General features: G+C 45.0%; 57 protein-coding genes and 2 tRNA genes (2 of these 59 running past the window's edge). 28 read left to right on the top strand and 31 right to left on the bottom strand.

Features of this window, described 5'->3' with window-relative positions; all coding sequences use genetic code 11:
- The 6 genes from FHS57_RS03485 to FHS57_RS03460 form a co-directional block, all read right to left on the bottom strand.
- Positions 1-17 carry the 5' end (the start) of a TolC family protein gene (locus FHS57_RS03485; RefSeq protein WP_183971496.1) on the bottom strand. 1,309 nt of this gene lie to the left of the window's left edge, so the window shows 17 of its 1,326 coding nt (coding positions 1-17); it begins with the start codon at positions 15-17; the stop codon falls past the left edge of the window.
- Between the two features lie 58 nt (positions 18-75).
- Positions 76-552, bottom strand: a complete 477-nt coding sequence (locus tag FHS57_RS03480) for a MarR family winged helix-turn-helix transcriptional regulator (protein WP_183971495.1) — start codon at positions 550-552, stop codon at positions 76-78.
- Positions 553-805: 253 nt separating this feature from the next.
- The gene (locus FHS57_RS03475; RefSeq protein WP_183971494.1) at positions 806-1,540 is read right to left on the bottom strand and encodes a hypothetical protein; all 735 of its coding nucleotides are present in this window, start codon (positions 1,538-1,540) and stop codon (positions 806-808) included.
- A gap of 178 nt (positions 1,541-1,718) precedes the next feature.
- Complete coding sequence (locus FHS57_RS03470) at positions 1,719-2,450, bottom strand: hypothetical protein (protein ID WP_183971493.1); 732 nt, start codon at positions 2,448-2,450, stop codon at positions 1,719-1,721.
- A 242-nt stretch (positions 2,451-2,692) separates the two neighbouring features.
- The gene (locus FHS57_RS03465; protein ID WP_183971492.1) at positions 2,693-3,253 is read right to left on the bottom strand and encodes a Uma2 family endonuclease; all 561 of its coding nucleotides are present in this window, start codon (positions 3,251-3,253) and stop codon (positions 2,693-2,695) included.
- A 52-nt stretch (positions 3,254-3,305) separates the two neighbouring features.
- Entirely contained in the window at positions 3,306-4,055 is a 750-nt protein-coding gene (locus tag FHS57_RS03460; RefSeq protein ID WP_183971491.1) for an RNA methyltransferase, read from the bottom strand.
- Between the two features lie 20 nt (positions 4,056-4,075).
- Here FHS57_RS03460 and tamL point away from each other — a divergent pair, with 20 nt between their 5' ends.
- Complete coding sequence (gene tamL, locus FHS57_RS03455; protein WP_183971490.1) at positions 4,076-6,712, top strand: translocation and assembly module lipoprotein TamL; 2,637 nt, start codon at positions 4,076-4,078, stop codon at positions 6,710-6,712.
- 86 nt (positions 6,713-6,798) lie between these two features.
- Here tamL and FHS57_RS03450 read toward each other — a convergent pair whose 3' ends face one another.
- A complete protein-coding gene (locus FHS57_RS03450; RefSeq protein WP_183971489.1) occupies positions 6,799-7,458 on the bottom strand; it encodes a lysoplasmalogenase in 660 nt (219 codons plus the stop codon).
- Between the two features lie 6 nt (positions 7,459-7,464).
- A complete protein-coding gene (gene mce / locus FHS57_RS03445; protein WP_183971488.1) occupies positions 7,465-7,872 on the bottom strand; it encodes a methylmalonyl-CoA epimerase in 408 nt (135 codons plus the stop codon).
- Positions 7,873-7,974: 102 nt separating this feature from the next.
- Here mce and FHS57_RS03440 point away from each other — a divergent pair, with 102 nt between their 5' ends.
- Positions 7,975-9,000 (top strand): LacI family DNA-binding transcriptional regulator, encoded by a 1,026-nt coding sequence (locus FHS57_RS03440; protein ID WP_183971487.1) that lies wholly within the window; start codon positions 7,975-7,977, stop codon positions 8,998-9,000.
- Here the strand turns inward: FHS57_RS03440 and FHS57_RS03435 are convergent.
- Positions 8,975-9,883, bottom strand: coding sequence for a sterol desaturase family protein (locus FHS57_RS03435; RefSeq protein WP_183971486.1), 909 nt, complete (start codon positions 9,881-9,883; stop codon positions 8,975-8,977). The genes FHS57_RS03440 and FHS57_RS03435 overlap by 26 nt on opposite strands.
- 117 nt (positions 9,884-10,000) lie before the next feature.
- On the opposite strand from FHS57_RS03435, the gene purE reads away from it, so the two are divergent.
- The 11 genes from purE to FHS57_RS03380 all read left to right on the top strand — a co-directional run bounded on the left by purE (position 10,001) and on the right by FHS57_RS03380 (position 18,346).
- Positions 10,001-10,489 (top strand): 5-(carboxyamino)imidazole ribonucleotide mutase, encoded by a 489-nt coding sequence (gene purE, locus FHS57_RS03430; RefSeq protein WP_183971485.1) that lies wholly within the window; start codon positions 10,001-10,003, stop codon positions 10,487-10,489.
- Between the two features lie 104 nt (positions 10,490-10,593).
- On the top strand, positions 10,594-11,307 hold the full coding sequence (locus FHS57_RS03425) for a LysM peptidoglycan-binding domain-containing protein (RefSeq protein ID WP_183971484.1): 714 nt from the start codon (positions 10,594-10,596) through the stop codon (positions 11,305-11,307).
- A 39-nt stretch (positions 11,308-11,346) separates the two neighbouring features.
- A complete protein-coding gene (locus tag FHS57_RS03420; RefSeq protein ID WP_183971483.1) occupies positions 11,347-11,979 on the top strand; it encodes an acetyltransferase in 633 nt (210 codons plus the stop codon).
- A gap of 262 nt (positions 11,980-12,241) precedes the next feature.
- Complete coding sequence (locus FHS57_RS03415; protein ID WP_183971482.1) at positions 12,242-13,585, top strand: site-specific integrase; 1,344 nt, start codon at positions 12,242-12,244, stop codon at positions 13,583-13,585.
- Positions 13,585-14,055, top strand: a complete 471-nt coding sequence (locus tag FHS57_RS03410) for a DUF6932 family protein (protein WP_183971481.1) — start codon at positions 13,585-13,587, stop codon at positions 14,053-14,055. The genes FHS57_RS03415 and FHS57_RS03410 overlap by 1 nt, the downstream gene beginning before the upstream one ends.
- 3 nt (positions 14,056-14,058) lie before the next feature.
- Positions 14,059-14,286 carry a hypothetical protein gene (locus tag FHS57_RS03405; RefSeq protein WP_183971480.1) on the top strand — a complete coding sequence of 76 codons (228 nt, stop codon included), beginning with the start codon at positions 14,059-14,061 and terminating at the stop codon, positions 14,284-14,286.
- A gap of 608 nt (positions 14,287-14,894) precedes the next feature.
- The gene (locus FHS57_RS03400) at positions 14,895-15,701 is read left to right on the top strand and encodes a hypothetical protein (RefSeq protein ID WP_183971479.1); all 807 of its coding nucleotides are present in this window, start codon (positions 14,895-14,897) and stop codon (positions 15,699-15,701) included.
- A gap of 96 nt (positions 15,702-15,797) precedes the next feature.
- Positions 15,798-16,115, top strand: coding sequence for a helix-turn-helix transcriptional regulator (locus FHS57_RS03395; RefSeq protein ID WP_183971478.1), 318 nt, complete (start codon positions 15,798-15,800; stop codon positions 16,113-16,115).
- Positions 16,115-16,510 carry a hypothetical protein gene (locus tag FHS57_RS03390; RefSeq protein WP_183971477.1) on the top strand — a complete coding sequence of 132 codons (396 nt, stop codon included), beginning with the start codon at positions 16,115-16,117 and terminating at the stop codon, positions 16,508-16,510. The genes FHS57_RS03395 and FHS57_RS03390 overlap by 1 nt, the downstream gene beginning before the upstream one ends.
- Positions 16,507-16,875 (top strand): hypothetical protein, encoded by a 369-nt coding sequence (locus FHS57_RS03385; protein ID WP_183971476.1) that lies wholly within the window; start codon positions 16,507-16,509, stop codon positions 16,873-16,875. The genes FHS57_RS03390 and FHS57_RS03385 overlap by 4 nt, the downstream gene beginning before the upstream one ends.
- Positions 16,876-16,981: 106 nt before the next feature.
- Positions 16,982-18,346: a hypothetical protein gene (locus tag FHS57_RS03380; protein ID WP_183971475.1), complete on the top strand. Its 1,365-nt coding sequence runs from the start codon at positions 16,982-16,984 to the stop codon at positions 18,344-18,346.
- A 154-nt stretch (positions 18,347-18,500) separates the two neighbouring features.
- Here the strand turns inward: FHS57_RS03380 and FHS57_RS03375 are convergent.
- A tRNA-Arg gene (locus FHS57_RS03375) sits at positions 18,501-18,572 on the bottom strand.
- A gap of 147 nt (positions 18,573-18,719) precedes the next feature.
- Here FHS57_RS03375 and FHS57_RS03370 point away from each other — a divergent pair.
- The 4 genes from FHS57_RS03370 (at position 18,720) to FHS57_RS03355 (ending at position 22,667) form a co-directional block, all read left to right on the top strand.
- Positions 18,720-20,384 carry an amidase gene (locus FHS57_RS03370; RefSeq protein WP_183971474.1) on the top strand — a complete coding sequence of 555 codons (1,665 nt, stop codon included), beginning with the start codon at positions 18,720-18,722 and terminating at the stop codon, positions 20,382-20,384.
- A gap of 18 nt (positions 20,385-20,402) precedes the next feature.
- Positions 20,403-20,831, top strand: coding sequence for an energy transducer TonB (locus FHS57_RS03365; protein ID WP_183971472.1), 429 nt, complete (start codon positions 20,403-20,405; stop codon positions 20,829-20,831).
- 108 nt (positions 20,832-20,939) lie between these two features.
- Positions 20,940-21,401, top strand: a complete 462-nt coding sequence (locus FHS57_RS03360; protein ID WP_122929312.1) for a LexA family protein — start codon at positions 20,940-20,942, stop codon at positions 21,399-21,401.
- Positions 21,402-21,404: 3 nt separating this feature from the next.
- Positions 21,405-22,667, top strand: a complete 1,263-nt coding sequence (locus FHS57_RS03355; protein ID WP_183971470.1) for a Y-family DNA polymerase — start codon at positions 21,405-21,407, stop codon at positions 22,665-22,667.
- 12 nt (positions 22,668-22,679) lie between these two features.
- On the opposite strand, the gene FHS57_RS03350 is transcribed toward FHS57_RS03355, so the two are convergent.
- From FHS57_RS03350 to nadA, 11 genes are all read right to left on the bottom strand, one after another.
- Positions 22,680-23,369 (bottom strand): VOC family protein, encoded by a 690-nt coding sequence (locus FHS57_RS03350; protein WP_183971469.1) that lies wholly within the window; start codon positions 23,367-23,369, stop codon positions 22,680-22,682.
- Between the two features lie 72 nt (positions 23,370-23,441).
- Positions 23,442-23,516: transfer RNA gene (locus FHS57_RS03345), tRNA-Val, on the bottom strand.
- Positions 23,517-23,545: 29 nt separating this feature from the next.
- Positions 23,546-24,853 (bottom strand): MFS transporter, encoded by a 1,308-nt coding sequence (locus FHS57_RS03340; protein WP_183971467.1) that lies wholly within the window; start codon positions 24,851-24,853, stop codon positions 23,546-23,548.
- 7 nt (positions 24,854-24,860) lie between these two features.
- Positions 24,861-26,312 carry an APC family permease gene (locus FHS57_RS03335; RefSeq protein WP_183971465.1) on the bottom strand — a complete coding sequence of 484 codons (1,452 nt, stop codon included), beginning with the start codon at positions 26,310-26,312 and terminating at the stop codon, positions 24,861-24,863.
- A 142-nt stretch (positions 26,313-26,454) separates the two neighbouring features.
- Positions 26,455-28,932, bottom strand: a complete 2,478-nt coding sequence (locus FHS57_RS03330) for a bifunctional glycoside hydrolase family 9 protein/polysaccharide deacetylase (RefSeq protein WP_183971463.1) — start codon at positions 28,930-28,932, stop codon at positions 26,455-26,457.
- A gap of 152 nt (positions 28,933-29,084) precedes the next feature.
- Positions 29,085-29,921: a 1,4-dihydroxy-2-naphthoyl-CoA synthase gene (locus FHS57_RS03325; protein ID WP_028526294.1), complete on the bottom strand. Its 837-nt coding sequence runs from the start codon at positions 29,919-29,921 to the stop codon at positions 29,085-29,087.
- Positions 29,922-30,014: 93 nt separating this feature from the next.
- Positions 30,015-30,224 (bottom strand): membrane protein insertion efficiency factor YidD, encoded by a 210-nt coding sequence (gene yidD / locus FHS57_RS03320; RefSeq protein ID WP_183971461.1) that lies wholly within the window; start codon positions 30,222-30,224, stop codon positions 30,015-30,017.
- A 48-nt stretch (positions 30,225-30,272) separates the two neighbouring features.
- Positions 30,273-31,169 carry a nucleotidyltransferase family protein gene (locus tag FHS57_RS03315; RefSeq protein WP_122929302.1) on the bottom strand — a complete coding sequence of 299 codons (897 nt, stop codon included), beginning with the start codon at positions 31,167-31,169 and terminating at the stop codon, positions 30,273-30,275.
- Positions 31,170-31,192: 23 nt separating this feature from the next.
- Positions 31,193-31,336 (bottom strand): hypothetical protein, encoded by a 144-nt coding sequence (locus FHS57_RS03310; RefSeq protein WP_183971459.1) that lies wholly within the window; start codon positions 31,334-31,336, stop codon positions 31,193-31,195.
- Positions 31,323-31,907: an ATPase gene (locus FHS57_RS03305; RefSeq protein WP_183971457.1), complete on the bottom strand. Its 585-nt coding sequence runs from the start codon at positions 31,905-31,907 to the stop codon at positions 31,323-31,325. The genes FHS57_RS03310 and FHS57_RS03305 overlap by 14 nt, the downstream gene beginning before the upstream one ends.
- Before the next feature lie 3 nt (positions 31,908-31,910).
- Entirely contained in the window at positions 31,911-32,909 is a 999-nt protein-coding gene (gene nadA, locus FHS57_RS03300) for a quinolinate synthase NadA (protein ID WP_183971456.1), read from the bottom strand.
- Between the two features lie 171 nt (positions 32,910-33,080).
- Between nadA and FHS57_RS03295 the strand changes: the two genes are divergently transcribed.
- Entirely contained in the window at positions 33,081-33,485 is a 405-nt protein-coding gene (locus tag FHS57_RS03295) for a hypothetical protein (RefSeq protein ID WP_229601245.1), read from the top strand.
- Here the strand turns inward: FHS57_RS03295 and FHS57_RS03290 are convergent.
- From FHS57_RS03290 to FHS57_RS03280, 3 genes are all read right to left on the bottom strand, one after another.
- Positions 33,479-34,384 carry a prohibitin family protein gene (locus FHS57_RS03290; protein ID WP_183971452.1) on the bottom strand — a complete coding sequence of 302 codons (906 nt, stop codon included), beginning with the start codon at positions 34,382-34,384 and terminating at the stop codon, positions 33,479-33,481. The two genes, FHS57_RS03295 and FHS57_RS03290, sit on opposite strands and share 7 nt — an antisense overlap.
- A 119-nt stretch (positions 34,385-34,503) precedes the next feature.
- Positions 34,504-35,817 carry an NAD(P)/FAD-dependent oxidoreductase gene (locus tag FHS57_RS03285; protein ID WP_183971450.1) on the bottom strand — a complete coding sequence of 438 codons (1,314 nt, stop codon included), beginning with the start codon at positions 35,815-35,817 and terminating at the stop codon, positions 34,504-34,506.
- Positions 35,818-35,987: 170 nt separating this feature from the next.
- Positions 35,988-37,121 carry a 5-(carboxyamino)imidazole ribonucleotide synthase gene (locus FHS57_RS03280; RefSeq protein ID WP_183971449.1) on the bottom strand — a complete coding sequence of 378 codons (1,134 nt, stop codon included), beginning with the start codon at positions 37,119-37,121 and terminating at the stop codon, positions 35,988-35,990.
- A 257-nt stretch (positions 37,122-37,378) separates the two neighbouring features.
- Here FHS57_RS03280 and bcp point away from each other — a divergent pair, with 257 nt between their 5' ends.
- The 8 genes from bcp (at position 37,379) to FHS57_RS03240 (ending at position 45,875) form a co-directional block, all read left to right on the top strand.
- Positions 37,379-37,828, top strand: a complete 450-nt coding sequence (gene bcp / locus FHS57_RS03275) for a thioredoxin-dependent thiol peroxidase (protein WP_183971447.1) — start codon at positions 37,379-37,381, stop codon at positions 37,826-37,828.
- A gap of 130 nt (positions 37,829-37,958) precedes the next feature.
- Positions 37,959-38,816, top strand: coding sequence for a transketolase (locus FHS57_RS03270; RefSeq protein WP_221225533.1), 858 nt, complete (start codon positions 37,959-37,961; stop codon positions 38,814-38,816).
- Positions 38,817-38,818: 2 nt separating this feature from the next.
- A complete protein-coding gene (locus tag FHS57_RS03265; RefSeq protein ID WP_183971445.1) occupies positions 38,819-39,775 on the top strand; it encodes a transketolase family protein in 957 nt (318 codons plus the stop codon).
- Between the two features lie 101 nt (positions 39,776-39,876).
- Positions 39,877-40,434 (top strand): RNA polymerase sigma factor, encoded by a 558-nt coding sequence (locus tag FHS57_RS03260; RefSeq protein WP_028526279.1) that lies wholly within the window; start codon positions 39,877-39,879, stop codon positions 40,432-40,434.
- A 70-nt stretch (positions 40,435-40,504) separates the two neighbouring features.
- The gene (locus FHS57_RS03255) at positions 40,505-40,942 is read left to right on the top strand and encodes a hypothetical protein (RefSeq protein ID WP_183971443.1); all 438 of its coding nucleotides are present in this window, start codon (positions 40,505-40,507) and stop codon (positions 40,940-40,942) included.
- 21 nt (positions 40,943-40,963) lie between these two features.
- A complete protein-coding gene (locus FHS57_RS03250) occupies positions 40,964-41,401 on the top strand; it encodes a Spy/CpxP family protein refolding chaperone (RefSeq protein WP_183971442.1) in 438 nt (145 codons plus the stop codon).
- Positions 41,402-41,513: 112 nt separating this feature from the next.
- A complete protein-coding gene (locus FHS57_RS03245) occupies positions 41,514-44,156 on the top strand; it encodes an alpha-L-rhamnosidase-related protein (protein ID WP_183971440.1) in 2,643 nt (880 codons plus the stop codon).
- Between the two features lie 21 nt (positions 44,157-44,177).
- Complete coding sequence (locus tag FHS57_RS03240) at positions 44,178-45,875, top strand: M14 family metallopeptidase (protein ID WP_183971438.1); 1,698 nt, start codon at positions 44,178-44,180, stop codon at positions 45,873-45,875.
- A 325-nt stretch (positions 45,876-46,200) separates the two neighbouring features.
- Here FHS57_RS03240 and FHS57_RS03235 read toward each other — a convergent pair whose 3' ends face one another.
- From FHS57_RS03235 to FHS57_RS03205, 7 genes are all read right to left on the bottom strand, one after another.
- Entirely contained in the window at positions 46,201-46,815 is a 615-nt protein-coding gene (locus tag FHS57_RS03235) for a hypothetical protein (RefSeq protein WP_183971436.1), read from the bottom strand.
- A gap of 9 nt (positions 46,816-46,824) precedes the next feature.
- Entirely contained in the window at positions 46,825-47,445 is a 621-nt protein-coding gene (locus FHS57_RS03230) for a hypothetical protein (RefSeq protein WP_183971434.1), read from the bottom strand.
- A gap of 9 nt (positions 47,446-47,454) precedes the next feature.
- Complete coding sequence (locus FHS57_RS03225) at positions 47,455-48,069, bottom strand: hypothetical protein (protein WP_183971432.1); 615 nt, start codon at positions 48,067-48,069, stop codon at positions 47,455-47,457.
- Between the two features lie 64 nt (positions 48,070-48,133).
- Complete coding sequence (locus tag FHS57_RS03220; protein WP_183971430.1) at positions 48,134-48,700, bottom strand: hypothetical protein; 567 nt, start codon at positions 48,698-48,700, stop codon at positions 48,134-48,136.
- Between the two features lie 111 nt (positions 48,701-48,811).
- Positions 48,812-52,189: a UvrD-helicase domain-containing protein gene (locus FHS57_RS03215; protein WP_183971428.1), complete on the bottom strand. Its 3,378-nt coding sequence runs from the start codon at positions 52,187-52,189 to the stop codon at positions 48,812-48,814.
- Between the two features lie 149 nt (positions 52,190-52,338).
- The gene (locus FHS57_RS03210) at positions 52,339-54,066 is read right to left on the bottom strand and encodes a T9SS type A sorting domain-containing protein (protein WP_183971426.1); all 1,728 of its coding nucleotides are present in this window, start codon (positions 54,064-54,066) and stop codon (positions 52,339-52,341) included.
- Between the two features lie 93 nt (positions 54,067-54,159).
- Complete coding sequence (locus FHS57_RS03205; protein WP_183971424.1) at positions 54,160-55,419, bottom strand: helix-turn-helix domain-containing protein; 1,260 nt, start codon at positions 55,417-55,419, stop codon at positions 54,160-54,162.
- 77 nt (positions 55,420-55,496) lie between these two features.
- On the opposite strand from FHS57_RS03205, the gene FHS57_RS03200 reads away from it, so the two are divergent.
- Positions 55,497-56,783 carry a hypothetical protein gene (locus FHS57_RS03200; protein WP_183971422.1) on the top strand — a complete coding sequence of 429 codons (1,287 nt, stop codon included), beginning with the start codon at positions 55,497-55,499 and terminating at the stop codon, positions 56,781-56,783.
- Between the two features lie 140 nt (positions 56,784-56,923).
- A protein-coding gene (locus tag FHS57_RS03195; RefSeq protein ID WP_183971421.1) for an ABC transporter ATP-binding protein crosses the window boundary here: on the top strand, positions 56,924-57,671 show its beginning. It continues 1,034 nt past the right edge of the window; 748 of the gene's 1,782 nt are visible here — the first part of the coding sequence; the start codon lies at positions 56,924-56,926; its stop codon lies off the right edge, out of view.

Below are 57,671 nucleotides of genomic sequence, written 5' to 3'. Positions count from 1 at the left end.
ACTGCGATTTTTTTCATGGTTGTACTTTACTAAGAAAAATTATAAGTTGACATATCAACTAATTGAACAAAAAATTTAAAATTCAATGGTCGAAGCTACTTTTTGTAAAAGCTTCATCAAGGTTTCTGATTCTTCTTGGGTGAGTTTACTAGTCACATCTTGGTTGATGACCGCTGCCAAATCAGCGATTTTATCCACGGCAAATTTCCCTGCGGGCGTCAAGTGAATCAGATTACGACGGCGGTCCACATCATCGCTCACGATTCGGATATAACCATCCCTTTCCAAGGTGCGAATCGAGCGCTGAATCGCCGATTTGTCCTTTTGGAGCAAATTGGCAATGTCTTGCTGAGAAAGTGGTTCATCGGCTGAATAGCGAACTAAAAACAAAATCGGGAACTGCTCAATTTGAATCGACAGCCCCGTCTGCCCCAACTCACGATTGATTTTTCTCACAAACAAATGAGACACGTGGTTGATGTTGAAGGTAAGGTACTGGCCCAAATGTTTCCAGATTTTTTCCTTGATATGTATTTCTTGTTGAGGTTCCATGCGACAAAAGTAAAACAAGTTGACATATCAACCAATTTTATTTTAAAAAAAATTATGAATGGTAAAAAAACGCTACCAACGATGAGGAATAGGATAGATTGAAGTCAAGTAGTATTTTTAGCTGTATTTTCTCCGGTGGCGCGAGCGTCTCCGCTCGTGCCTTTTATTAGCAGGCTTCTAGCCTCCTTATTTTCCCTACCAAGGCTTGAAGCCTCAGAATTGTCAGCACGTGCTCTATCTGTAATTTTCATCTTCACCAAAAACACTCTTTTTTAAATACAGGTAGCTGCTTAATGTCAATCTCATTCACTTCAGGGGTATCCTCTTTTTTGACAATATATTTTATTGTCACTTTCTTACCTTTGTACAATGCTGAATTCCAATTTCCTCGTAAAAAACGCACCTGAATAGGAGATCTACTTTCATCGACTAATAGGGTAGATATTATTCCTTTCGATTCAGACACTAAATAAGCTTCTTTAAATGGATAATTTTCTGATTCTAAAGGATGTTCCGAAACAAAATAATACAATGTATCTGAGACTGAAATATCGTAAAATTTTTGCTTTAAAATTTTATTATTTTCTTTCTTATAATATTTTAAAGTATCACCTAAAAGCAAATTAAAATCAAAAACTTTCATAACAAAAACCCCTACATCAAAATCATCATAGTTTTGTTTGTATTCCTCATTATATAAGTGAAAGGACTTAACTTTGATATCTTTAAGTTTTTTTTTTCGTAAATCACTATATGGCCCCAAACTTAGTATAAAATAATTATGATTGTCCAAGAAATAGTATTTAAAACGAATATTCTCTGAGAAAAACCTTTTATGTTCATAGATGTCGTACCCCAACCAAGTATAGCCCGTTTTACGAGTTTCAAAATAGGGGTTGAGTGTTTTAGAGGGCAAATAATAATTAACAACTTTATAACCAAACAAAGCTGCTAAAATCGTCATCAAAATAATTAACTTTCTGTTCATTGCATATTTCATTTTGAACCTTTCCTACTCTCAAATTCCCGATGGCGCGAGCATCCCCGCTCGTGCCTTTTATTAGCAGGTTTCTAGCCTCCTATTTTTCCTAACAAGGCTAGACCTCGGAATAGTCAGCACGTGCGGAGCAATCGCCAGCAGAAGCTTCATAGAATGTTTTTTATAATTATGATAAAATAGGATTCTCCAAAGGCTTAACTTCTTTTAAATCCTCATAGACTTTATCAAAAGCAGACAACATATTTTTGCCTTGTTCTTCTTCGTTAGCCCACTCTACCAACGTACCTCTGACAAGCTGATAGATTTGCTCATAGCGCGGATTGCCTGCTAATTTGGCTATGATGAGTTTGTGAAATTCAGTGCTATGTGTCATAGGAGCTATTTCTCCAAAATCTTTAAATTTCAGCGGTTCGGCATTGATTTTTTGGTCTAACCACCTTACATCTCTTGATTTTTCTAAAACGGGTATCAATAGATTTTCATATTGCCATTTGAACTCTTCAAAATATTGTTTTAAGTCCTGTTGTTCGTGGTTATTCCTTATTAAATCAGCCCCACCGTACATCATAGCATCGTCAGGATATTTTTCATATTTTTTATCAATAAGAATCGCATGTGTTGCTATTGTAGGTACATCAGAAGTCAATGGATACCCTACTATCTCATAATATTTCTCCCAATGTTTTTCAATGTTTTTATATCCTCTGACGAGAACATATTTTACACTACTGCCATGAATCACTTCGGAAATATCAAAAGTGATTTGATCAAAACCAAACGGAAAGAATTTGGTAAATACACAAGCAGGGTCTTCTGCCAAATGCTCGAAACCTTGGCTTATGAGATAGTCAGTTACAATCTCAATCAGGTATTTTTCTACATCTTCAACATGTATCATATCAAAAAAAGTTATTGTTCTATTTCTGTTCGTCGCACCCCGATGGCGCGAGCATCCCCGCTCGTGCCTTTTATTAGCAGGCTTCTAGCCTCCTTATTTTCCCTACCAAGGCTTGAAGCCTCAGAATTGTCAGCACGTGCGAGGACGCTCGCGCTATCGGGCACACGATGGGTAGTCTCCGACGCAAAAAAAACGCCGAGATAGTAACATCCCGACGCATAGTTATTCATTTTGAAAAACAGCTAATCCATTTCTCCAGAAAATAGAGCCGATGCCTTTATTTCAAACATAGGTAGCACAGGTTTTGCCGAGCAAACATCATCTTCAAGGCAAACTTTTACATCGCGGCGAGACGTGTAAACATACACGACTTCATGTTCGGGAATGATGTTCCAAATCACTTTTACACCTGCTCTGAAATATTCTGTAATTTTCTTTTCTAGCTGATTGATTTGGTCATTGTTGGAAATAATCTCAATCACAAACTCAGGAATTACATCCTCCCCCGACCTACTCTTCTGTACTTGTTCTCGGGTAAAATAGGAAATGTCTGGACGGCGCATTTGAATACCTGACAACATCACATCCTGTTCTGCGACTAAAGTTCCTACTTTTTTATATCCTTGTTCGAAAAATAGACCAAGCAGTAGGTCATAGATATAAAGCTGTTCTTTTTTCATTCCTGTAAATTGAATTATATCCCCGTCGTTCCATTCATACTTGTAACCGTCATTAGGTTCCCAATCAAGAAACTCTTCCAGCGTACGAGGTAATTGCACAGTATTTTGTGAAGTTTGTATCATGGTGGTAGTTCTTTTTTCAAAAATACAATTTTTTAGCCAAAACTCTTCCTCCCTACTTTCGCCGCCAATTATCCAGCACAATCGCGGTGGCAATGCCCACATTGAGTGATTCGGCCTCTCCGAAACGAGGAATTGTCACCTTATCTGTCACAAATTTTTCAACCTCGCTCCCAATCCCGTTCGACTCGTTGCCCATTACGATGTAGCCCGTTTTGGCAAATGTAATTTGGTGGATATTTTTTCCTTCCAAAAACGTCCCATACACGCTCACCTCGCTCGCCAAGTGCCCCTCAAAATAAGCCCCTAAATCGGTGTAAAAGCCCTGAACTCGCGTAAACGAGCCTTTGCTGGCTGCCACCACTTTGGGGTTGTACCAATCGGTGGTTGTGAGCGAGCACACCATTTTACGAATCCCGTACCAATCTGCAATCCGAATCATTGTCCCCAGGTTGCCAGGGTCGCGAATATCGTCCAGTACCAGCACGTATTCTCCTTCTTCGGCATACAAAAAATCGTTCGATTTCGTTTTAACCACGGCAAGCGCCGCATCGTTGGATTGCAGCGTTCCTGCCCGTACGAGCTCGTCAGGCGTAGCTATTTCAACCCGAAAAGGTTGTTTCTCTAAGCTTCGCGTGTTTTCTTTGTAAAATTTGTCGGTTGCCACCACCATTTCTACCTCGAAATCGGAGGCAAGTAGTTCAAGGACACTTTTAGCCCCTTCCACCAAAAAAGCGCCGTATTCTTGACGGTATTTTTTTTGCTGGAGCGAGGTGAGGTATTTTAATATGTTCTTAGAAAGCATCAGGTATATAATTGTCGATAATGCACAATAAGGCAACTCATTTTCGCCCCTTTTTGGGGTATTTGTCGCTGATTTTTCTTCTTATTTTAGGTGCTTGTTCTCCCAAAAGTACCCTCAAAAAAGATGAATTTTTGCTTGGAAACCAAAGTTTCCGAGGAAATAGTGCCGTCAAAACCGAAGATTTGGCCGCCCTCCTTCCCCAGCGCCCCAACAAGCGCTTCTTGGCCATACCTGGGGCAACGGTTTCGCTGTGGGTATATCAATACTTCGACAAACGCTACGACCGCACTCCCGCCCGCCAAAAACTTGACTCCCTGACCAGTTATTATGAACTCCAGTTTGAGCGCTATGCCAACGACAGCCGAAAGCTTGCCAAACTGCGTCGCAAATACACGCGTTTGGGAACAAAATACCAAAAACGCATCGAGTCGGGCAATTGGTGGATGCAAACCGTGGGCGAGCCTCCCGTCTATTTTTCGGACAAAGATGCGCAAAGCAACGCCCAGAAAATCAAAAATTATTTGATTAACCAAGGCTACCGCGATGCCCACGTCTCTTTTGCCACCGATACCCTTTTGCGCCACGTCCGAACCACCTATAGCATCAAAGAAGGGCTTCCGCACCGCCTCCGAAACGTCGATATTTTTACCCACAAAGATGCCGCCATTGACTCCTTGTTGCAAAAAAACAAGGAAGTGTCTTTTTTGAAATCTAACAAAAACTACCGCAATAGCGACGTCATCAACGAAAGCGGACGCATTGAACGCCTCATGCGTGAAAATGGCTACTATGGTTTTGATAAAAACTACCTTCGCCCCGTTCAAAATGCCCTTGGGAAACGTTACGGCGGTTTTTTGGTAGATACCAGCGCGCACGACCCCGCCACCGACTCCTTGTTTCACATCGTGGACATTAAAGGTTTGCAGGTCAATTACCCCCGCAATCAGACCACGCATACCCAATATCGGTTTAGCAGCGTTGGTTTTCGGGTGGAGCCACTTCCCAATGACCCCAACAGCACACCGCGAGCTACCACTTCTTTTCGCGGAATTACGTATTCCTTTTTGCCCAAACAAAACTACGCCCCGCGCGTTTTGGATAGCAAAATTTTGCTCCGCCCAGGGGCACTTTACAAACAAAGCGATTGGGAAGAAACCTACCGTCAGTTGAGCGTGCTTGACCAGTTTCAATTTATTAACATCGAATCGGATACTACCAACGGCCAAATTCGGACGCTTATTCGGGTATTGCCCCAAGACAAGTACCAAGTAACGGGCGAAAGTGGCGTAAACGTGGTACAAAACCTTCCTGGCCCTTTTTTGAATGGCACTTTTCGGGTTCGTAATATTTTTGGACGGCTCGAAAACTTCGAGGTATCACTGCGCGGAGCATTAGATGCCAATTTTGGGTTGAATAATACCTCTCAACTCGTTCGTACGCTAGAACTAGGTGCCAATACCGCCCTTATTTTTCCCCGTATTTTATTTCCTGGAAAACTCGCGTCGCGCCTCAACCGCAAGACCCCACGAAGCATCCTAAGCCTTGGCTATAACTACACCAACCGCGATTTCTTGGGTGCCGACCCCGATTTTGTACGAAGTGGTCTTCAGGCGAGTTTGCGCTACAACTGGAAAAAAAGCGAGTACGAATACCTCAACTTCACGCCCATTGATTTGAGTATTTTGGAAAGTAAACAAAGCCAAAAGTTTTCCTATTTGTTGGATTCACTTTACACCTATGGAGGCAATCCCCTGAAATTCAGCTTTCAATCGGCGGTTATTTCGAGCATGAGTTTTTCGTATGTGTTTAATAACAACATCATTGGTCAAAACCGAAAAGCGCACTATTTGCGCTGGTTTGTAGAAGCTGGGGGAACCTCGCTCAACCTGCTCCGACAACAAAGACTCCCGCTCATTCTCACAGGTTTTGAACTCTATAAATTTCTAAAATTCAACGGAGAATACCGAACTTACCACCCCATTGGCCCCAAAAGTACGCTGGTCTATCGGGCCAATGCTGGTTTGATTTTTAATTACAACAACCGACGCGTTGCTCCCTACGAAAAGTCGCTCACGGGCGGTGGTAGCAACAGCCTCAGGGCATGGCCTCCTCGGCGGCTTGGGCTTGGCTCGGCCTACCCCAACGTCGATTTACAAACGGGAAGTCCGATTTTCCGCAACGGCACGACCACCACTTTGCAGCCTGGCGTCACCGAATACAGCAGCTTTGAGTATCGTTTTGAGCAACTAGGAGACGTTTTGATGGAAACTAACCTCGAACTTCGGGGGCATTTGTTTCGGTTTGTGGGCGATGTTAATTACGCTTTGTTTATCGACGCTGGCAATGCTTGGCGCTTACGCCTCGACAAAAACGCCACGCCCAACCAAAATACCCTCAAAGGCGCTTTCGACGTTAGTCGTTTTTACAAAGAGATTGCAGTGGGCACAGGCGTAGGGCTGCGATACGACCTTTCTTATTTCATTTTCCGCCTCGACATGGGGATCAAAGTCTATGACCCGAGCCGCATTTTTGAAACCAAAGACGCCGACGGAAAGCCAATCACCATCGACGAACGTTATGTGCTTCCACGGTTTTCGTTCCGTCGCTCTAGTGCCAATTTACCCGTCTTTAATATTGGTATTGGTTATCCTTTTTAGCCTTTTGTTGAGATAGCGCGAGCGTCCTCGCTCGTACTGACTATTCACTCGTCGGGTTGTGAGCACCCCTCCCCACAATTTGCCCCTTACTTCTTCACTCCCCAAATAATCAGCCACTGAGCTGCGGCGTAGGTCGTCATTACCAAGAGCGATGAAGCATCAAAAGGTTGCATAAATTTATTGAGGGCAATGGTAGAATCGGACAAAATAAACAGCACGGCACCCGCCAAAACCCATACATAGCTCGCTTGACGAACCGAATATTTGCGCAAGGCCGCCGCCACTCCCATACTGCACAAACACACCGAATAAGCCACTACAGGAATCCAAAGCCCCTTGGTCGCGGCATTATTCATCATCGAAGGGTATAAAATCGCCAAAAAACTCAGCCCGTACAGCGCAAAGGGAGCGACAAGTTGCCAAGTTTTTCCTGCTAGTTCCTGCTTTCCTTTGGCCGTTTTTTGCTTTGTAAATGCTGTTATGTAAAACAATTGCATCACCAAAAAAGACCCAAGCCCTGCCATGAACATCTGAGTTCCGCTAAACATCAAAAACACATCACCGCCAAGACCAAACCACATCCCAATCCACAGCAACGGATGCGTTTTTAGGTAGTCGAGGTGCCAATAAATGAGCGATAACATAATGAGTGGCTTCAATACATATACGCCTTCCCGAAAACCCACATAGCCGCAGATGATTTCTGCGACTACGATGGCCATGTAGATAAATAGTTTTATGTTCATCTTCAATCAGTCTTTTTTCTCTTGACAAAGCTCAATCAACACGCCATTGGTGCCTTTGGGGTGAAGAAAACACACCAGTTTGTTGTCTGCACCGTTTTTGGGCGTTTCGTTCAGTAGCACAAACCCCTCATTTTTAAGCCGTTCCATTTCAGACAAAATATCGTCCACTTCAAACGCAATGTGGTGAATCCCCTCTCCTTTTTTCTCAACAAATTTCGCAATCGGACTGTCGGGATTCGTCGCTTCGAGTAATTCGATTTTGGTCTGGTTGATTTTAAAAAAGGAAGTAGTCACGCCTTCCGAAGCCACTTCTTCGTGTTTATAAGGAGCAACATTGAATAATTTGGTAAACAATTCGTCCGAAGCCGCTAGGCTTTTTACGGCAATACCGAGGTGTTCTACGTTCGTTAGCATAGTGAGTTGATGATGAAGATGTAAAGGTACATTTCTTCCAAATATAACGCTCATTTCAGCACTATTCTGTACTTTCGAGCGAGCAAATTCACCCCCACTCGCATGGCCACCGACCGCCCCGTTACCATCAAAGACATTGCACGGAAGTTTAAGTGCTCTCCATCTACTGTTTCGAGGGCATTGAACAATCATCCGTTGATCAATGAAGATACCCGCCGAAACTTGCAAGAATATGCCCAAAAAGTGGGTTATCAGCGCAATTCGGTGTCGTTGAGCTTGCTCAATAAACGAACAGGCACGTTGGGCGTCATCGTGCCTTCGCTCAATCACCAACACGAAACGACCATCATCGAAGGGCTTCAGAGTGTGCTTCAGCCACAAGGGTATTTGATGAATATTTGTGTTACCAATGAAAGTTATGCGTTGGAAAAAGAATACGTAGAAAAACTATTGGCCAACCGCGTAGAAGGAATTTTCCTGTCGATTTCGCAAGAGACCTACGATTCGGGCCATTACGAACACCTCGAAAGCATTATTCAGCGCAAAGTACCCTTGATTTTTATTGACCGCGAATACGAAGGGTTTGAAGCAGGCCGCGTCACCATCGACGATTATTTAGGGGCTTTTGCCGCCACCGAACACCTCATCAAAATGGGATGCCAACGCATTGCGCACCTCAAAGGCCCACAGGGTTTGGCCATTACCGAACAGCGTTTTCTGGGTTATACCGAATGCTTGAAAAAATACAATCTGCCCGTTGTAGAGGAATTGATTGCGAGTACCAATTTTAAAATCGAAAGTGCCATCATTCCGACCCAACGGCTGCTGGATTTACCACAACCTCCCGACGGCATTTTTGGGGTCAACGACCAAGTAGCGATTGGGGCGATGCACGTCATCAAAGAGCGCGGTTTGCACATTCCGAATCAAGTGGCCGTCGTTGGTTTTGATGACTCCCCCATTTCGGCCTATATCTTTCCTTCCCTTACTACGGTGCGCCGTCCTGGCAAACAAATTGGGGCCGAAGCTGCCCGTATTTTTTTGAACGAAGCCGTACAAAAAAGTTCGGCAGAAAGCCTGATGCTTCCTGCCGCCTTGGTAATTAGAGAGTCGTCACTGAAGAGCTAGATTTTTGTTTTTCCTCCAACTCCCTCAACTGATTGCTCGTTAGGGTGCTCCCATCGTGCGACCAGCCAGGGGGATTGAGAAGGTATTTTAATTTTGTTGTAATCCCCACATTCCGCCCCAAATCCTTGGCAATGGCTTTCCATTCGTGAAAAATGGTATTACCTAAACTTGTATCTTCCAACGACTTAGTAAGTCCATATCGCACAGGCTCTTGGTCAAGCTCTTCTTGGAAAGTACCAAACAATCGATCCCAAATAATCAGGCACATTCCCATGTTTTTGTCCAAATAGGCTACATTGGAAGCGTGATGAACGCGGTGGTGGGAAGGCGTCACAAATACATACCCAAGCCAGCCCAATTTTCCTAAGTAATTGGTATGTACCAAAATTCCGTAGGTCTGGGTAATCGAATACATCAGGACAATATCCGCAGGCTTAAAGCCAAAAAGTACCAATGGAATAAAATAAACAAAACGATACAAGGGCTGAAATACCGACGAACGGAAGCCTGTCGTTAAGTTGAAATGCTCGGACGAATGATGCGTGACGTGTACTGCCCAAAACAATCGGCAATAGTGATCGACGACGTGTAAAATGTAAAACACAAAATCTTCGGCCAAAAACAACAAAAACCAATACAAATAAACGTTATCTATGACCGTCACATGGTATTGATAAAACCATACCAAAACAACAACATAGACTGCCCGAAAGGCCAAATCAATGCCTCCGTTGAGGAGCATCAAAACGAAGTTGGTAAGGGTGTCACGCCAGGTGTAAAAATCACGGTGCTGACGGTGGCTCAATAAAGCCTCCAGCCCAATCAAAAGCGCATACAAAGGCGTTGTGAGCTGAATAATGGTTTGTTCTAATTCGTTACTCATTAGAAAAATACTATTTTTGTGCCGCAATTTACGCAAAATCAAACGAGAATTAATGCGATAGAGTTGACAAAGCCGTCAAAAGCTCGTATTATAGCAACTAATACACACAAACACAGCATGGTAGGAATCATAATGGGCAGCCTCTCAGACCTCAAGGTCATGCAAGAAGCGGTTGATGTTTTAAAAGAATTTGGTATCGCTTACGAAATAGACATAGTGTCGGCGCACCGCACCCCCGAAAAAATGGTTGAGTACGGAAAAACTGCCCGTGCACGGGGACTAAAAGCCATCGTTGCGGGAGCAGGCGGAGCCGCTCATTTACCTGGCATGATTGCTTCACTCACTACCCTTCCCGTGATTGGAGTTCCAGTAAAAAGTAGTAATTCTATCGACGGCTGGGATTCGGTGCTGTCTATCTTACAAATGCCAAGTGGTGTTCCAGTAGCAACGGTTGCGCTCAACGGCGCTAAAAATGCGGGGTTGTTGGCCGTACAAATTGTAGGTACTTTCGACGAAAACGTAGCCAATCAACTCGCCGACTACAAAGAGTCTTTGAAGCAAAAAGTAGCCGAAATGAGCCTCGAAGCCCAAAAAACTGTGGCATAAAATTTGCCTTTGTTTTGCAGTCCCGTAGCTTGTTGCGGCGTTATTTCTGAGAATAGTACAAATCGGAAGTATCCTCAAATGTTCTCAACTTTTTTTTAATACACATGTCTGAAAACGAAAATAGAAACCGCCGTCCTGACGAGGCTTCTAAACTACCCTACATCTCTTTACTTGTTTTGGTTGCGATGATTGCTGGGCTACTTTATGTTGGCTATGAGTATATCGCCGACGATGCCGCCGACGTGGATCAGCTCTTAAACACACCCGTTGACCCCAACGCCCGTGAGCTTCAGCCTGTACCTGAAAATACAGACCCTGCAGCTGTTGCGTCCACTGAGCAAACCGAAAATGCCGATGTCGCTATCGACGATAAATCGACACCTGCGCCCGCTTCGGACGAAGAATTAGCGACTGCTACGCCACGCCCAGAAGAGGAAGAAACGCCTAAAAAAGCGGAAGAAAAACCAGTTGAAAAACCCAAACCCGTGGCGGTTGACCCTGGTGGCATTGAAATCACGCACGTTGTTCAGGCAGGAGAAACATTTTATGGTATTGCCAATCGCTACAATGTGCGTGGTACTACACTCAAAGGTAACAACCCAACTATTCAGGACGAAAGCAAAGACGTCAAATCGGGCGTAACCAAGATTAAAATTCGGGTACAGGCGATTCATACCGTAGGCCCAGGCGACATTTTACGGGTGGTAGCTGCCAAATATGGGGTGACAGTAGAGCAACTCATGGCCGCCAACAAAAAGACCCAAAACATCACTGCACGCGGCGAAAAGCTCATTATTCCATTTCCTGAAAAGAAATAGCGAAGGCGGCCGCATCCAGAAATCATCTGAAAATCATTTATGGAAAATCCAGTTCTTATTTTTGGGGCAAAAGGCTTAGGACTTGTTGCCTTAGATATTTTTCAACGTAACAATGTTGTTGTGTATGGCTTGCTCGATGACGACGCCTCACTCCACGGCAGCGAAATTGGTGAATACTCCGTTTTAGGCAACACCGACGACGACGGTTTTTTAAAACTTATTGGCAAAAAATGTGAAGCGTTTGTAGCCATCGAAGAACGGACTATCCGTCGCGACCTCGTCGAAATGCTCAACGAACGCCGCCACGTGATGCCCGTCAATGCCATTCACGATACAGCAGTTATTTCGGCGCTGTCCGAAATTGGCCACGGAAATTTGTTCGCTCCACGAAGCGTCGTCAACGCTACTGCCAAAGTGGGTAGTCACAGCATCCTCCAAACGGGAGCCATCGTAGAGCACGGTGCCGAAGTAGGCGACTTTGTCAATATTGGCGCTGGAAGCGTCGTTGGAAGCAACGTAACTATTGAAAACGACGCCTTCATTGGCTCAGGTGTAACCATCATCGCGGGAGTGACCATCGGCCAAGGTGCCAGCGTAGGGGCAGGCTCCGTAGTGGTAGAAAGCGTCCCAGCGGGAGGCCGAGTTTTTGGAAACCCTGCGAAGAAAGTGTAAGATTTTTATTGGAACGTCTCAATAACAAAAAAATCCCGTTGACTGGTCAGCGGGATTTTTTATGTGCGCCCGAAGGGACTCGAACCTCTGTATTTCACTTTATCACGCAAAAACAAAAAACACTAATTATCAGCTACTTAACAAAATACCTTATCTATCTTTATTAGAACAAATAAGGGTAAATAAGAAAAAAACGTCCCCTCTCGCGTCCCCTCGTATTTTTTCCATTATCTTTGTTTCCGTTCGATAAACGCAGAAATTCATGGGAAAAGTAATCACAAATCAGGCGCGTTTTGTGCTAAAAGAGCCTAATTCAGAAAAACCGACCTTGGTTTACCTTATTTGCCGCACGTGCGTCCCTCGTTTGAAGTACTCAACGGGGGTATCCATTCAGCCTTCTTTGTGGGACTCCACCACCGACCGCCCCACGGTTCAGACCAAAAAGTTTGACCGAACCACCAAAGAACAACTCGACGAAATCAGAAACCACCTCAACCGCATTGCCGACGCAGTGGGGGGTATCAACTCCCGTGTCAAGGCCGAAAAGATTGAACCGACCCCCGAATTTTTCAGGGCTGAACTCGACAAAGAATTTAATCTCAACAAACCCCGTAAAGTTGCCTCTACTCCTGAAAAACTCACCCTCTTTTCGTGGGTTGAAAAATTCATTGAGGAGTGCGCCAACGGAGAAAGAACCATTCCACGTACGGGCAAACGCTACTCTGAAAGTTCAATCAAAAACTATAAAAAGACCCTCAACCATTTACGGGCATTTCAGAAAAAGACCCGCTACCAAGTGGATTTTGATAAAATAGACCTTCATTTTTATCAGAAACTTATCAAGTACCTCAACGACGAAGGAAAGGCCACCAACACCAAAGGGGGGATTGTCAAGTATGTAAAGGTATTCATGCGTCAGGCGATGAAAGACAAGATGCACACCAATACTGCCTTTCAGGATGAGGACTTTGTAAAACCCGTGGAGGAATCAGAAAACATTTACCTCACCCTCGACGAAATCCAACGTATTTACAACCTCGACCTTTCGGCACGGGCTGGACTCGATCGCGTTCGAGACGTGTTCATAATTGGTTGTCACACGGGTTTACGGTTTTCTGACCTCAATCAGTTACAGCCCGAAAACTTCATCAATGATGGCAAATTTGTACGGGTAACGACACAAAAGACAGACCACCCCGTTTATGTTCCTCTTAAACCAGAGGTACGGGCAATACTCGCAAAATACGACGGCATACCGCCTCGCGTTCTGACCAATCAGCGAATGAACCAGTATTTGAAAGAAATTGCCGAACTGGCAGGGCTCAACGAAAAAGTAACCATTACCCAAACCAAGGGAGGTTTGAAAGTAACCAAGACACGCCAAAAATGGGAATTGGTCACAACCCACACCGCCCGCCGTTCTTTTGCGACCAATGCCTATAAAGAAGGAGTGCCAACCATTGACATAATGCGACTCACTGGACACCGTACCGAAACCTCGTTTATGAAATACATCAAAGTAACCAATGAGGAGGTAGCCCACCGAATGGCAGAACACCCATTCTTTACGCAGGAAAAACAGGGAGTCTTTAAAATTGCGAACTAATGGATTTTGACAACTACGGGCATTTAGTCCCCTACGACATTATTGATACTGACTTAGCAGCGTTTGAGCGAATATTTGTTACTGATTTTACTCATTCTTCTACTCGTTCAGGCATTTTTGAAGCATACCTAAACTACCTCTCCGACCTCAAGCAAATTATAGGAGGAGGGTTTTATCAATGGATTGACGGGAGTTTTACCACTCTTAAACGTAACCCAAATGACATTGACCTTGTAACGTTTATTGAAGCACAAACCCTTCAAAAACACGCGTCTGAGATTGGGAAATTACACAGCACTAATCTGTACCGAGGGCGCAAAATTGATGCGTACACAGTCGTAACTTATGAGCCAACTCACCAACATTATGACATTTTTCGCATGGATTATTTGGACTGGCTCTATCAATTCAGTCGAAACACACGTATTAAGGAAAATCCCAAAAAAGGAGTTATTCAAATCAAATTTTAAGCAATGGAACAGGTACTAGAAAACGAAGATTGGACATTACGAGTGTCCAGGCTCTTAGACCTCATTAAACGCTCTTTGGAAGCCATAGAACGGCACAAGGCAGCCAACAGCCCCGACTTTATTGTGGAGCAATACCAACACCTTCGGGACGAACATCTGGCCGAACTAGATGAATTATTGCAAGGCTCAAATATGACTATCCAGTTACGGAATGTAGGCAACGCAGCGTAGTTACTCATAGAATCTTTCGTAAACGAGTACTACACCCATTCTTTACGCAGCATAGGTGTGTTTTTTCTACAGGCGCACGCGTAACAAAGAGACTGCTACAATTGAAAAAATTTAACCAGTATTCAAGAAACGAGGCAGCACACCCACTACCTCTACCCAAAATGCCGCGTAAGGGTGTTTTTTCTACAGGCGCACGCGTAGGGGTGGAAAGATAGGACACTGTAAACAGCACAATAACATTAACACAAAATATTAAAATCAATGAGCACACAGGACAGAAACGACTTAATGGAGTACCTGGAAATAACTTCAAATCAGCGCGGGTACTTATCAACAGAAGAACGAACACGGCAGATTTACCGAGAGTTTTACACTTTCTTAGGCAATAGCCAACTTTCTGCATGGTATCCCGACTTTATCACCTACCTAAAACAGAATCTGTTATCGGAGTTTCATCTTTGTTTGCGCTACCTTAGAACCGTTGAATTTTTGCATTACAGGCAACAACTTGAAACTCATTTACAATAGCCTCAGCTACTCAGAGAGAGAACTAACCACTTTAATACAGTAGGTTAATTTCATGTTCGACTAACTTAACGCCATACAGGATGACACAAGAATCAATCAATGATTTGGTTAGAAGTGCAGCCAATAAAATCAAATCTGTCTTTGGAGATACTCCCACGGTTCATGTATTCCCCGCTGGGTTCAGAATAAATATCGCGACTGGTGAAACTGTTACATTGCCCCCAAGAAAAGGAGATAATAAGACACCTTTCGAGTCATTCTTTGATTTATTTTCGATGGTATTGTATCAACAATATTTGTTTGACATAGAGGCATATATTAACGCAGGTCTGAGCAAAGATTTACTACTGATAGATTTAAAAGACCAATGGACTGAACATCAAAGAAAGGCTAACAATCTTTTGCTAGAACAACGGGAATTAGAGTACTCTTTAGAATATAACCCCGATGAATTAGTATCAGTAGAACATTTCAGAAAAGAACTAGCACCTTGTCAGTTTGACCAAATCAGAGAACAACTTTATGCCGATTTTTATAATGAAGTAATCAAAGAACTAAACACAAAGAGCCAAAACGGCCTTACAGCGGCTCAATTCTGTTTTATAGAATACTTTTCCGAGGGAAAGTTAAACAGTGAACCTAACGAAGATAAAACAAAGTTTTACAAAAGACTATCTGACAAATACGAAAAGACAGAGGAAGACTTTAAAAAGGCCATTAAACGGGTTAATGGCATAATTGATAAAAATATAACTGAATCCCAAAAGAGATACATTAAAGACGATTTAGAAGTAGTAATAAAGTACTTTGATAACAACAACCAGTTAAAATTTAAAAACAAGGTAGTTGAATTTGCTCACACAAGGCAAATTTACCAAGATGGGTAAAATTAGGGAATTCCCTCGCCGTTCCCTCTTTCCCTAACTATAGACCTTTGCACTGTCGGAGTAAACTATCTAATAATCCCCTCCGATTGATGCAAAATGTTCTCCCAACAAACACTTCTTGTCTCCGTCGATACCGACACATTGGCAAAAATGATGCGCGACGCGGTGCGCGCTGAACTAGCCACTTACACACCACCGCCACCAAGCCCCAAAGACGTACTTCCTGAGTACTTGACACGCCACGAAACCGCGAAGCTCTACCGTATTTCGTTGATGACACTCTACGAGTGGGACAAAAAGAGGCTGATTCCGCAAAAAGTAACCCTCAATGGGCGCGTTCGCTACCGTCGTGATGAAATATTGGCCACGCTCGAAACTGCAAAACAGTTGAAGCACAAAAAACAGTCGGCCTAATGAAGAAACTTACTTATGCCCTAGACCGTGAAACGGGATGGTATAAACTCATCACAGCCCCGCCAACTGCCTCTACTCTCCCCAACGAATTGAAAGTGGAGGAACGCAAATCAGACAACGTACAGGCGCAAATAATTATTCATGGGCGCGAACGAATCCCCAAAGAGATTGACCCAAAGAGAGGGTGGAAATGGTTTACAGGTCTAAGAGAAACAAACCACGTAAACGTTTACTCTGGAAACTTCAGAACCTTTGGGCGTTACCGCGGCTCTTTCGTCGAAAACTACTGTTTGTTTCAGTTCTCCCCTGATTCCGAAACACTAACCCTGTTATTTTTTGACGGCCTTAAACGTCGATTTGGAGGCATTGACGATTTAATACCACTGCTACGATGACAGACAATAAAACCACACCCCCAAACGAGGAAAACGAACCGTCTGGGGACTATTTCGAGTCAATCCCCCAACAGCAGCCCGAAGGGTGGCCAAGTTCAGAATTTGAGGCAGTAGATTGGGAATCCGAAAACGACTTTCCAGAGTTTACAGAACTCGAAATGGTAATATTTCCAATTACTGAATTTGACGAATGGAAACCCGAAAACGAGTTTACAGAACTCGAAATGGAAAGTATGTTTCCAATGACAGAATTTGATGAATGGAAACCCGAAAACTATTGTCCAGAGCTCAATATCGAGATTACTACTGAGATTACAACCTTTGATTTTCAGGAATGGACTCCCCCTTCTGAACCTCAACAATAGAGCAATTAAAAAGGCCGCGCGGTGTCCCCGTACGGCCTTTATACTCACGCGTGTTCGACTAACGCGGAAAATTCCGAGTAGTGGCACAATATTACAACAAATTCAAATGTTTGATGGCATCAAGATACTCAACGCCCTGGGCGACATTGAGGCACTGAGCGAAAACGCCTACCTCGACTGGACAAACCACACACGTAACAGCACGGGCGAACTTGAAGGAAGAACCGCCCATTACAACAACCTTTTGTTTTCACTCAAAGGGAAGAACCTACGAATACAGGGAAGTTTACACAAATACTTTAACAGTGGCGAACACAACGCCAACGACTTTAACGCCCTCCAAGTAGAGGAAACTATCCAAGACCTCCAAAAACGTTTTAGAATCACCCCTAACAGTGTTTTAAACAACGTTGAGTTTGGTGTAAACATCCGTACCCCTTTTGCCCCAAAGAAGCTACTACAACGCCTAATTTGTTACAAGGGTGTTCCCTTTGAAAAAACCATAGACAACGGGGTAAACTTCTATCAGTGCAAACACGATAAATTCATTCTCAAGATTTACGACAAAGGCACACAATACGGCCTTAACTTCCATTTGCTCCGATTTGAAGTAAAAGTGCTAGGGATGCAGTTTTTCGCCTCCAAGAGCATTTCAATAAAAACCCTTCACGATTTAACCGACACCGCCAATTATCAACGTTTGGGCAGTCTCTTACTCGACTATTTCGACCAAATACTTTTCGACGAACCCCTCATTACTTCCGAAGGTCTTTCAGCAGGCCAAAAACATCTTTTGGACATAGGTCGAAACCCCAAAACATGGATTCGACCTCAGCGAGACGATTTCCTCACCGAAACCGACTATAACCGTACACGCCAAGAGCAAGGACGGCGCGAAAAGAAGTTTATCCAGTTGCTCCAAGACCACCCAAAGGCCGAACGATGGCAACAAAAAACCGCCGCGCTCATCGCCCAAAAGTGGGAAGAACTAACCTTAAAAAGTTGTCGCAAATGTCTCGACTTTCAGGACACAAATACACCTACCCAAAAAGGGGAAAATGTCGCAAATGTCAACTATACTTTAATTAGACATTTGCGACAATCAGACGAGCCACAAAACACGCTCCCAAAAAGAACCTGTAAAGTCACTGGCACCGACATATCCAACCAGAAAAACAACGCACTGTTTTTGACAGAAACCACCCTACGCAAAGGCCCCGATTTATTGACCGAACTTTGCTCACAGCACCAACACAAGAAAAGAAAGAGGCAGAACCACGACGAGGCGTATTACATTGCTCACAACATCCGCAACGAGTACCATAACGCCGCCAATAACCTACGTAATAAAATCCTCAAAATTCAAACGGCAAACTCACTATTTGACCAATCGGACACAATACGGCTCACCGAGGAGGAAAAACAACTTTTGGAACGGTGGAAGGGAACACCCTACGAAATCAAACTTTAGATAATGGCCAATACCAGAGTTCAAACGGAAGAAAAACTATCAAAAACTTTTAGTATATAAATCCTACGTATTAAAATCCGTCCCCTCACGCGTCCCCTAGAAAAAACAAAACTCACTAACTATCATACAGTCAGTGAGTTATCTATTAAAGTTGTGCGCCCGAAGGGACTCGAACCCCTATCGTTGGTACCGGAAACCAAAATTCTATCCATTGAACTACGGGCGCAAAAAACTCAAATGCTTACGTTATAACTACGGGCGCATTTTGAGCGAATCGGGCTGCAAATATACAGATTTGTACTAAATTGCAAACACCATTCGGGCTTTAATCGTTGCTATTATTAGTTCTACTTTACCATCAACCTAAAAATCAATGAGAAAACTTGTACTTCCCTTAGGGGTTATTGCTGCTTGCACAGGCAGTTTTTTGCTGGGAACAGCCTACCGACCTGCTGAAGCACCCATCACCGCCGACATCGCCAATTACGCCTCCAAGGTCTTTGGAATCGAATTTTCGGCCGCCGAACGGGATTCGATGCTCGATAACCTCAACGACCAACTCAAAGGTTTTGAGCGCGTTCGCAAAGTGCCGCTTACCAACGACGTTGCTCCAGCATTGCTTTTTGACCCCGTTCCCGTTGGATTTGAGTTTGAAAAAACCAAAAAGCCTTTTCAGGCCAGTGTCGTAGGAAAAGTGGCTTTGCCTCAAAACCGTGATAGTTTGGCGTTTTATACCGTGACCGAATTGGGGGCACTCATTCGTAACAAGCAAATTACGTCGGTGGAGCTAACCACCTTTTTTCTTGAGCGCCTCAAAAAATACCGCCCCACCCTGCTCAATGTCATTACCCTCACCGAAGATTTAGCGCTCAAACAAGCCGCACAGGCCGATGCTGAAATCAAGGCAGGCAAATACCGCGGGCCGCTGCACGGGATTCCGTACGGAGCGAAAGATTTATTGGCCAAAACGGGTTACCCAACCACTTGGGGCTCCAATATTTACAAAAATCAACAATTGCCCTACGACGCTACAGTCATTGAACGCCTCGAAAAAGCAGGAGCGGTTTTAGTGGCAAAAATGTCGGTAGGCGAATTTGCTTGGGGTGATGTCTGGTTTGAAGGTATGACCCGCAACCCTTGGAATACCAAAACGGGTGCAAGTGGCTCTTCGGCAGGTTCAGGCTCGGCAGTATCGGCGGGCTGTTTGCCATTTGCCATCGGAACCGAAACGTTAGGTTCTATCGTTTCGCCATCAACCGTCAACGGCGTTACGGGATTGCGCCCTACTTTTGGGCGGGTGAGCCGTTTTGGCGCGATGGCGCTGAGCTGGAGCATGGACAAAATTGGCCCCATGACTCGTTCGGTCGAGGATTGTGCACTGGTGTTTAATGCCATCGTTGGCCCCGACGGCAAAGACGCTACGGTTCGGGATTTACCTTTTAACTACGCCCCGCTTGCCACGCTGAAAGGAACGCGCATTGGTTATTTGAAAAAAGCCTTTGAATCAAATTACCCAGGCCGCGCCAACGACTCGTTGACCCTTGCCAAACTTCGTCAGCTTGGGGCAGAATTGGTTCCGTTTGAGCTTCCGTCGTATCCCGTTGGTGATCTTACTATTACGATTGGGGTAGAAGGCGGCGCTGCGTTTGACGAACTTACGTTAACCAACAAAGACGACCAAATGGTTCGTCAGGGTAAAAATGCGTGGCCTAACGAATTCCGTTCGGCTCGATACATTCCTGCCGTTGAGTACGTGCAAGCCCAGCGCGTTCGTAGCAAAATGATTCAAGATTTGTACCAAGTACTAAAACGAGAAAAAATCGACGTGTATATTACGCCCACGTATGCGGGTGGTAACCTGACGTACACCAACTTATCGGGACACCCAAGTATCTGTTTACCAAACGGCTTTAACCGAAACCGTATGCCAACCAGTATTACGTTCAGTGCCCAACTGTATGCCGAAGCCAAGCTATTGGCCGTCGCTAAAGTATATCAAGATGCCACTCCTTGGCACAAACAACACCCTAAATTGTAATTACAAAATTTAACCCTAATGATGAAAGCTGCGTTCGTTTTTAGTCTTTTCGTGGTTGCTGTTACGCTCTACTCGTGTGCACCCACTCAATCGGCCGCCAATGGGCAAGTTCGGGCGGTTTATAAAGAAGATGACAGAGAGCTAAGTACAAAACCTGAGCCGGTTGATAAAGCCGCATTTGAACAATGGCTCTACGAGCACAACCAACAACTCCAAGCGGCGGCAGCGCTCAAAGGTGTTGAAAAAGTTACGTTAGTACTCACGGTTGACGACCAAGGAAACCTGCTCAAACCCATGGTTTGGCGCGGTATTGGTGCTCCTTTCGACAATGAAGCACAGCGTTTGCTAAATGAGATTCCGTTGAAATGGAAGCCTGGCACCGTACGGGGCAAAGACGTCAATGTAGTAACGTATTACACGGTGTCATTTTTGAAAAAGGGAGAGTAGCAGTAACGGACACCCAAAAAAAGTATTATCGCCTAAATCGTTGATTTATATTGACAAACGTCTTTTTTATTGGTTAATTAGGGCTTTATCTCTAAGCCTTCATCATTGATGAGTTTGTTTTACCCCTTGCCCGAACAACCCGATGGGTTAACGATTTACGCATTTTTGGAACCCACTGAAAGTGTAAGCCTACCTTTCTACCACTCCTGTGTCGAAGCAGGTTTTCCTTCTCCCGCCGACGATTACGTGGAGTTATCGCTCGATTTACTCAAATACCTCGTCGATAAACCCCATGCCACGTTTTGCGTTCGTGTAAAGGGGAATTCAATGGAAGGGGCAACGATTGTTGATGGTTCGTTGTTGGTCGTGGATCGCTCGCGGGTGGTCAAAAACAACGACATTGTCATTGCGGTCATCAATGGAGAATATACGGTAAAGCGTTTTCGACGCGATAAGGGTAAAGTGTGGCTTATTCCCGAACATGCTGCTTACGAACCTATTCTTGTAACCGAAAGTATGGAGTTTATCGTTTGGGGCGTAGTGACGTTCATCATTAATCAACCCAAATAATGGATGTTTGCCCTGCTTGATTGCAATAATTTTTACGTAAGCTGTGAACGCGTTTTTGACGCAAAGCTAGAGGGAAAACCCGTGGTCGTTTTGAGCAACAACGACGGCTGCGTGATTGCCCGCTCCAACGAAGCGAAAGCGTTGGGGGTACAGATGGGTGCCCCCGCATTTTTGATGCAGGAGCTGTTCGACAAACAGCAGGTCGAAGTATTTTCGTCCAATTATGCCCTCTACGGCGACATGTCAGACCGCGTCATGAAGACCCTCTCGGAGCTAGTGCCTAGCATGGAGGTGTATTCGATTGACGAAGCGTTTCTCGATTTACGCAATATGCCCTACGAAAATTTGGAAGAACTAGCACTTCACATCCGCCAGACCGTTCGGCAATGGACAGGTATCCCTGTCAGTATTGGAATTGCTCCTACCAAAACCCTGGCCAAAATCGCGAATCATTACGCTAAAAAACACCAACCACAGCGAGGAGTTTATTTGATTGATACTGATACCGACGCCGAAAAAGCCTTACTCGCGACTCCCATCGAGGATGTTTGGGGAATTGGGCGGCGTTACAGTGAGATGTTACAAAAGCATCATATTATCAATGCCTTACAACTTGCCAATGCCAGCGAAGAATGGGTACGTCAAAAAATGAAAGTAGTAGGAGTACGTATGCTGCGTGAACTTCAAGGTGAAATTTGTTATCAGCTCGACACCGAGCCTGCACCCAAAAAAGGCATTTGTGTTTCTCGCTCGTTTGGCAAATCGTTGTCGGAACGAAAACCAATTGAAGAAGCCGTGGCTACTTTTGCGGCTCGTTGCGCTGCCAAGCTACGAAAACAGCAAAGCTGCGCCCACATCTTGCACGTATTCTTATATACCAACCCCAACCGCCCCGATCAGCCTCAGTATTTCAACTCCAAAGTCCTTCATTTGCCGACTGCGACCAGTAGTAGTTTTGAAATTATTCGCTATGCCCTCAGAGGGCTTGAACTCATTTTTAAGGAAGGTTATCACTATAAAAAAGCGGGGGTAATGATCAGCGGTATTGTGCCCGAAAATCAAGTACAAATCTCCCTTTTTGACGGACGTAAGCGTCAATTAGATACGCAAGCGATGCGGGTACTCGACGAACTCAACCGCCGTATGGGCCGCGATACGGTGCGGGTAGCGGTTCAGGGATTTGACCGCAACTGGCATTTGCGTCAAGAGCGCAAATCGCGGTGCTATACCACTCGTTGGCAAGAACTGCTGGAGGTCAAAGCGTAAAAAAAGAACAAATCATAAGCACACCGCTAACTTTCCATCATTAAACTCAAGCTGATAATCACAAGGGGTGTTGACACCAACACGAATGCCAACGCCTACGTTGTATTTTTGAGCTTGGTGTGAAGTGGGGTACCAATTTCTGTGCACCGTAGAAATGACAAATAAGCCGTTATCGTCGCCCATTGCCACAAAATCAGAGCATTTGGGGCCTTTGTCGAAATAACCTACCCCCGTTTTTTCCAGAATTTCTTCGGCCAGTGTCAACGGCTCCTCCGTTACGATTCCCACTTCATTGAGGCACAAAATACCCTCCGTATCAAACGCCTTTGCTGAGTTATTTTGTAACCCTTCGCGCCCAATAAACTCTAAAATATTTTGGTTAGAATCGTAGAAATAAATCGCTTGGGCTTTCCAATCCTTAAAATCAACGATTTGTTTTTGGTCCTCGTTGGGAATCAGTTGTACCCTCGTTGACAACCAAGTCAACGCTTCTTGCATCTTGTTTAACGAAATATTGAACGCAAAATGATAGGTAGGGCACACTTCTGTCTCAGTCAGCTCAAACGTCAATCGAGAAAAATGAACGGCGTACGAAAGCGAACGTTCGGTTTTTTCAACCAATTGCAACCCCAACGTAGTTGAATAAAACTCCTCGGTTGCTTTTAGGTTGTTGGTCTGAAGGGTTAGGGCTAAAATTTTCATGGTGCTTGCTGTTTTATTGGATTAAAAACAAAAACTGCAACTAACTATGAAAAGCTAATTGCAGTTTTGAAGTAGGACCTAACGGGCTCGAACCGATGACCTCTGCCCTGTCAAGGCAGCGCTCTGAACCAACTGAGCTAAGATCCTAGCAGGTTTCGGCCACAAATATAGTAACTTTATGTACCACTCAAGGGAGTTCGGTAAATTTTTTGCGAAGGAATTCGACGTAAAATCAACAGACCAAGCACAAAAATGAACGCCAAAAACAAAAGACTGTTCCGCATTCCCGAAAGTTGGGTGATAATTCCGAAGATGGTTGTTCCCAAAAACGTCGAAAACTTGTCGCAAGCGTCGTAAAAGCTAAAATACGAAGCCGTATCGGGCGTATTTTCGGGTAAAAGTTTGGCGTACGTAGAGCGTGAAAGCGATTGAACACCTCCCATCACAAAACCAATCATGGCAGCCAAGCCGTAAAACTCCAGCTCAGTATAGACAAAGTAGCCCGACACGCACACGCCAATCCAAATGAATAGAATCAAGGCAATGGTTTTGGTATTCCCCCATTTTCCCGACAAAACCGCCGCAAAGTAAGCACCAACAATGGCCAAGATTTGCAACAACAAGATGGTCACAATCAGTGCATTATCTGGCAAGTGAAGTTCATTACTTCCAAACAGGGTCCCGATGTACATCACGGTTTGAACCCCCATGTTATAGAAGAAAAATGATACCAAAAACCGCTTGGTAATGGGCAAATGGTTGAGCTCGGCCAACACTTTTTTCAGCTCGCGAAAGCCGTTCCAAATCCACCCGCCCGTACGTGCTTCGTTGGAAGGAGTTCCGTTGGGCAAGTAATAAAAAGGGATTTGTGCAAAACCAATCCACCATACCGCCACCGTCACAAACGAAATACGGCAGGCTGTTCCCGAGTCAATTCCACCGTACCATTCGGGTTTGATGAGCATAGTCAAGTTAAAAATCAACAACAAGACACTCCCAACGTACCCCATCGTAAAGCCCCGCGCCGACAGTTTGTCGAAGCGGTTTTCGGTAGCGATTTCGGGCAAGTACGCGTTATAAAACACTATACTCCCCGACCAGCCAATGAGCGAAAGTGTAAACGCCAAAATCCCAATCGTGAGGTGTTCACGGTCAAAGAAGTACAACCCCAAACAGCTCAACGCTCCCAAATACACAAAAAACTGCATGAAGCGCTTTTTCTGTCCGCTAAAGTCGGCAATCGCTCCTAGAATCGGATTGACTACCGCAATGAACAAAAACGCAAACGACACTGCAAACGAAAACAAGGCCGAGTTGTTGACGGTCAACCCCAAAAACTCGACATCAGGGCCCCCTTGCGCATTGACGGCCGTATTGCTAAAATAAATGGGAAAAATTGCCGATACAATCACCAGTGCATGGACAGAGTTGGCCCAGTCGTACATGCACCACGCGTTCAGGATAGAGGGTTTATTCTTTTCCATAGTTGGATTAAGCCTTTCTGGTTTTTGTCGTAAAATAATACACAGGTACGCCAATCGCTGCAATCAATAGCCCCATGCCAGTATCAAAACGGGTTTTGTCATCAATCAACAAAATCAAACAAATACCAAATGTAACAACGAGGTACAAAATGGGCACCAACGGATAACCAACCGCTTTGTAAGGGCGCTCAGTATTGGGTTCTTTGCGGCGAAGCACAAAAATACCCGCGATGGTCACCATATAAAACAACAACGAACCAAAGGTGCAGTAGTTGAGAAGTTCGCCGTACGTGCCCGAAAGACACAACAAACTCGCCCACAAACACTGCAACCAAAGCGCTTTGGCAGGCACGCCGTTTTCGTTGAGGGTAGAAGCTTGTTTCAAGAAAAGGCCGTCTTGCGCCATGGCGTAGTACAAACGTGCGCCCGCCAAAATAAGGCCATTGTTGCACCCAAACGTCGAAATCATAATCAAAGCCGCCATAATCCCCGCCGCCGAATCACTAAAAATCACCGACATGGCAGCCGTAGCCACGCGGTCGTAGTCGGCAAACTGAATCCCTTTTGCCAGTACATCGACGCCGTCGGGAGTACCTTTGAGCGGAAGAATGCTCAAGTAAGCAAGGTTGGCCAACAAATAAATGACGGTTACGATAAGTGTTCCTAAAAACAAACTACGCGGAATATTACGCTTAGGGTCTTTGATTTCGCCCGCAATAAAGGTCACGTTGTTCCACGCATCCGACGAAAACAAAGAACCAATCATCGACACGCCCAAGGCCATCACCAATGCCATGCCTCCGATGGCAGTGATGCCCCCTTCGCTGGTTGCCTTGGAAGCATCCCACGCATTTTCAAGATTTTGGGACAACATTCCACTTTTAAAACCATAACCAAGTCCTACCACAATAAGCCCAAACAAAGCCACCAATTTGGCGATGGTAAAGGTATTCTGAATCATTTTTCCGCTCTGAATCCCTTTGGTATTAATAAAAGTGAGCAAAATAATGCTTGCAATGGCATACAGCGACCCCACCGACACCTTGATGGAGCCAAGGGTAACAAGGATATTTTCTGGATTGAGAATGGGAAAAAACACCGCAGAGAATTTTGTAAAAGCCACGGCCACCGCCGCAATCGTCCCCGTTTGGATCACCATAAAGACCGTCCAGCCATAAACGAAACTCAACAAGGGGCCAAACGCCCGCTGGATATAAATGTACTGTCCACCCGCTTTGGGCATCATTCCTGCCAACTCTCCGTAGCTCAATGCCGCCGCCACAGTGACCAAGCCTGTAATGAGCCACGTCAACAAAAGCCAGCCCGTAGAACCGACGTTTCGGGACATATCAGCACTTACAATAAAAATACCAGAGCCAATCATGGCACCAGAGACCAACATGGTTGCATCGAGCAACCCTAGCGACTGTTTAAATCGCGCAGAAGTAGAATCAGACATGTGGAAAACGAGAAGGTTAGGTTTTTGAGTTGAGGCAAATATAAAGATATTATTGGTGTTCTGGCTATGACAAAAGACCGTTTAGGCGAAAATAGCGACGTAATTGTGAGGTAATAGTTAGGCAAGAAACAATCACTCCTAATCAAAACCTCCCAAAGCGATACCCTTTGGCTTGCAGATCTTTGAGCAGTTGGGACAGATAATTATAAAATTTATCGGTACGGCGTGGGTCTGTCCCGCTATGAATCAGTACAATTGCCCCATTCAAATCAGTAGAGGACGTCTTTTCAACGTTCATCAATCGGTCGTAGAGCTGCTCGCTGCTGCGGTAATTGGGTAAGTCGGGCCAGGTATAATCAGCGTTTGTTCCTGTTCCTGGCGTAAAGTTTACCATCGTCAAACCCAAATCACGCGTCCAGTTCTCCACAACAGCATTGTACCACTCATAGGGAGGCATAAACACGGAAGTTTGCTCAGGACGCAGTCTCAATTTAGCCAATTCCGCAAAATTATCGCGCAGGTCTTTTTCAAATTGGGCTTGGGTCACCAGCAGCGAATCGCGTTTTCCCCAGTCACAATACAACAAATGCTTATCGGAGTGCATTCCCACATAATGCCCTTCCTGAATCATTCGGCGAATGGCGGGTTGAAAGGCTGGATTTCGTAGAAAGTCGCCCGTCAGGAAGAAGGAAGCTTTCACGTTTTGTTGCTTTAACGCATCTAGTACACTCAAGTTTCCTTCCCCAAATTCGTGCCCCGTAAAGGTCAAATACACTTGTTTTTGGGTGGTATCCATTCGTATCCACGCACCCTGTGGCTCTTTGACGGCTTTTTTTGTTTGCGACTGACCTTCCTTTTGGTACGCCGACAAAATATAACTCAAACTTGCCGTTCCGTCCATGGTCGGTTCGTTGGTCGAATAATCCCCATAATCGTCGTGATACACCACCAATTTCGACTGAAAATCAGCGTATTCGTCAGGACTATACAAGGTTATCCCAATCAGTTTCCCAAAAATACTTCCGTAAATAGGCCCGTCTATTAGCCCCCCGTCAATGCGGTAATTGTACAAATGCGTAAAGGCCGAATGCGGGTCATTGGGCCAATCTCCTCCCTCGGGCAAGCCACAAACCATGCTCGTTCCCCACGGATTGCAGCCAAATAGCCAATCGCGCATAGCAGCTTCTACTTCTTCGTATTGGTGGTCTTGGGTAAGGTTTCGATACAAGTGGAGTTGGGTTAAAATCCCGACGGTCAGGTTATTAGAACACCAAATAAACGGTACTCCATTTAAAAAGGGATTGGTTTCGCCGCGCGCTTTTACTTTATCTATTCCCAATTTCATCAACTGGCGAAACTCCGTTTGCGTGACATTGCTATGTTTGGAAAGCCAGTAATGGCCCAAATTCACAAACGGATACCACTGGTAATGTTTGGCAGTATCGGCACCCATCCACGGCGTACTAGGCTCTTTTCGTCCAAACGCCGCCGCTTCTTTCCACAACGTAGCACCCGCCGTGGTCGTTTGTGCCAGTTGTGCTGCTGCCAATTCCATGTCGTCCACGTAATTGTCTTCTTCGTAAAAATACGGAGCACGACCTGGCGCCGTTTGGCACACCCCAGGAAACCGTTTGCCGTACTCATACGCATCTTTGGCTTTTTGAAGCAAATTTTCTGCAAATGTTGGGTAATAATTGGCCAATACCTGACTTCCCAACGCAAAAGCCGACGCATATTTCCCTGCCGTGGAAGCGACTCCCGTTGTACGATTTTTGTACTTAAAAAGTCCTTGTGGCTGCCCCGTTACGCGATAAACAGGACGTCCTAGTCCCCAATTGGGGTTATAAACAATGACGTCTTTGTTGGGCAAACGCATCCCTGCGTGGTCGCGGTCGTCGGCCAATTGGTTGTACATCACGTCTTTTTCGGGATTCATTTTGACCAACCAATCTAGCCCCCATTTGGCTTCGTCCAACACATCTGGAATGCCATTGGGTTTGGGATGACCTGCGGCATCGTGCTTATCGCCAAAAGACTGCGGGTTTTGTTGGTAGGCAAACAGCAGTTGGTACGTGGCATTGGCCGAAGTAGCCACGTATTGCAAATAATCCGAGGCATCGTGCCAGCCCCCCGACGCATCGATAAACGTGCCATTTTTGGTAGAATCGGGATGGTAAATGATGTAGCCGTCTTGGCGGTGGCAGGAGTCTTTCAAAAATGGATTGTACCCGCGGCGTTGTTGGCGCATGTATTTCAACACAAAATCGGCCGTGCCGTCATAAACGTCGTTGGCAATTCGGAAATTGGGAGAGCGTACACCCGCCGCGCGCAAATAATACGCCCCTGTTTTTTTTAAAGTACTGAAATTGAGTCGAAAACCTGACTTAAACGCCGCATACGCCCCGAAGGTTTTTACCGATTTAGACGACCATACGACCTTGTCTGTGAGCGCTTCGCATACCTCAAACGACGAAACACTGGGCCATTCTTTGCTGACCAGCACCGCTACTTTGGTGGAATTGGGCAAATACCCCAATTGGTTGATACGTATCCATGACGTTTGGGCAAGTAGTGTATTGCACACTAGGCAAAAAAAGGCGAATACGGAGATTTTTTTCATGTGTTGAAGAAGTGTAATGAAACGGAAAACCTATCAGGTTTTATCCTCTATCGAGAACGAAACCTTGTAGGTTTAGGCAAAAAACACGCAACCAAACCTATCAGGTTTTGTACTCCATCGAGAACAAAACCTGATAGGTTTAGGCCCAATTTTTACGAAAAACGCTCAAACTTATCCCAATTTGGTTTGCGTTTTTCAAGAAACGCATCGCGCCCTTCTTGCGCCTCTTCGGTCATGTAACCTAAGCGAGTCGCTTCTCCTGCAAACAATTGCTGTCCCACCAAGCCATCGTCCACGAGGTTGAAGGCAAACTTCAACATCCGAATCGCCATTGGGCTCTTGCCCAAAATCTCCTGCGCCCACTGAAAGGCTGTATCTTCGAGTTCGTCGTGAGGCACTACGGCGTTGACCATGCCCATTTCAAAAGCCTCTTGAGCCGAATAATTACGTCCCAAAAAGAAAATTTCGCGGGCGCGTTTTTGTCCAATCATCCGTGCCAAATAAGCCGAACCGTAACCTGCGTCGTAGCTGGCAACGTCGGCGTCGGTTTGTTTAAAAATAGCGTGTTCTTTGCTGGCAAGCGTCAAGTCGCAGACAACGTGTAGGCTATGCCCTCCACCTACAGCCCATCCTGGCACCACCGCAATCACGGGTTTGGTCATAAAACGGATTTGTCGCTGTACTTCCAAAATATTGAGGCGGTCGCGGCCATCTTCGGCGCGGTAGCCTCCTTTTTGGCGGGCTTTTTGGTCACCCCCTGAGCAGAAAGCCCAAATCCCGTCTTTGGGCGAAGGCCCCTCGCCCGACAACAGCACCACACCTACTTTGGGGTCGTGGGTGGCATCTTCAAAAGCATTGAGGAGTTCAAAAGTGGTTTTGGGGCGGAAGGCGTTGCGCACTTCGGGGCGGTTGAACGCGATACGGGCAACGCCGTCGCATTTTTTGTAGGTAATATCGGTGTATTCTTTGGCCGTAATCCAGTTTGGCATAGTCGTAGTTTTTTCTACAAATATGCTGGTGGATTTTGATTTTTCCGAAAACAAAACTTCCCGAAAGTAATAAAACTTTCGGGAAGCTAGTCACTAAGGTACGGGGTCGTGGCCGTGCCCACCCCAAGGATGGCAGCGGCCAATGCGCTTGAGACCCATCCAACCGCCCTTGAGCGCACCGTGCTTTTGCACTGCCTCAATCATGTACTGAGAGCAGGTAGGTGAATATCGGCACGAGTTGGGCAAGTACGGTGACAACATCACCTGATACGCCCGCACAAAAAAAATAAGGATGGTTTTCATAAGGGAATCCCCCCTCTCCTTTCTGGAGAGGGGGGCAGGGGGGGGAGGTTACCACAACTGATTCGGATACTTTCCGTCGTCGTGCAATTTCTTCAAGGCTGCTTGTACCGTCGGTTTGTCTTCGGGATAAGTCACCCCAAACCACTCAGAGGCGTTAGGAATCACTTTGAGTTTTCCTTTTCCGCTCTTAATGAGGTGCGTAGCCACCACGGGAATGTAAAATTCCGCCTTGGGAGCGTTGTAATTATGCCGCGCATAGTCGGCAAACAATTCGTTTGTAATCGGGAACACCGAAGGCTTAAAGCCCCAAAAGTTCATCGAAACGGGCGTTTCGGGCGTAAGTTCGGTAAGGTCGCCGCTCTCGTCGAAGAAAATTTTTCCGTCTTGCGGGAAAATTTTGGTGCGTTCGGTCACCACGTCCAAGTATCCTTCGTCGTTTACCTCACACACCCCGCGCGATACGGTTCCGTTTTCCGAAAGCGTCTTTTGCACTTGGTACGCAATGAGGGTATGTTCCGAATCGTCGGCACTTGTTGTCAAGAAGTCGGCCACCAATTGAAACGCTTCAAGGCCGTAAAAATCGTCGGCATTGATGATGGCAAAAGGCGTTTGGGTTTGTTCCCATCCGCACAACATGGCGTGCCCAGTTCCCCAAGGTTTTGAGCGCTCAATCGTCCCCAATTCCTCAGGTACGTGGCTCTGAAACCCTTGAATGGCGTAATCGTAGTCGATTTTACCTTGAAGTTTGGGGCCAAATATTTCTTCAAAATCGTTTTTTAGCTCTTCGCGAATAATAAAAACAATCTTGCCAAAGCCCGCACGAATCGCGTCGTAGAGCGAATAATCAATGATAGTTTCGCCGTTGGGGCCAAATTGGTCAAGTTGTTTGATGCCGCCATAACGGCTTCCCATGCCAGCGGCAAGAATTAAGAGGGTGGGTTTCATTGGATAAATTATAGTTACAGAGTTTACTTTGGTTGAGGTTTGGACGAAAAATGGGCGGTTGATTTACGCTTTTTTTCGGCTTCCAATTCCGCAGGGATGTGTTGATAAGCTTTTAGCAACGCTTTCTCTACTTTTTCAAACAAAGGGTCTCGTTTAAGAATTTTCATTGTTATTGATTTTAAGCCAAAGTTCTGAGTTTTCAACAATCATATCACCTTGTGGCAATCGTTCCGCAATTCGCAAGGGATGCCCCTCAGTATAATCAGAGTTATCAAAGATGATCCACTTATCTACCAAAGGCATAAATAGTCTTATCAAGTTTTTAAGTCCACCCCAATAACGACGTACAATCACTTCAGTAGCGATATAATGTCCTCCTTGCCTAACACGTCGTGCCACTCTCTCAACGGCATGATTTGGGCTTTCTAACCAAAAATAGATGAGTACTACTTCATATCCCATCTGCTGTGCCTTCTTCACAAGATTAATGTAGGATTTGGTAGCAAGCGTTGTTTCAATTACAAATGTTACTTTTTGGGTTAAGCAGTTTTCGATTTCAATTAACATTTGTCTGCCCGCCTCCATTGCCACCGATTCAGGAGATGTGGGATTGAGATTGGCTGCTATCAAATCTGCATTAATAAACGTATTTACTTGAAATACATCTGGCAAAAGCACTTTAGCTGCCGTCGTCTTTCCTGCTCCATTAGGTCCTGCTATGATGTACAAAGTAGGCATTCGCTAGAGATTTTTACTCATCTCCAACATTCTATCTACCGATTGGTAGGCTTTTAGGCGAATGTCTTCGGGCACGTTGATTTCGGGTTGTTCGTACAAAAGTGCGTTGTAGAGTTTCTCCACTGTGTTCATTTTCATATACGGACACTCGCTGCACGCGCAAGTATTGTTTTCGGTAGCGGGGGCAGGGATTATTTTTTTTCCCGTTCCCGCTGCTGCTTGCTTCATTTTGTGCAAAATCCCCGCTTCGGTGGCCACAATAAACTCGTCGTGGGCGCTTTCACTCACAAACTTCAAAATGGCGGTTGTTGAGCCCACAAAGTCGGCTTGAAGCAAGATGTTGTCTTTACATTCGGGGTGAGCAACTAGGAGCGCATTGGGGTATTTTTCGCGGAGGGCTTTCAGTTTTGCTTCCGAAATATCCACGTGAACGATGCACGCCCCGTCCCAAAGTACCATGTCGCGGCCCGTTTTTTTCGAGACGTAGCGTCCTAAATTAGCATCGGGAGCAAAAATGATTTTTTGGTCTTTGGGCAACTGTTCCACAATCTTCACGGCGTTCGACGACGTCACGATGATGTCCGACAATGCCTTGATTTCGGCCGAGCAGTTGATGTACGAAAGCACCAAATGATCGGGGTATTGGGCTTTGAAGGCCGCAAATTTATCGGCAGGGGCCGAATCGGCCAGCGAACAGCCCGCGTTCAAATCAGGAATGACAACTTTTTTCTCGGGACTAAGGATTTTGGCCGTTTCTCCCATAAAATGAACGCCACAAAACACAATCATGTCGGCAGGCGTACTTGCCGCTTGTTGCGACAACCCGAGGCTATCGCCGATGTAGTCGGCTAAGTCCTGAATCGATCCGTCCACGTAGTAGTGCGCCAAGATAACGGCGTTTTTTTCTTTGCGAAGTCGATTGATTTCAGCGACCAAATCAAGGTCAGGTGCGGCGGTTTCGCGCACGTATCCGTATTTTTTTACTTGTTCGAGAATTTCCATTGTCAACTAATATTTGGCTCAAACTTACACAATTTGTTTTTTGATTTTAAGTAGATTTTTTTGAATTTCAAGGAAGAGTCGTCTTTTAATCCGTAATTTGGAGCTTTTTACCTTAACGATGTATTTCCAAAAATGCCCTGGGCCAAGTATTTATCCGTTATTTTCGCCAGTATGGTCAAGTTTGTAGCAGGCCCCGTCACGGGCTATGCGCTTCAGCTAACCTGGTACGAAACAGCCCTTTGTACGCTTCTTGGCATGATGATTAGCGTCGTGGTCATCACTTTTTTAGGCACGCTTATTCAGCAAATCATCGGCAACTACCGTCGTCAAAAACCCCGCCTTTTCAGCTCACGAACGCGTTTGGCCGTAAAGGTCTGGAAAAAATCGGGTATGACGGGCATTGCCTTCCTTACACCGTTGCTTTTTACACCCATTGGGGGCACCCTTATTGCCTTGTCTTTCAAAGTAAAACGCCCCATCCTACTCACCCAAATGCTCATCTGGGGAAGTGTATGGGGCGTCGTTTTCAGCGTAGCACTTTACTGGATTTTTCCGCTTTTCAAACAATTTTATTGATTCCCCAAAATCACGGGTACTCCTTTACCTCCTCCCATGATTACTACTTTGGCATTAGGCGACGTCGCGAGTTCTTTTTGGGCTTTGATTTGTTCGTACTGCAACTGGCGGTCGGTGAGGCTTTCCGAAATAATCTTTTGGTAATCCGAAATCCCCTGGGCTTCTACCCGCTTTCGTTCGGCTTCTTGTTTTTCTTTGCTCAACACAAATTGCATTTTTTGGGATTCTTGCTCGGCGTTGATTTTTGATTCAATTGTCTTTTTGACCGATTCGGGCAAGTTGATGTTCCGAATCAATAAACTCTCCAACAATAACCCTCGAACTTTGAAATCCTTTTCAATTTGTTGAAAAATTTTGTCTTGAAACTGCTGACGCTTGTTAGAATACAAGGCCACGGCTTCGTAGTTGACGGCATTGTCACGAATCCGCGTACGAGTGACAGGTCGCACAATTTTATCCTGGTAATTCGGCCCAATTTCCCGCAAAATCTTGGGCGCCTCGGTCGGAATCACGCGGTAAAGCACCGTCAAATCGACGATGACCTCCAATCCATCCGAAGTCAACACTCGAATAGCATCGTCGCCTTCTTTATCGCCCTCGTCCCTCACCGCCGACATCGTATAGTTTTGGGTTTTTACGTCGATAGGTTCTACCTCTACCAAGGGATTAACAAAGTTTAGCCCACTTGTTAGAATACCATCACTTACTTTCCCAAAAAGAGATTGAACTCCCACCGTTCCTGCGTCAATTTGTTTGATACAAGCCGTAAGAAAACCAACAACCATCACAATAACACCTATTGTTTTAACAGGGCGAGAAAATTTGGCAAAAGCCAACGCAGGGGTGTTGATAGCAAAGCCTGCTATCAGAACAATGGCACCAATAACTATCAGAAACATAGTAGTTTGAGGTTAAAAATTAGACCACAAACGTACATGCTTCTTCCACGGATTATTCTCGATTTGGAAGAATGGTTTTGGGAGAACAAGAAACGTAAAAAAACGGGAAGAATGGCAAATTACACCGTTTCCTTTTCAGGAACGTCTTCTCGTTCTTTGAGTATTTTTGGTTTGATAATCAGGCGCAACGATTGGTCGTAAGTGACATAATTCCAAAGCCAGTTGATAAAAATCAACAAGCGGTTTTTTACTCCTACAATCGAAATCAAGTGCACAAACATCCACGTCACCCACGCAAAAAAGCCCTGAAACTTCCAGAATGGCAAGTCCACCACGGCCAAGTTACGTCCGACTGTCGCCATCGAACCTAAATCTTTGTACGTAAAAGGCTGCATTTCTTGGCCTTTTAGCAGTTTTACAAAGTTTTTGGCCAACAATTCGCCTTGCTGCATGGCAGGTTGTGCCAATTGTGGGTGGCCATTGGGATATTTTTCTTCGGTCATCAATGCCAAATCTCCAATGGCAAAGACGTTGGTAACCCCTTCAACTTGGTTAAAACGGTTGACTTTGATGCGCCCACCGCGTCCGTAGGCTTCCGTTGGGATGCCGTCGATGCCGTTGGCTTTTACCCCTGCCGCCCAAATCAAGTTGTTGGTACGCAGGCGGTCGCCCGTGTTGGTGTACGCATATTTTCCGTCAAAATCAGTAATACGCATTCCGAGACGCAGGTTAACCCCCAAGTCAGTAAGGTACTCTTTGGCTTTGACCGACGCCTCTTTTGACATCACCTCCAGCACCGCAGGCGACGATTCGTAGAGGTAAATTTGCATCGAATCGAAGTTTAGTTCGGGATAATCTTTGGGTAAAATATGCCGTTTCATTTCGGCCAATGTCCCCGCAATTTCTACGCCCGTTGGGCCTCCTCCCACAATCACCACGTTCATCAACCCCAGCCGTTCTTCGAGCGATTGCGTACTGAGGGCTTCTTCAAAGTTTTGCAACATCCGATTTCGAATCGCCAATGCCTCACTCACCGACTTCATCGGCATGGCATTTTCGATGATGTTTTTCATCCCAAAGAAATTGGTATCTGCCCCCGTTGCCAACACCAAATAATCGTACTCAATCATTCCCAAACCCGTTTCAATGACGTTGGTTTCGGTATGGATGTGCTTCACGTCCGTCACCCGAATGTGAACGTTCTTTTTAGACTGAAACACTTTTCTGAGCGGAAACGAGATAGAACTAGGTTCCAAACCTGCCATAGCCACCTGATAAAACAAGGGCTGGAACTGGTGGTAGTTGTTTTTATCGACAAGAACTATTTGAACATCTGAACGTTGCGAAAGCTTGCGTGCAAGCACAAGCCCACCGAAACCCGCGCCAACAATCACGACGCGTTTGAGTTCGGTTTTGGGAAGATTGGGAGTCATGGTTGAAGAAGAAGCGAGCAAATAAGCAAGTTTGGCAAAAGGCAAGTGAAATGTTGTTCTAGCTTACCTTTTCTGGCTTATTTGCTCCATATAAATTAAATGGCGTTATGAACATCGAAAGCCAACACAGCTTCCTAACTCAAGAACACATCCAAGGGATGGTTGGTTCTTTATTTTGTTACTACTTTTAAAGCTCCTTTTACCCACTCCGCTTTTGTTTTTAGCTTTTCTAGGCTATTGTCTGTCACAGTGATGTGTCCCATTTTGCGGAAAGGTTTCGTGATTTTTTTGCCGTACAAAAACGGAAAAACGCCGTGGGTGGCCAGCACCTCGTCCATGCCTTCGTAATGGGCAGGCCCTGTGTGTCCTTCCTCTCCCAGCAAGTTGACCATCGCCGCAGGTGTATAGGCCGTGGTATCTCCCAAAGGCAAGTTCAGAATCGCCCGCCAATGTTGTTCAAACTGCGAGGTTACATTGGCCCGAATCGTGTGGTGGCCACTGTTGTGCGGGCGCGGTGCTACTTCGTTGATAAGTACTTGACCGTCTTTGGTCAAAAACATTTCGACGGCCAACAATCCCACGATGCCCAGCGCTTCGGCCGTTTTTTTGGCGAGGCTTTCGGCTTGTTGTTCTACCTCGGTCGATATTTCGGCAGGTGCAAACAAATACTCCACCAAATTCGCTTCGGGATGAAACACCATTTCTACCGTTGGAAAAGTGGCCATTTCGCCTTTTTCGTTACGCGCTACAATTACGGCCAATTCTTTCTCAAAATCCACGGCTTTTTCCAACAGCCCAGGAGCGTCAAAAGCTTTCTCGAAATCGGCGGGCGTGGCAATGCGTTGAACACCTTTGCCATCGTAGCCGTCGCGACCTAATTTGTGGAAAGCAGGCAGGAAATCGACGTAATTGGCCACGTCAGCCCGATTATCTGTGAGGATAAAATCGGCCGTTGGCAAACCATGTTCACGATAAAACTGCTTTTGGGTACGCTTATCTTGAATCAAGCGAATCAGATGCGGCTGCGGAAACACCTTTTTACCTTCTCTTTCGAGGGCTTCGAGCGCGTCCACATTTACCTTTTCGATTTCGATGGTCAACACATCCACATCCTGACCAAAGCGATACACTGCCTCGTAGTCTTGCAGCGAGCCTTCTACAAACTCAGGGGCGATGGGGGCACAGGGCGCATCGGCGGCATCAATGATTTTTACGTTTAGGTTCCAATCAATGGCGGCTTGCAACAACATAAGCCCAAGCTGCCCTCCACCTAATACGCCTACTTTTTTGTTAGTATCAAACACTGTTATTTGTTATTTTTTTGTCCGTTAATTGTTCTCTTTTTACCCGTCCCTGTACACTGTTTCAGGTGTCGAGTTCATCGAGGTTGGTTACCTCAAAGCATTCATAAATAGCCTTTTTCACCATCAGTCTTTTGGGAAAGGCATCTTTCTCCTGATTTTGGGTTTGGGGGCAAAGTTACAGACTCCTTTCACAATTATTAGTATCTTGCAGCCTCAAAACAATTCTAACTGAGAATAACCCCTTCACGCAGTACGACATGGCACTTCAAGTTGGTGACAAAGCGCCCTCGTTTGAGGCCAAAGACCAAGACGGAAACTCCATCAAACTCTCTGATTTCCACGGCAAAAAGATTGTTATTTATTTTTATCCCAAAGATAGCACCCCTGCCTGCACCGCTCAAGCCTGCAGTCTTCGCGACAACTATGACGCCTTGCTCGCCAAAGGCTTTGTAGTGCTGGGCGTGAGTGTCGATGACGAAAAATCACATAAAAAGTTTGCTAACAAGTATAGTTTGCCCTTTCCCCTCCTTGCCGACCCTGACCACAACATCGTAGAAGCCTTCGGAGTTTGGGGTGAAAAGATGCTCTACGGACGCAAGTACATGGGCACAATTCGTACAACATTTATCATTGACGAAGCAGGTGTGATTCAAGAAGTCATTTCAAAAATCGACACCAAAAACCATGCTGCACAAGTACTTGGATGAGCTAGTCATTGGGAGTGAAAGACTCCGTCTGTGAAAAAATCTTGTTTTTTCTAAGTAATTATCCTTAAAGTGTCACTTTGACAATTATATTTGCAACAATTTCCAATCTACCAATACTTTACTAATCCAAATGACTGAGCTACAAAGCATTGCTTCGCAAGTAAGACGCGATATTTTACGAATGGTTCACGGCTGCCAATCGGGCCACCCAGGGGGGTCGTTGGGCTGTGCCGATTTGTTAGTGGCCTTGTATTTTCAACAAATGAAAATCAATAACCGCAAAGGCAAAGGCGGATACTTGTCGTTTAACATGGATGGCAAAGGAGAAGACCTTTTCTACTTGTCAAACGGTCACATCTCTCCTGTTTTTTACAGCGTTTTGGCCCGTCGTGGGTATTTTGATGTAACAGAACTCGCTACTTTCCGTAAACTCAACTCTCGTTTACAAGGCCACCCCACTACACACGAGCACCTTCCAGGTATTCGTATCGCTTCTGGTTCGTTGGGACAAGGGCTTTCAGTAGCTATCGGCTCGGCACTTTCAAAGAAATTAAACGGTGACAAAACACTCGTTTATTGTTTGATGGGCGACGGTGAGCAACAAGAAGGCCAAGTATGGGAAGCCGTTCAGTTTGCACCTAACAACAACGTGGACAACCTCGTTGCGTTTGTCGATGTAAATGGTCAGCAAATCGACGGTTCTACGAAGAAAGTAAACGATAACCGCGATTTGGGAGCCAAATACAAAGCATTCGGCTGGCGGGTGTTGCACGTTGATGGTAACAACATGGACGAACTCACGACCCTTCTTCGTAAAATCAAGCGTTTGGTAGGCAAAGGCCAACCCATCGCCGTGATGATGAAAACCGAAATGGGCCAAGGTGTTGACTTCATGATGCACTCGCACAAGTGGCACGGTGTAGCCCCTAACGACGCACAATTGGAACAAGCTCTTTCACAATTAGAAGAAACTTTGGGAGATTACTAGAAATGAAAAAATACACGTTCACAGAAAAAAAAGACACTCGTAGCGGTTTCGGTGCGGGTATGCAAGTATTAGGTCAGACCAACCCGAACGTCGTTGCGCTTTGCGCCGACCTCGTGGGTTCGTTGAAACTTGACGCGTTTATCAAAGAAAACCCAGAGCGCTTTATTCAGTGCGGGATTTCGGAAGCCAACATGATTGGAATGGCCGCAGGGCTTACCATCGGGGGCAAAATTCCGTTTGCGACTACTTTCGCCAACTTCGCTACTAGCCGTGTGTACGACCAAGTACGCCAAAGCGTAGCCTATTCGCACAAAAACGTTAAAATCTGCGCTTCGCACGCAGGTCTTACCTTGGGCGAAGACGGCGCTACGCACCAAGTATTGGAAGATTTGGGGATGATGAAAATGCTTCCTGGCATGACCGTTATCAACCCATGCGACTATAACCAAACCAAAGCTGCTACCATTGCGATTGCTGAGTACGACGGCCCCGTGTATTTGCGTTTTGGCCGCCCAGTGATTCCAGTTTTCACCGATGCTGACCAAAAATTTGAAATCGGCAAAGCATGGATGGTCAACGAAGGTACTGACGTAAGTATCTTTGCCACAGGCCATTTGGTGTGGGAAGCGATTCAGGCAGGTGAAATGCTCGAAGCAGAAGGCATCAACGCCGAAATCATCAACATTCATACCATTAAACCTTTGGACGAAAAAGCCATCTTAGCTTCTGTAAAGAAAACGGGTTGCGCTGTTTCGGCCGAAGAACACCAAGTAGCGGGTGGCTTAGGCGACAGTATCGCTCAGGTGTTGATTCAAAAACACCTTGCTCCGTTGGAATACGTAGGAGTAAAAGATACATTTGGCGAAAGTGGTACGCCTGCTCAATTGATGGAAAAATACGGTCTTTCGGCCAAAGCCATCGTAGAAGCCGCCAAACGTGCTATTGCTAGAAAGAAATAATTGTTAACGGTTATCTGTTATTTGTCAACCGTTGAAATAGTTATAATTTCGACCCAAACGGTTAACCAATAACAGATAACGAGTAACACAAAGCGTAGCGCATGACTGACCAAACCATTATTGAGAAATTTGCCAATCCTGAAAGCCGTAACTTCGCTTTCAATCAACTGGTTCGAAAGTACCAGCAAAAAATGTATTGGCACATTCGCAAGATGGTGATTGACCATGACGACGCTGACGATTTAACACAAGAAACCTTCATAAAAGCCTGGCAGTCGCTCGAAAACTTTCGCGGCGACTCCCAGCTTTATACGTGGCTTTACCGCATTGCCACCAACGAGTGTCTCAATTTTTTAAACAAAAAACGTCGTCGCTTTTTTCTTTCTATTAACGATGTTGAGGGCGAACTACTCGAAAAATTAGAAAGCGCCACAGGACATTCCGACTACCCCATCGCTGGCGATGAAATTCAGTTAAAACTGCAAAAAGCCGTACTTACACTGCCCGAAAAACAGCGTTTGGTCTTCAACATGAAGTATTTTGATGACCTTACCTACGAGGATATTTCTGAAATTACAAAGACGTCCGTGGGCGCATTAAAGGCGAGCTATCACCATGCTGTAGCAAAAATTGAGAAGATTTTAAACGGGGAAGATTAAACTTTATTGTCGCAGGTTTGTCAAAAACAAAAAGGAAACGTAAAAGGGCATTGGGCCAACTACCACATCCATGAAAAAGATAAAACTGGAACAACTTGACCGCAAGCTTCCGTTTGAAACCCCCGAAGGATATTTTGACAAACTTCCTTCAATGGTTCAGACGCGTTTGCATGAACATATCGACGAAAAAGAAACCAAGTTCACCATCGGGTGGTCGTGGCGCCGTACGGCCATCGTAGGAGCAGCGGCCAGCGTGGTTGGGGCACTTTTGTGGGTGACATATCCCCAAAAACAATTGTCGCTGAGCGAAGAAAGCCTCAGTCAAGTCTCTGACCAAGAAATCTATAATTATTTAAAAGATACCCAAATTACCCAACAAGAAATGGGCGAACAAACGTCGCTCAATGAACTTTATTCCAACGAAGACGTATTGTTACAACAACTCAACGTCGATGACGAAGCCCTCCGAAAAGCTATTCAGGAAGCAGATATTGAAGAAAATATTTAGTAGTCAACTTACATACCAACCATGAAAAAGTTACTGTTTGTCGCCATCGTTTCCCTTCTCACCCACGCCGCTGTGGCGCAGGACGGAGGAAACCAAAAAATAGAAAACGCCAAAATTGGGCTCATTACCAATCGCCTCAATTTATCTGCCGAACAATCTCAGCAGTTTTGGCCTATTTACAACGAGTTTGACGGGAAGAAAAAAGAGATTCGCAAGCAAATGCGTCGTCTCATTGTCGAAACCAATACCTTGACAACACCCGACGAAAAAATCCTTGCCAATATCAAAGAATCGCTGAATTTGCAGCAAAAAGAAGTTGATTTGGAGAAAGAATACGTCACAAAATTCCTCAAAGTTATCAACGTCAGACAGTTAGCGGAGCTTTATAAAGCAGAACAGATGTTCACGCAAATGCTTTTACAACGCCTCAACCGCAACCCACGTTCGGGAAAAGAGTAATTAAAAAAATATGTCGTATAAAGGTTAGGCAGGGCAATGTAAATTCCCTGCCTTTTTTGTTAAAAATCCGTGGGCTTGTGTAACTTGTAGGCGCATTTACCTAACCTCACGTATGATAGATTTTACTACATCCCGCCGTACGTTTCTGAAAAATTCGTCAGTCAGTAGCCTTTCTTTATGGTTAGCTCCGAACGCTCCAGAAACCTCTGCGCCCTCCTCTTTGCCAATCTCCCCACAACCCTTTTTTGACCCCTCACCTACCCTTGCCCTCGATTTAAGCCCTGCCAAATGGATTTGGTACCCGATGCAGCGGTGCTTGCCCAATACCGTAGTGCTTTTCAGAAAAGAATTGAATTTACCTTCTAAGCCCCGCAGCGCAAAAGGGTACATCATTGGCGATAGTCGGTATCTATTTTTTGCCAATGGGCAACGTATTCAGTTTGGCCCTGCTCCCGCCGACCCTCGTTGGTCAGAAGCCGACCCAATTGACCTCACCAACCACCTCAACGCAGGAACCAACGTTTTGGGCGCGCAGGTGTTGTTTTATGGCCACGGTGATGGAACGTGGCCGGTGGGAAAACCTGGGTTTCTTTTTAAAATTGATATTGAATTTGCCAACGGAAATACCCTCCAAGTAATTTCGGATGGGACTTGGCAAACCCTCATTGCGCGCAGTTGGCCACCTGGGCACTACAAACGCTGGTATTTACGGGCTTTTCAAGAAGAATTTGACGCGCGCCACTACCCCCACAAATGGTACACCACCGAATATGTCCCGTTTGAAGAATGGCTTTTGGCCCAAGAACTCAACAACCCCGCCAACAAGCCCCCCATCAATAGTACCTTCAACGAATATGCCTTAGACATCAGTGGCCGCGTGGAAGCTTCGCAACTACGCAGCCGAAGTATTCCGCTGCTTAAAGAAAACCTTCTTTCGGTCACTAAATTGGCTGAGTCGATGACCGTTCGGTGGAAACGAAGTCCCCAAGAATATTTTGAATTTGGTACGTCCGATGCTTACGTTGTTCAACGCCTACCGTGTGTGGTGAGTAGTACGCCACAAAGCTGGACTGTCAATGTGGACAAAGACCGTGGTGCCATTTTGACGTTTGAGTTGAAAGAGCAGGTCGTTGGGTTTCCCTATTTTACGATTGATGCCCCCAGCGGAACCATCATCGAACTCATGGTACAAGAAGCGCACCTTGTGGGAGGAGAGCCGCTGTTGAATACCAAATTTAATTCGTGGACTCGCTTCATTTGCCGCACAGGCACCAATCGTTTTGAGACCTTTGACTACGAATCGTTGCGGTGGTTACAGCTTCACATTCACGGGAGCGAAGGGCAAGCCATTGTGAGCAACGTGGGTGTTCGTCGTCGGCAATATCCTTGGCCAAACCCCGCCCAAGTTCAATGCAGCGATGCTAAAATTCAGAAAGTACTCGACGCTGCCATTAACACCTTGCATAACTCATGTCAAGAAACGATTGTCGATGGGATGGCGCGCGAGCGTCAGCAATACAGCGGCGATTGTGGCCACCAAATCCATAGCCTTCAAAACACCTTTGGCGACCGACTTTTACACGCTCGTTTTATCAATACCTACAGCCAAGGACTAACCCTCGACGGGTATTTTTTGGACGCATGGCCTGCTTTTGACCGACTCGCGCGCGTCATGGAGCGGCAAGTAGGTCTAACTCCTTGGGGGCCTTTGCTCGACCACGGAGTGGGTTTCAATTTCGACTGTTGGTATTATTACCTTTATACGGGCGACAAACTCGCGCTGACCGAAGTGATGCCTCGGCTGGTCAAGTTTTTTAATTACCTCCTCAAACTTCGTGCTTCCAACGGACTACTTCCCGTCGAGAATTTGGGGGTGCCTACCGTTTGGATAGATCATGATGCCTACAAAAAGCAACGGCACAAGCAGTGCGCATTTAACCTTTACACGGCTGCTATGATGCAAAAGGCTTTCGCGCCTCTTTGCGAAGCGATGGGTATGAACGACCTTGCCAACAAAGCGCGCGCCGTTGGAAACGAAATTCAGGCCACGACGGTAAAGCTGTTTTGGAGTTCGGCTAGGGGAATGTTTGTCAATAATTTGCCTTGGGTAGCCGAAGAAAAAGAAGAGCGCATCTGCGATCGTTCGTTGGCGACGGCCATTTTATACGATCAATGTCCCGAGGGAATCACCAAATTTTGTGTAAAAGCGCTGGCCAATCCACCTGCCAACTTGGGTCTTTCCTACCCCGCCAATGCCAATTGGCGCTACTGGGCACTGGCAAAAGCAGGAAATGTCCAGCCTATTCTCGACGACTTCCGTTCGCGTTGGTACGGAATGGAGTCCGTCGCTGAGAACAATACCTTGGCCGAAACATGGCACGTTCGTCACGATACTACGCAACAATGGAGCCATTGCCCCGTAGCGCCCCTTTTTGTTACCTACATGGGACTCGCAGGCATTCAGCCGCTCAGTCCAGCGTTTAAAAAAGCCCAAATAAGGCCTCAATTGGGTGATTTAGACCAGCTTTCGCTCATCAACTACACCGCCCAAGGTGCTATTTTATTCAGTGCAACGGGAAAACTTGGCAACCGAACCCTCGAAATTTCACTTCCGCAAGGATGCGAAGCGGAGCTTGTAGTACCTGCGGCAGAGGAGCTAAAAAGCCTGCCTGCGATTGGGCAACCTGCCAACGGCCTTCGGAAATATCGTTTAACTTCGGGTCGTACCCACACATTTATTCTCAAAACCATCTAACAAACTAATCAATCACACCGCATGAAAAAAGTGCTACTATTGCTTTTGTGGTCGCCTATGCTATGGGCACAAACTATTTCGTACGAAACCAGTAAAGGTCAAGAAACGGCTACGTACGACGAAATTATTCGCTTTTATCAAGCGTTGGACAAAAAATACGACCAAGCCTCGCTGATTGAAGTAGGCACGACCGACATTGGCAAGCCTATTCATTTGTTTGTGCTCTCGGCCAACAAAATCTTTAAACCACAAGCTGGAAAAGTTACTTTATTGGTCAACAACGGCATTCACCCTGGCGAACCCGAAGGGATTGACGCCAGCATGATGTGGGCGCGGGAATTGTTGGAGAAGAAAGCCCTTCCTGCCAACGTAGTGCTCTGTATTGTACCTGTTTACAACGTGGACGGTGCGCTCAATCGTGGGGTTTCGCGCATCAACCAAAACGGCCCCACTACCTACGGATTCCGTGCCAATTCACGAAACTACGACCTCAATCGTGATTTTATCAAAACGGATTCAAAAAATTCGGAGTCGTGGCAACGGATGTTCCAAGCGTGGAAACCACACATCATTATCGACAATCACACCTCCAACGGCGCCGATTACCAACATGCGGTCACTTATTTTGCAACCCAAAAAGACAAATTTAACGCGCAGGTTTCGGGCTTTTTTAGCAAAGAATTTAATCCTGCCCTCGATCAAAAACTGTCTGCTTCTGGTTTTCCTCCCGTTCCGTACGTCAATGCGTTTGGCGCTACCCCCGAAACGGGTTATTTGGGCTTTAACGACGGTCCACGTTACAGCTCTGGGTACGCGTCGTTGTTTAACTGCGAAACGTTTGTGGTAGAACTTCACATGCTCAAGGATTACCCCACACGCGTCAAAGGAACGTATGCGTTTATGGAAATTACGTTGGAGCTTGCCGCAAAACACGCCAATACGATTGTCGCCAACAAACAAAAAGCAGATGCGGCCGTTGCGGCTCAAACAAAATTTCCGTTGAGTTGGAAAGTAGATCGCGCGGTGGCAGACTCTATTACCTTTAAAGGTTTTGCGGCCAAATACAAGCCCAGTGAAGTGAGCGGACTTAATCGACTCTATTATGATAGAAATGAGCCGTTTACGAAACGCATTCCGTTTTACGACCATTACGTCGCTGATTTACAAATAGAAAAGCCCAAAGCCTACATCATTCCGCAGAGTTGGGGTCGGGTAATTGAGCTTTTAAAACTCAACGGCGTGCAAATGCAACCACTGCCAAAAGACACCGAAATGGAAGTAGAAACCTATTACATTGAAGACTACAAAAGCCCCGCCAAGCCTTACGAAGGGCACTATAACCACACGGGAGTAACGCTCCGTAAGGAAACGCAAAAATTGCCGTTTTACCAAGGTGATTATGTCATCACGACCAATCAGCCGAGTAATCGATACATTGTTGAGACCCTTGAACCACAAGGTCCCGATTCGTTTTTTTCGTGGAATTTCTTTGATAGTATTTTGGCACAAAAAGAGCACTTTTCGGCCTATGTGTTTGAAGACGTGGCGGCCGATTTGCTCCGCAAAGACGCAGCGTTGAAGCAGAAGTTGGAAGAACGTAAAAAAGCAGACGAAGCTTTCGCCAAAAATGGTGCCGCGCAGCTAGAATTTATCTACAAAAACTCTCCGTATTCGGAGAAATCATACTTGCGGTATCCTGTGTATCGCTTGTCGAAATAGCCATTGTATCAGGAGTTTGAGTCGGCTCGTCTGACTCAAACTCATCTTCGCCGAAGTAAAAAAATGGGTCCATAGTATGTTGGGGTTTGTTTTGACAACTGTGTTTGTCATATATACGCAAAAACATACCCTGATGTCACATTTTTTCAAAAAAATATTCTATCGGGTCAGACGGTAGTCAGACCCGATAGTTACTTCTCAGGTCTGAGTTTCTTGTGGTTCGTCGTCTGTGCTGGTCTTTATCAAAACCAATATCAACAATACATCCATAGAGGGTCACAGAAAATGCAATAAAAATAACAGCTATCTTTTTCATATTTCGTCTTTAACGTACATAAAAAAGCACCCTTTTATCATCAAATGAAAATTTATTTTTATGGTTATCAGTCAACTTATGATTTAATTCTTTATTCGTAAAATAAGGATAAATATGCCCTTCCAACTTATTGTTATTACTTTTTATAGCAACAAACTCCTTGAATAAATGTAAAGAATATAATCCTTTTTTTAATGGAACAACTTTGAATTCAAAACTAAACTTACCTGAATCAAACTCGAACTCAATGGAAGGAGGAACTCTGGGAAAGAAACCTTTTTCAGCAATAAAATTAAAAGTAAAAGGTCTATCTTGAATCGGTATTACGTCTCCTATCACAGTATTAATATCAGAAAATTCGGTTAATCCAATTTCAAACCCTACACTGCCAGAAAGTGTGCCTTCAAATGTTCTTTTTCTTTCTCGACTAATGTCTGTCACTTCTACGGGATTACTGATAGCTGCCGAAAAAACCAAAGTATCCCCTATGCTTAAAGTATCTTTAAGATTTGAAACCAATACGGGTACATTGACTCGATGCTGATCTTTATCAAAACCAATATCGAAAATACATCCATAGAAGATCACAGAAAATGTAATAAAAATGACAGGTATTTTTTTCATATTTCGTCTTTAACGTACATAAAAAAACACCCATGTATCATTATATCGAGGTGGATCTTTAGGATTATCAGTCAATTTATGATTTAACTCTTTATTGGCAAAATAAGGATAAATATGCCCTTCCAAATAATTGTTATTATTGTTTTTTATACTTATATACTCCTTGATTAATCGCAAAGAATATAATCCTTTTTTCAACGGAACAACTTTGAATTTAAAGCTAAACTTACCTGAATCAAAATCAAACTCAATAGAAGGGGGAATTCTGCGAAAAAAACCTTTTTCAGCAATAAGATTAAAAGTAAAAGGTATATCTTGAATCGGTACTATGTCTCGTACCCCAGTACTATTCTCAGAAAATCGGGATAATCCAATTTCAAACCCTACACTGCCAGAAAGTGTACCTTCAAATGTTTTTTTTCTTTCTCGACTAATGTCTGTTACTTCTACGGGATTACTGATAGCTGCCGAAAAAACCAAAGTATCCCCTATGTTCAAAGTATCTTTAAGATTTGAAACTAATACAGGAACATTGATTCGATGCTGGTCTTTATCAAAACCAATACCGAAGATACTACATCCATAGAGGGTCACAGAAAATGCAATAAAAATAACAGCTATCTTTTTCATATTTCGTCTTTAACGTACATAAAAAAACACCCATGTATCATTATATCGAGGTGAATCTTTAGGATTATCAGTCAATTTATGATTTAACTCTTTATTGGCAAAATAAGGATAAATATGCCCTTCCAAATAATTGTTATTATTTTTTATACTAATATACTCTGGCTCTAATCGCAAAGCATATAATCCTTTTTTTAACGGAACAACTTTGAATTTAAAACTAAATTTTCCTGAATCAAAATCAAACTCAATAGAAGGAGGAACTCTGGGAAAGAAACCTTTTTCAGCAATAAAATTAAAAGCAAAAGGTCTATCTTGAATCGGTACTATGTCTCGTACCCCAGTATTATTCTCAGCAAATCGGTATAATAAAATTACAAACCCTACACTGCCAGAAAGTGTGCCTTCAAATGTTCTTTTTCTTTCTTTACTAATGTCTGTCACTTCTACGGGGTTGCTGATAGCTGCCGAAAAAGTCAAAGTATCCCCTATGTTCAAAGTATCTTTAAGATTTGAAACCAATACGGGTACATTGACTCGATGCTGATCTTTATCAAAACCAATATCGAAAATACATCCATAGAAGGTCACAGAAAATGCAATAAAAATGACAGGTATTTTTCTCATATTTCGTCTTTAGCGTACATAAAAAAACACCCTTTTATCTCCCTGCAAAGACTCTTTCTGCTTCTCAGTAAGTAAATGTTGATTTAATATTTGCATTAGAAAAATACGGCCACAAATGGCCTGTGAAAGAGTAATTTTTGTCAGATATAGTTACTAAATCTTTTTGTAAATGCATCCCGTATAACCCTTTCCTTTTTACTATCATTCCAAATTTAAAAATGAACTTATCTTTTGAATAATCAAATATAATGGCAGGATAAGGAATGATTTTCAATAACCCTAAATTAGAGAAAAAATCATAAAAATCAGCAGTTTTGTCTGGCTTTATTACTTCATGGTAGTTTCTATCTATTAATGATTCATAAAGTGCTAAAACTATTTCCAAACGTGCGTTATTTGGGAGTGTAGTATTGAATGTTTTCTGTCTGTACTTACTCAAATCTACTACTTCTACCGGATTGTTGATAACCGCTGAAAAAAATAAAGTATCCCCTATGTTCAAGGTATCTTTAAGGTTTGATACTAATACAGGCACATTGATTCGATGTTGGTCTTTATCAAAACCAATATCAAAAAAACATCCATATAGGGTTATTGAAAATGCAATAAAAATGACAGATATCTTTTTCATAGTAACTGGATAAAACCCCTGCCAAGCGACAATACCCTTGGCAGGGGCTAAAGATTATGGTTTTATGTAAATTAGATTTTGAACTCGGTCTGACTATCGTCTGACCTTGACCTAAACTTTTACCACTTCGTTTCGTTCGATATAAACCAGCAACGCTTCGACCTGCTTTTTCCCCATTTCTTTGAACAGATTCACGTACCGTTTTATTTGTCGGCTATGGCTGTCGAGTGGAATCCCCGTTTTGTAATCTAAAATCACCACACGCTCTTCGGGTAAAAACACGACGCGGTCGGGTCGATGAAGGTTGCCATCGGGAGTTAAGATTTCACGCTCGTTGAGTACTGTATTTTCAGCGTCGAACAGCCCTTTCAAATCAGGATGTTTTAAAATATTTTCGAGGCTTTTCTGAATTTCTGCGGATTCGGAGGCATCAATGACGCCGTCGGTTTGCATTTGAGCCAAAGCCATTGGAACATCGCTGGGTGTTTTAACCTTCGATAACGCGTAGTGAACTTTATTTCCGTGGTCTTTTTTTCGTTCAAAAGTCTCTACGTCAAACACCCGATTGGCCAATCGACGAAGGCGTAATTCACGACTTCGGTCAGTGGAAATAACATTGGGAATATAGAATGAATGTCGAGGGTCGAGTGCAGAATGTCGAGTGTGGGAGCTATCTCCTGCTAACACCTGGCTGCTATCTACTAACTGCTGCTCGCTGTCCGCTGACTGCTGGTACTGATACAACCAATAACTAATGCGGCGAGGCGTTTTGATTTTTTCAAAATTTTCCCCTTTGGCCAGTACGTACAACCGCCGCGTAGGGCGAGTAAAAGCCACGTACAACAAATTCAGGTTTTCGACAAATACCCGCTCGCATTCTTCGCGGTACTGCGTTGCGATGGCGTCGGGCGTTTGGTCGAGAGCCGAAGTGACTCGCACCGAACCTGTTTTTAAGAATTTTTCTTCCATGTATTCTATCGCCTCTCCTGCCTCTACCTTTCCAGCTTCCCACGACGATACGCCTAATGCTTCAGCTGGCTCTAAATTCACCCACATGGTATCCCGTTTGGCACTAGGCACAAATTCCCAATCGGCATACGGAATGATAACAATGGGATATTCAAGCCCTTTGGAACGGTGGATGGTCTGGACGGTGATGGCGTTGGGGTCGGAAGGGGCCGAAATCGAAATTTTGTCTTTTTGGGTTTCCCAATATTCCAAAAAGTCGGCCAAGTGACTACCGCGTTGCGTGCTAAATTCGAGCACCACGTCCAAGAAGCGGAACAAATAATCTCGTTCGTCCACCAGTTGAAATAAACGAAACACCTGAATTAGCTTTTCCGAAAGCTCATAAGCGCTCATTTGCAGGAACTTATAAGGCGTTAAGTGCGTGTCGAGGGTCGAAGGCGGAGTCTCAAGTGATTTCTGACCATAAACCGTTTCTTGCAATTTATTCACGTAGTCGTAAAACAAATGCACGTCGGTGGATTCTACAGCCGCCTTGATGAGTCGGTTGTCGTTGGCATCGGGAATCCGCGCCAAAATCAGGCGGAAGTAAAGATACAGTGCTTCGTATTTGTCCAAGCGACTATCGGGTTTTACCAATACTCGCATAAACGCCGTCACCAAGTTGACCGCCGCCGAAAACCGCAACGACAAAGAATCATCCGAAATAATATTGTAGCCGTTTTCTTTTAAGTGGTTGGCAATCTTCTTGGCATCTCGTTTAAAACGGCACAACACCGACACGTCTCCCAACGAAAAGCCCTCTTGCTCCGTCACTTGCCGAATCAACTCCAGCGTTCGGGTAATCATCACGGGGGTATCGTTTTCGTCATCGCCTTCTTTCCCTTCCACAAATTCAATGTTCACTTGGCCTCCTGTTTTGGGGCTAGGCGGAATTTCTTGGGCAACTTGGGCAAACACTTCCTCCGCCAACGGGAATTGGTCGCGGTATAGTTTTTCGACCGTTTCAAAAAAAGCATTGTTAAATTCAATGACTTCGCGGGCGCTTCGGCGGTTGGTACGAAGCACGTCGTCTTTGAGGTGCCAGCGAATATTTTCGAGGCGCTCCACCGTCAGCTCACTGTCGCCCAAAGAGCGATAGAGACGATCCATTTTTTTGGAATGGAGCGCAATGATTTGGTCCATGTCCCCCCCTCGAAAACGATAAATCGCCTGCTTTGAGTCGCCCACAGCCAAATTGAAATGCTCATACCCTAAGCTATTGTCAATCAACGGCAAAAGGTTGGCAAACTGTAATTTGGAAGTATCTTGAAACTCGTCAATGAGTATGTGGTTAAATTTCTCACCCAAGCGTTCGTAAATAAACGGCACGGGGTCTTCGGTGACGATTTTGAGGATTTTTTGGTTAAATTCCGAAATGTGAACGCGGTTATTTTCTCGCAGTTGGCGGTCAAATTCTTCTTTAATTTCGTTCAACAGCGACAAATGGTACAAGTGCGGAATCAGCTGTTGGTACAAGAAATACGGCTTGCTGTTTTCACGGCGAATTTTCTCAATGTGCCCGTAGCAGTCGGCCAATTGGGGTTTCAGTGTTTCAACGGCTTCTACCACAAACGGACGCGCCGACTTTGTCAACCATCCTTTGTCATTTTCAAACGCCTCTTTTTCTCGGCTACCAGGCTCCGACATCGTTTCCGAATCTTCGGTGCGTTTTTTGAAATATTTAAAGACCGTTCCGTACGCAAAATCTTTCTCGTCAAGCCCTTTTTCCAAAATTAGCCGTTGCCCTTCCTCCGCCCATTTAATGATTTGATTCTCCCACATTTTGATGGCTGCCACTAACTGCCGACGGATTTTTTTAAAATCTTTGGCCGTTAGTTCTGAATTTTGAACAATGGCCGCGTAGCGTTGTTCGTTGAGCAAATCGGTGGCAAAACTCGCCAGTGCTTCGGGCAAATTGTGATAGTTTTGACCATCCTGCCCTGCTTCCAAGTAAAAAGATTCCAAAATATCGGTCAATTCTCCGTAGGAATCATCGCCCGTATGTTCGAGCAAACGTTCTACCGCCATCAATAAAAGTTCGCCCGCTTCCATCTCCACTTCAAACGAAAAAGGCATGCCCAGTTCGTCGGTAAATGCACTCACTACCCGTTGGACGAAGCTATCAATCGTCATGACGGCGAAGTCGCTATAATCATGCAAGATTTGCTTAAAAACGCGTTCCGCACGCGTCCTCAGCGACTGCTCTTGCACCTTATAGGCACCTTCTAGGTCATTGAGTGTTTCGGGGTAAAGTTCACGAATAATGTCACCTAACATGGGGTCGTTTCCGCCTTCGGCAAATACCTGTAAACGTCCCAGAATACGTTCCTTCATTTCGCGGGTAGCGGCTTTGGTAAACGTAATGGCAAGAATGTGCTTAAAATAATAAGCGTTATCGTTTTGGAGAACGAGCTTGAGGTATTCTTTGGTGAGGGTGTAGGTTTTGCCCGACCCCGCCGATGAACTAACGATTTTGAACATAAAGCAACAATGAACTTATTTTCGAGGTATGCAAGTTAGTCCATTTATAGGGATACTGAAAAATTATTAAACCAGATAAGACATATAAGAGCATAGAAGTTTTCTTATAATCCCTTATATGTCTTATGTGGTTCCAAAATAAACACCGCTCACCTCAACACGACAACCTTCTGTGAATACGTCTGATTATCAAGATAAATCCGAATCGTATAGGTACCATTGGGTAATAAGCGAGGCAGTGTACTTGATTTTTCACGCGTCGAAATGTTGTTTTCCTGCAAAACCACCCGTCCTAGGGCATCGAGCAGCTCAAAACGCCACGGACTGCCCGTTTGCCCCGTTACTTTCACCACAATGCCTGATTCGGCAGGATTAGGGCTTACCGTTGCTGAAATCCACTCGCTTGGGGTGAGTTCAATCCCCGTAATTGTCGTGCTTGGAGGTATCACAACTACACTCGTTTGACCTACCAATTTATCCGAAAGTTCATTGAGGTAACATTCCAAATTGGTGTAACCTTCCACCCCCGTAAACTTTTTAGAGAGTTGTGTTCCGTTGTGATCTTGTACACTGGGGTTCAAACCATTGGCTGTTTCCCAGTCGTTGGGCATTCCATCGTTATCAGTATCGACAGGTGGCGGTGGGGCGGTATCCAACAGAAATGCGTCGTTGAAATAATCGGTGCCGTTGATGGCTTGGGAAGCAATCGTGTTTGAGGCAATTGATGCCAACAAACGCCGATCCATCGGGTCACGGGGGAACGCTCCCACATTTTTGGTGGCATACATCGGCAAGTCCGTCGCAGTTGTAGGCGTAATCAACGGAAACGAATGGCGCATTGTGAGGCGTTGGGCCGTGCCTAAACTGGTATTGGGGGCGTTTGTATTAAAATCATTGCAGCAGTAAAACAACTGATAATCTGAATATTGCGCATATCTATTCAAACGATTTCCCGAAACAAACAGCCGATTGGACGCGTTGGACAAAAAATCGGCCGAGGCTAATGGGCCGTTGTACGTAGAACGAACCACCGAATAGTTGTTGGTAAAATTGAGGTTCAGTCGAAAATTGGTACAATCGCTCCCACCCGACGTACAGGCATTGTACCACGTCTGAATTTGCTGATCCCAAAAAAGATTTGAGGTGATTTCGATATTCAGCGGTGCCGAACTGCAAAACGGTGACTCACACGACAATTCAGGGAAACGCCCCCCAATCCGATTCCAAACATTGTGGTGAATGCTGATATTGTCTTGCGGGTGGTCGGCACGCGAATAATTGACCAACATTCCCCCCAAATGAAAGTGCTCACCGAGGGTTTCGGACAGCATACTGTTTTGAATGGTAATATTGCGTGAATGCGAAATCTGCACACTTTCGTCAATGGCATTGGCAAACGAACAATGATCCACGATGACGTTTGAAGCGCCGTCGAGTCGCAAGCCATCGTCGAGTACGTACCCTTGGCTGGGCAATGTTTGGGTAGGTTTCGGACGCGAACGCAAGTGACGAATAATCACATTGCGTGAGTTGGTGTTTTGCTCATAGATTTCGTCCAAAATAATGCCCCGAACAATGATTCCTGCTGGGGAAGTTTGCCCCGCAATGGTAACATCCCCTTTGAAGACTTCGGCGGCACACGGAATCACCCCACTCACTTTGAACAAAATATACTTAGCTCCTGCTTGGTTCAAACCGTTTTGCAGCGACCCAGGCCCCGAACAATTGAGATTGGTTACGTAATAAACGTTCCCCCCACGCCCTCCCGTGGCCACCGCTCCAAAGCCCTCCGCCCCTGGAAAAGAAGGAATGGTTTGGGCTAAACTTTGCCATAAAACGCCAACAATAAAGGCAATACTCAACAATAGTTTTTGCATACAACTTTGTGTTCTATTTTGAAAACAAAGCTCGCTTTTTACCATAAAACGCAGACCTACAAACACGACAAAAACTGGTACAATCGCGCCAATCTATGATTTTTGGGCATTTTCTTGAAATTCGGAGGGAGTTTGGCCAAAGTGTTTCTTAAAAATTCGGGAAAAATAGGCTGGGTCAGAAAAACCCAATTCGTAGGCAATTTCGGCAACGTTTTTTGGAGAAGACACCAGCCAGAGCGCTGCTTTTTCTAGTTTGATTTTACGAATAAAATCCGTGGGAGTCATATCCGCTTCTTCCCGCAGTTGGCGCTGAAGCTGGCGTAAGCTGAGGTTAAGGTGTTCGGCAAGGTCAGACGGAGAAAGTTCTTGCTGAAGGTTTTGCAACACAAATCGCTCTGCTTTTCCAACCAGAGTCGCATCGTCCGCAGCTACGTCCGTGGGTGCAATCACTCGATAGACTTTTTCTTCAACGGTTACAACGGTCGGGAAACGGCGCTTCCATTGCCAAATTCCGAAAGCGATTACAATCAAAATGATGCCTAAACCTACTCCTATACCCTTGGTGAATGTACGTCGAAAACCCGTCCACCAAGTTGCTTCCCCCACCAATGCCGCCGCTTGCCAAGTAGTCGGAAAGCCAAAATCTTTGCCGCCACTGATGCTTTCGTAGTCATAAAAAGGAATAGACGCTTCTTCGTCCAAGGGGCGAATATCGAGGTAATGGTCGGCGTCGTTGAGGCAAATATCGACCTTAAAGCGTTTTTGCATCTGCGGGCGAACTCCCAACGCAGCCCAAGCCACCCGAAACTCAATAAGATACCCCTCGTCTTGGTCGGTTTCATCATTGACAGTTCCCTTACGAGCCACCTGATAATCCATCACAAAATGCGACGTCATAGTGTCTTTCGGCACTTTCGATTCGTTTACTTTTATCAAAAACTTATCTCCTCCTCTAAACACAGTTAGGTTTCCCATGGCATCTATAATCAACTGATAATCATCGTCCTCCATTAACGCTTTGCTATTATTTTGGGTATCGATGTAGAACTCCATCCCATCGTTAAACGTAATACGAGGGCTACCGCTTTTATCGTTGGCAAGATTGGTTAAATGGGCATCTTTTACCTCAAAAATGCCGTACAAAAACAGTTCATCAAAACCCAACGCATACCGCATTTCGTTAGTCGATTTTGCCAAACGGCTTTGGGGGCGATACCTCCGAAAAAACTCCTGAGGCCATTCGTTGGATTGGCCGTCGATGGTTGGGAGTTCGTCAAGGTAGTGAATAGGTAGTTGAGCGCAAGCCCAATGCCCAAGAAGCACGAATACCAGCTGTAACGCGAGTTTTTTCATAGAATTGAGCACAAGTTAGCTATTTTTTGTTTTTTTGTAAATAGCCCTAAAATAACAAACCTCTTTCCTTTTGTTACATGATAACATCACCCTCCGATTGGCCACTTTGGCGCAAAGTCATTTTTCGTTTCACAGCCATTTACCTTGGTTTTTACTGCATCAATTTCTTTGGTTTTGCGCAGCTGCCTTTAATAAACACGGTGTACGGCATTTATACCGCCGCTGAAAAAGCAGTGATAGAATGGCTCAACCAGTACTTGTTTCATATCAAGGACGTATTAGTGCCCGTGGCGGGTAGCGGCGACACCTCGTTTGGCTACGCAGCATTATGCTTTCATAGCCTCATGGCCCTCGTCGGAACGGCACTTTGGTCGCTGCTCGACCGCAAAAGGCCAAGCTACGAAACTGCCTACTATTGGCTTATTGTAGGGCTTCGGTATTACGTCAGCATGGTTTCGTTCGTGTACGGGATTATCAAAGTGTATGCTCAACAAATGCCTTTTCCCAATTTGAGCCAATTCGCCACTCCCATTGGCGATTTGTCACCAATGCGGCTTGCTTGGTTTTTTATTGGGTATTCGCAGCCCTACGAGGTATTTTCGGGAGTGATGGAATGCGTAGCGGGGGCTTTGCTCATTTTCCGACGCACAAGTACCTTGGGTGCGTTGGTGGCTGCGGGCGTTTTTCTAAACGTGGCAATGATGAATTTGGCTTACAACATCCCTGTAAAGCTGTTTTCGATGCACTTGTTTGTGTTTAGTTGTATTTTACTCCTGACAGATGCCCAGCGTCTTCTTCGCTTCTTTGTTCTCAATCAGCCTACCGAACCACTGCCTCCTGCGTACGCATTTTCCGAAAAATGGATGCAAACGACCCGTATTTTGTTGAAAGTTGTTTTCATCGGTTTATTTATCGTTTTTCCTTTTTACTCTTCCTACCAATCAAGCCTTCATCCTTTCAACGACGCCCCTCCCAAAGAAGTCTTGACGACGGGTATTTTCGACGTAGCTTCGTTTGAAACCTCAGGGCGAATGGCAACCGATAGCCTCCGCTGGAAGGACGTGATTTTTGAGAAAAACAACAGCGGAAGCATTCAGACCACCGACACGCTGTTCAGAATTCGTTACGGACGGGCGTATTTTGGTTATAAATTAGACTCTTTGCACCAAACCATTTCCTTTAAAAAACGCTCCAGCGATAGTGCTAATTTGTTTATTCTCCAATGCACTTTACCCGACACCAACACCGTAATCCTCAAAGGAAAAGTGCAAAATGACTCGTTGAAAGTGGTATTAAAGAGAAAAAACAAAACATTCCCTTTGGCTAAAAAACCATTTGATTGGATGTTGGAGACGGTACCTTGAGGAATTCTATTTTACAGGCTGTGTGAAAACTACAGATGACATTGGTTTTGTAAGGGAATCAACGTTTATCGCAAACGTTTTCCGTAAAAATAATGTTAGACCATCATACCAAACAGCAAACGTAACCAATTCGCGCGCCTTTGAAAGCACTTGCCCACCTCAACAAATACCTCGTCAAATACAAGTGGTACCTTATCCTTGGAACACTTTTTACCATTATTTCCAACCTTTTTGGCATCATTCCCGCCCAATTGGTTCGCTATGCCCTCGACTTGGTAAAAGATACCCTCGACGTTTATTTTTTGTTTGAAGGCTCCAAAATTCAGTCCAGTTTTTACGACATTTTTGCCTTCAGTATCTTATTGTACGGGATGTTGATTTTGGCCATGGCGCTGCTGAAAGGGGTTTTCTTGTTTATGGTGCGGCAAACGCTCATTGTGATGTCGCGGCACATCGAATTTGACCTCAAGAACGAGATTTATGCCCACTACCAAACCCTGCCGCTGAGTTTTTATCGACGCCACAACACGGGCGACCTCATGGCGCGGATTTCGGAAGATGTCAGCAAGGTGCGGATGTACGTAGGGCCGTCAATTATGTACGGCATCAACCTCATTACACTGTTTATTTTGGTGATTAGCTACATGGTTTCGGTCAACGCCAAACTGACTTTTTACGTTTTGCTGCCGTTGCCTGTCTTGTCGTTGAGTATTTATTACGTCAACAACATCATCATGAAACGCTCGGAGGCATTGCAGGCGCAGCTTTCATCGGTTTCGACGTTTGTGCAAGAATCGTTTTCAGGCATTCGGGTGGTCAAAGCCTTCGTTCGGGAGCGGGAACAACTTCGCCATTTTATCAATCAAAGCAACGATTACCGCAACAAAT

Source organism: Runella defluvii (genome assembly GCF_014195535.1).
GTDB lineage: Bacteria > Bacteroidota > Bacteroidia > Cytophagales > Spirosomataceae > Runella > Runella defluvii.
Note: the sequence above shows the minus strand (reverse complement) of the source record. Positions and strands in the feature narration are given on the sequence as shown.

Bases quoted from the DNA above. Each gene is read 5' to 3' on its own strand.
- FHS57_RS03450 (WP_183971489.1), bottom strand. From the start codon at position 7,458: ATGAACATAAAACTATTTATCTACATGGCCATCGTAGTCGCAGAAATC.
- FHS57_RS03210 (WP_183971426.1), bottom strand. From the start codon at position 54,066: ATGCAAAAACTATTGTTGAGTATTGCCTTTATTGTTGGCGTTTTATGG.
- FHS57_RS03365 (WP_183971472.1), top strand. From the start codon at position 20,403: ATGATGAAAGCTGCGTTCGTTTTTAGTCTTTTCGTGGTTGCTGTTACG.
- FHS57_RS03225 (WP_183971432.1), bottom strand. From the start codon at position 48,069: ATGAGAAAAATACCTGTCATTTTTATTGCATTTTCTGTGACCTTCTAT.
- FHS57_RS03200 (WP_183971422.1), top strand. From the start codon at position 55,497: ATGATAACATCACCCTCCGATTGGCCACTTTGGCGCAAAGTCATTTTT.
- FHS57_RS03360 (WP_122929312.1), top strand. From the start codon at position 20,940: ATGAGTTTGTTTTACCCCTTGCCCGAACAACCCGATGGGTTAACGATT.
- yidD (WP_183971461.1), bottom strand. From the start codon at position 30,224: ATGAAAACCATCCTTATTTTTTTTGTGCGGGCGTATCAGGTGATGTTG.
- FHS57_RS03310 (WP_183971459.1), bottom strand. From the start codon at position 31,336: ATGAAAATTCTTAAACGAGACCCTTTGTTTGAAAAAGTAGAGAAAGCG.
- FHS57_RS03380 (WP_183971475.1), top strand. From the start codon at position 16,982: ATGTTTGATGGCATCAAGATACTCAACGCCCTGGGCGACATTGAGGCA.
- FHS57_RS03250 (WP_183971442.1), top strand. From the start codon at position 40,964: ATGAAAAAGTTACTGTTTGTCGCCATCGTTTCCCTTCTCACCCACGCC.
- FHS57_RS03270 (WP_221225533.1), top strand. From the start codon at position 37,959: ATGACTGAGCTACAAAGCATTGCTTCGCAAGTAAGACGCGATATTTTA.
- FHS57_RS03215 (WP_183971428.1), bottom strand. From the start codon at position 52,189: ATGTTCAAAATCGTTAGTTCATCGGCGGGGTCGGGCAAAACCTACACC.
- FHS57_RS03390 (WP_183971477.1), top strand. From the start codon at position 16,115: ATGAAGAAACTTACTTATGCCCTAGACCGTGAAACGGGATGGTATAAA.
- FHS57_RS03395 (WP_183971478.1), top strand. From the start codon at position 15,798: ATGTTCTCCCAACAAACACTTCTTGTCTCCGTCGATACCGACACATTG.
- FHS57_RS03465 (WP_183971492.1), bottom strand. From the start codon at position 3,253: ATGATACAAACTTCACAAAATACTGTGCAATTACCTCGTACGCTGGAA.
- FHS57_RS03385 (WP_183971476.1), top strand. From the start codon at position 16,507: ATGACAGACAATAAAACCACACCCCCAAACGAGGAAAACGAACCGTCT.
- FHS57_RS03425 (WP_183971484.1), top strand. From the start codon at position 10,594: ATGTCTGAAAACGAAAATAGAAACCGCCGTCCTGACGAGGCTTCTAAA.
- FHS57_RS03355 (WP_183971470.1), top strand. From the start codon at position 21,405: ATGTTTGCCCTGCTTGATTGCAATAATTTTTACGTAAGCTGTGAACGC.
- FHS57_RS03265 (WP_183971445.1), top strand. From the start codon at position 38,819: ATGAAAAAATACACGTTCACAGAAAAAAAAGACACTCGTAGCGGTTTC.
- FHS57_RS03415 (WP_183971482.1), top strand. From the start codon at position 12,242: ATGGGAAAAGTAATCACAAATCAGGCGCGTTTTGTGCTAAAAGAGCCT.
- FHS57_RS03460 (WP_183971491.1), bottom strand. From the start codon at position 4,055: ATGCTTTCTAAGAACATATTAAAATACCTCACCTCGCTCCAGCAAAAA.
- FHS57_RS03315 (WP_122929302.1), bottom strand. From the start codon at position 31,169: ATGAAACCCACCCTCTTAATTCTTGCCGCTGGCATGGGAAGCCGTTAT.
- mce (WP_183971488.1), bottom strand. From the start codon at position 7,872: ATGCTAACGAACGTAGAACACCTCGGTATTGCCGTAAAAAGCCTAGCG.
- FHS57_RS03475 (WP_183971494.1), bottom strand. From the start codon at position 1,540: ATGAACAGAAAGTTAATTATTTTGATGACGATTTTAGCAGCTTTGTTT.
- FHS57_RS03285 (WP_183971450.1), bottom strand. From the start codon at position 35,817: ATGACTCCCAATCTTCCCAAAACCGAACTCAAACGCGTCGTGATTGTT.
- bcp (WP_183971447.1), top strand. From the start codon at position 37,379: ATGGCACTTCAAGTTGGTGACAAAGCGCCCTCGTTTGAGGCCAAAGAC.
- FHS57_RS03290 (WP_183971452.1), bottom strand. From the start codon at position 34,384: ATGTTTCTGATAGTTATTGGTGCCATTGTTCTGATAGCAGGCTTTGCT.
- FHS57_RS03255 (WP_183971443.1), top strand. From the start codon at position 40,505: ATGAAAAAGATAAAACTGGAACAACTTGACCGCAAGCTTCCGTTTGAA.
- FHS57_RS03435 (WP_183971486.1), bottom strand. From the start codon at position 9,883: ATGAGTAACGAATTAGAACAAACCATTATTCAGCTCACAACGCCTTTG.
- FHS57_RS03370 (WP_183971474.1), top strand. From the start codon at position 18,720: ATGAGAAAACTTGTACTTCCCTTAGGGGTTATTGCTGCTTGCACAGGC.
- tamL (WP_183971490.1), top strand. From the start codon at position 4,076: ATGCACAATAAGGCAACTCATTTTCGCCCCTTTTTGGGGTATTTGTCG.
- FHS57_RS03480 (WP_183971495.1), bottom strand. From the start codon at position 552: ATGGAACCTCAACAAGAAATACATATCAAGGAAAAAATCTGGAAACAT.
- FHS57_RS03440 (WP_183971487.1), top strand. From the start codon at position 7,975: ATGGCCACCGACCGCCCCGTTACCATCAAAGACATTGCACGGAAGTTT.
- FHS57_RS03235 (WP_183971436.1), bottom strand. From the start codon at position 46,815: ATGAAAAAAATACCTGTCATTTTTATTACATTTTCTGTGATCTTCTAT.
- nadA (WP_183971456.1), bottom strand. From the start codon at position 32,909: ATGGAAATTCTCGAACAAGTAAAAAAATACGGATACGTGCGCGAAACC.
- FHS57_RS03350 (WP_183971469.1), bottom strand. From the start codon at position 23,369: ATGAAAATTTTAGCCCTAACCCTTCAGACCAACAACCTAAAAGCAACC.
- FHS57_RS03325 (WP_028526294.1), bottom strand. From the start codon at position 29,921: ATGCCAAACTGGATTACGGCCAAAGAATACACCGATATTACCTACAAA.
- FHS57_RS03205 (WP_183971424.1), bottom strand. From the start codon at position 55,419: ATGAAAAAACTCGCGTTACAGCTGGTATTCGTGCTTCTTGGGCATTGG.
- FHS57_RS03335 (WP_183971465.1), bottom strand. From the start codon at position 26,312: ATGTCTGATTCTACTTCTGCGCGATTTAAACAGTCGCTAGGGTTGCTC.
- FHS57_RS03305 (WP_183971457.1), bottom strand. From the start codon at position 31,907: ATGCCTACTTTGTACATCATAGCAGGACCTAATGGAGCAGGAAAGACG.
- purE (WP_183971485.1), top strand. From the start codon at position 10,001: ATGGTAGGAATCATAATGGGCAGCCTCTCAGACCTCAAGGTCATGCAA.
- FHS57_RS03470 (WP_183971493.1), bottom strand. From the start codon at position 2,450: ATGATACATGTTGAAGATGTAGAAAAATACCTGATTGAGATTGTAACT.
- FHS57_RS03240 (WP_183971438.1), top strand. From the start codon at position 44,178: ATGAAAAAAGTGCTACTATTGCTTTTGTGGTCGCCTATGCTATGGGCA.
- FHS57_RS03295 (WP_229601245.1), top strand. From the start codon at position 33,081: ATGGTCAAGTTTGTAGCAGGCCCCGTCACGGGCTATGCGCTTCAGCTA.
- FHS57_RS03330 (WP_183971463.1), bottom strand. From the start codon at position 28,932: ATGAAAAAAATCTCCGTATTCGCCTTTTTTTGCCTAGTGTGCAATACA.
- FHS57_RS03400 (WP_183971479.1), top strand. From the start codon at position 14,895: ATGACACAAGAATCAATCAATGATTTGGTTAGAAGTGCAGCCAATAAA.
- FHS57_RS03220 (WP_183971430.1), bottom strand. From the start codon at position 48,700: ATGAAAAAGATATCTGTCATTTTTATTGCATTTTCAATAACCCTATAT.
- FHS57_RS03260 (WP_028526279.1), top strand. From the start codon at position 39,877: ATGACTGACCAAACCATTATTGAGAAATTTGCCAATCCTGAAAGCCGT.
- FHS57_RS03340 (WP_183971467.1), bottom strand. From the start codon at position 24,853: ATGGAAAAGAATAAACCCTCTATCCTGAACGCGTGGTGCATGTACGAC.
- FHS57_RS03230 (WP_183971434.1), bottom strand. From the start codon at position 47,445: ATGAAAAAGATAGCTGTTATTTTTATTGCATTTTCTGTGACCCTCTAT.
- FHS57_RS03405 (WP_183971480.1), top strand. From the start codon at position 14,059: ATGGAACAGGTACTAGAAAACGAAGATTGGACATTACGAGTGTCCAGG.
- FHS57_RS03410 (WP_183971481.1), top strand. From the start codon at position 13,585: ATGGATTTTGACAACTACGGGCATTTAGTCCCCTACGACATTATTGAT.
- FHS57_RS03245 (WP_183971440.1), top strand. From the start codon at position 41,514: ATGATAGATTTTACTACATCCCGCCGTACGTTTCTGAAAAATTCGTCA.
- FHS57_RS03420 (WP_183971483.1), top strand. From the start codon at position 11,347: ATGGAAAATCCAGTTCTTATTTTTGGGGCAAAAGGCTTAGGACTTGTT.